The organism is Paenibacillus sophorae (assembly GCF_018966525.1).
GTDB classification, from domain to species: domain Bacteria; phylum Bacillota; class Bacilli; order Paenibacillales; family Paenibacillaceae; genus Paenibacillus_AQ; species Paenibacillus_AQ sophorae.
The window spans coordinates 5,694,644-5,752,314 of sequence record NZ_CP076607.1 but is presented as its reverse complement, the minus strand read 5'-3'; the positions used below and the strand labels follow the sequence as shown (position 1 = coordinate 5,752,314).

General features: G+C 49.0%; 36 protein-coding genes, 1 pseudogene and 1 riboswitch (2 of these 38 running past the window's edge). Of the genes and pseudogenes, 28 read left to right on the top strand and 9 right to left on the bottom strand.

Features of this window, described 5'->3' with window-relative positions:
• The 15 genes and pseudogenes from KP014_RS27830 to KP014_RS27760 form a co-directional block, all read left to right on the top strand.
• Positions 1–8,559 carry the 3' portion of a non-ribosomal peptide synthetase gene (locus KP014_RS27830; RefSeq protein WP_216700434.1) on the top strand. It extends 2,331 nt beyond the left edge of the window, so only the last 8,559 of its 10,890 coding nucleotides appear in the window; the start codon falls outside the window, past its left edge; its stop codon occupies positions 8,557–8,559.
• Between the two features lie 2 nt (positions 8,560–8,561).
• Positions 8,562–18,587, top strand: a complete 10,026-nt coding sequence (locus tag KP014_RS27825; RefSeq protein WP_036604900.1) for a non-ribosomal peptide synthetase — start codon at positions 8,562–8,564, stop codon at positions 18,585–18,587.
• A gap of 41 nt (positions 18,588–18,628) precedes the next feature.
• Positions 18,629–19,987: an MbtH family NRPS accessory protein gene (locus tag KP014_RS27820; RefSeq protein WP_036604898.1), complete on the top strand. Its 1,359-nt coding sequence runs from the start codon at positions 18,629–18,631 to the stop codon at positions 19,985–19,987.
• Positions 19,988–20,250: 263 nt separating this feature from the next.
• Positions 20,251–22,563, top strand: coding sequence for a M20/M25/M40 family metallo-hydrolase (locus KP014_RS27815; RefSeq protein ID WP_051500692.1), 2,313 nt, complete (start codon positions 20,251–20,253; stop codon positions 22,561–22,563).
• 51 nt (positions 22,564–22,614) lie between these two features.
• On the top strand, positions 22,615–23,574 hold the full coding sequence (gene sbnA / locus KP014_RS27810; protein ID WP_036604896.1) for a 2,3-diaminopropionate biosynthesis protein SbnA: 960 nt from the start codon (positions 22,615–22,617) through the stop codon (positions 23,572–23,574).
• Positions 23,575–23,611: 37 nt separating this feature from the next.
• On the top strand, positions 23,612–24,580 hold the full coding sequence (gene sbnB, locus KP014_RS27805) for a 2,3-diaminopropionate biosynthesis protein SbnB (RefSeq protein ID WP_036604894.1): 969 nt from the start codon (positions 23,612–23,614) through the stop codon (positions 24,578–24,580).
• 163 nt (positions 24,581–24,743) lie between these two features.
• A complete protein-coding gene (locus KP014_RS27800) occupies positions 24,744–24,905 on the top strand; it encodes a hypothetical protein (protein ID WP_175491913.1) in 162 nt (53 codons plus the stop codon).
• A gap of 617 nt (positions 24,906–25,522) precedes the next feature.
• Complete coding sequence (locus tag KP014_RS28970) at positions 25,523–25,687, top strand: helix-turn-helix transcriptional regulator (protein WP_343223033.1); 165 nt, start codon at positions 25,523–25,525, stop codon at positions 25,685–25,687.
• A gap of 613 nt (positions 25,688–26,300) precedes the next feature.
• Positions 26,301–27,521 (top strand): annotated as a pseudogene (locus KP014_RS27790) (IS110 family RNA-guided transposase).
• Positions 27,522–27,868: 347 nt separating this feature from the next.
• Positions 27,869–28,537 (top strand): Type 1 glutamine amidotransferase-like domain-containing protein, encoded by a 669-nt coding sequence (locus KP014_RS27785; RefSeq protein WP_036596323.1) that lies wholly within the window; start codon positions 27,869–27,871, stop codon positions 28,535–28,537.
• Between the two features lie 689 nt (positions 28,538–29,226).
• Positions 29,227–30,075, top strand: coding sequence for an ATP-binding cassette domain-containing protein (locus KP014_RS27780; protein ID WP_036596320.1), 849 nt, complete (start codon positions 29,227–29,229; stop codon positions 30,073–30,075).
• The gene (locus tag KP014_RS27775) at positions 30,051–30,902 is read left to right on the top strand and encodes an ATP-binding cassette domain-containing protein (RefSeq protein WP_051500172.1); all 852 of its coding nucleotides are present in this window, start codon (positions 30,051–30,053) and stop codon (positions 30,900–30,902) included. Before KP014_RS27780 ends, KP014_RS27775 begins: the two co-directional genes overlap by 25 nt.
• Positions 30,903–30,912: 10 nt before the next feature.
• The gene (locus tag KP014_RS27770; RefSeq protein WP_036596319.1) at positions 30,913–31,662 is read left to right on the top strand and encodes an energy-coupling factor transporter transmembrane component T family protein; all 750 of its coding nucleotides are present in this window, start codon (positions 30,913–30,915) and stop codon (positions 31,660–31,662) included.
• 24 nt (positions 31,663–31,686) lie between these two features.
• Positions 31,687–32,271, top strand: a complete 585-nt coding sequence (locus KP014_RS27765; protein ID WP_036596316.1) for a YybS family protein — start codon at positions 31,687–31,689, stop codon at positions 32,269–32,271.
• A gap of 16 nt (positions 32,272–32,287) precedes the next feature.
• Positions 32,288–33,733, top strand: coding sequence for a PQQ-dependent sugar dehydrogenase (locus KP014_RS27760; protein WP_036596315.1), 1,446 nt, complete (start codon positions 32,288–32,290; stop codon positions 33,731–33,733).
• Between the two features lie 285 nt (positions 33,734–34,018).
• On the opposite strand, the gene KP014_RS27755 is transcribed toward KP014_RS27760, so the two are convergent.
• Entirely contained in the window at positions 34,019–34,501 is a 483-nt protein-coding gene (locus tag KP014_RS27755; RefSeq protein WP_051500171.1) for an AraC family transcriptional regulator, read from the bottom strand.
• On the opposite strand from KP014_RS27755, the gene KP014_RS29285 reads away from it, so the two are divergent.
• Positions 34,493–34,870, top strand: coding sequence for a hypothetical protein (locus KP014_RS29285; protein WP_343223032.1), 378 nt, complete (start codon positions 34,493–34,495; stop codon positions 34,868–34,870). The genes KP014_RS27755 and KP014_RS29285 overlap by 9 nt on opposite strands.
• 58 nt (positions 34,871–34,928) lie before the next feature.
• Positions 34,929–35,108 carry a hypothetical protein gene (locus KP014_RS29280; protein ID WP_343223031.1) on the top strand — a complete coding sequence of 60 codons (180 nt, stop codon included), beginning with the start codon at positions 34,929–34,931 and terminating at the stop codon, positions 35,106–35,108.
• A 158-nt stretch (positions 35,109–35,266) separates the two neighbouring features.
• Here KP014_RS29280 and KP014_RS27745 read toward each other — a convergent pair whose 3' ends face one another.
• A complete protein-coding gene (locus KP014_RS27745; protein ID WP_036596313.1) occupies positions 35,267–36,454 on the bottom strand; it encodes a pyridoxal phosphate-dependent aminotransferase in 1,188 nt (395 codons plus the stop codon).
• Positions 36,455–36,483: 29 nt separating this feature from the next.
• A complete protein-coding gene (locus KP014_RS27740; protein ID WP_036596311.1) occupies positions 36,484–37,383 on the bottom strand; it encodes a radical SAM protein in 900 nt (299 codons plus the stop codon).
• Between the two features lie 209 nt (positions 37,384–37,592).
• Positions 37,593–37,685, top strand: a riboswitch (cyclic di-GMP riboswitch).
• A gap of 55 nt (positions 37,686–37,740) precedes the next feature.
• Here KP014_RS27740 and KP014_RS27735 point away from each other — a divergent pair.
• On the top strand, positions 37,741–39,624 hold the full coding sequence (locus KP014_RS27735) for a stalk domain-containing protein (RefSeq protein WP_090834493.1): 1,884 nt from the start codon (positions 37,741–37,743) through the stop codon (positions 39,622–39,624).
• Between the two features lie 121 nt (positions 39,625–39,745).
• On the opposite strand, the gene KP014_RS27730 is transcribed toward KP014_RS27735, so the two are convergent.
• The gene (locus KP014_RS27730) at positions 39,746–41,563 is read right to left on the bottom strand and encodes a LysM peptidoglycan-binding domain-containing protein (RefSeq protein ID WP_036596308.1); all 1,818 of its coding nucleotides are present in this window, start codon (positions 41,561–41,563) and stop codon (positions 39,746–39,748) included.
• 382 nt (positions 41,564–41,945) lie between these two features.
• Between KP014_RS27730 and KP014_RS27725 the strand changes: the two genes are divergently transcribed.
• From KP014_RS27725 to KP014_RS27710, 4 genes are all read left to right on the top strand, one after another.
• Positions 41,946–43,421 carry a protein adenylyltransferase SelO gene (locus KP014_RS27725; RefSeq protein ID WP_090834491.1) on the top strand — a complete coding sequence of 492 codons (1,476 nt, stop codon included), beginning with the start codon at positions 41,946–41,948 and terminating at the stop codon, positions 43,419–43,421.
• 163 nt (positions 43,422–43,584) lie between these two features.
• Positions 43,585–43,986 carry a GNAT family N-acetyltransferase gene (locus KP014_RS27720; protein WP_246590604.1) on the top strand — a complete coding sequence of 134 codons (402 nt, stop codon included), beginning with the start codon at positions 43,585–43,587 and terminating at the stop codon, positions 43,984–43,986.
• 30 nt (positions 43,987–44,016) lie between these two features.
• Positions 44,017–44,319 (top strand): Dabb family protein, encoded by a 303-nt coding sequence (locus KP014_RS27715; RefSeq protein ID WP_036600402.1) that lies wholly within the window; start codon positions 44,017–44,019, stop codon positions 44,317–44,319.
• 26 nt (positions 44,320–44,345) lie between these two features.
• The gene (locus KP014_RS27710) at positions 44,346–46,211 is read left to right on the top strand and encodes a hypothetical protein (protein ID WP_036600400.1); all 1,866 of its coding nucleotides are present in this window, start codon (positions 44,346–44,348) and stop codon (positions 46,209–46,211) included.
• Between the two features lie 51 nt (positions 46,212–46,262).
• On the opposite strand, the gene KP014_RS27705 is transcribed toward KP014_RS27710, so the two are convergent.
• On the bottom strand, positions 46,263–46,433 hold the full coding sequence (locus KP014_RS27705; RefSeq protein WP_175491912.1) for a hypothetical protein: 171 nt from the start codon (positions 46,431–46,433) through the stop codon (positions 46,263–46,265).
• A gap of 325 nt (positions 46,434–46,758) precedes the next feature.
• Between KP014_RS27705 and KP014_RS27700 the strand changes: the two genes are divergently transcribed.
• Entirely contained in the window at positions 46,759–47,829 is a 1,071-nt protein-coding gene (locus tag KP014_RS27700) for an acyltransferase (protein ID WP_175491911.1), read from the top strand.
• A gap of 429 nt (positions 47,830–48,258) precedes the next feature.
• Here the strand turns inward: KP014_RS27700 and KP014_RS27695 are convergent, their stop codons facing one another.
• The 3 genes from KP014_RS27695 to KP014_RS27685 are packed head-to-tail and all read right to left on the bottom strand — an operon-like array spanning position 48,259 to position 51,847.
• The gene (locus KP014_RS27695; protein ID WP_036600397.1) at positions 48,259–49,398 is read right to left on the bottom strand and encodes a toxic anion resistance protein; all 1,140 of its coding nucleotides are present in this window, start codon (positions 49,396–49,398) and stop codon (positions 48,259–48,261) included.
• A 21-nt stretch (positions 49,399–49,419) separates the two neighbouring features.
• Complete coding sequence (locus KP014_RS27690; protein WP_036600394.1) at positions 49,420–51,108, bottom strand: vWA domain-containing protein; 1,689 nt, start codon at positions 51,106–51,108, stop codon at positions 49,420–49,422.
• Between the two features lie 13 nt (positions 51,109–51,121).
• On the bottom strand, positions 51,122–51,847 hold the full coding sequence (locus KP014_RS27685) for a hypothetical protein (protein ID WP_246590603.1): 726 nt from the start codon (positions 51,845–51,847) through the stop codon (positions 51,122–51,124).
• Between the two features lie 222 nt (positions 51,848–52,069).
• Between KP014_RS27685 and KP014_RS27680 the strand changes: the two genes are divergently transcribed.
• Both KP014_RS27680 and KP014_RS27675 read left to right on the top strand, forming a co-directional pair.
• Positions 52,070–52,912, top strand: a complete 843-nt coding sequence (locus KP014_RS27680; protein ID WP_036600390.1) for a helix-turn-helix transcriptional regulator — start codon at positions 52,070–52,072, stop codon at positions 52,910–52,912.
• Positions 52,913–53,049: 137 nt separating this feature from the next.
• Positions 53,050–54,045, top strand: a complete 996-nt coding sequence (locus tag KP014_RS27675; RefSeq protein ID WP_246590602.1) for a quinone oxidoreductase family protein — start codon at positions 53,050–53,052, stop codon at positions 54,043–54,045.
• A gap of 99 nt (positions 54,046–54,144) precedes the next feature.
• Here KP014_RS27675 and KP014_RS27670 read toward each other — a convergent pair whose 3' ends face one another.
• Positions 54,145–55,278 carry a mandelate racemase/muconate lactonizing enzyme family protein gene (locus KP014_RS27670; RefSeq protein WP_175491910.1) on the bottom strand — a complete coding sequence of 378 codons (1,134 nt, stop codon included), beginning with the start codon at positions 55,276–55,278 and terminating at the stop codon, positions 54,145–54,147.
• 409 nt (positions 55,279–55,687) lie between these two features.
• Here KP014_RS27670 and KP014_RS27665 point away from each other — a divergent pair, with 409 nt between their 5' ends.
• The 3 genes from KP014_RS27665 to KP014_RS27655 form a co-directional block, all read left to right on the top strand.
• Positions 55,688–56,356, top strand: coding sequence for a GntR family transcriptional regulator (locus KP014_RS27665; RefSeq protein ID WP_051499538.1), 669 nt, complete (start codon positions 55,688–55,690; stop codon positions 56,354–56,356).
• An 18-nt stretch (positions 56,357–56,374) separates the two neighbouring features.
• Positions 56,375–57,256, top strand: a complete 882-nt coding sequence (locus tag KP014_RS27660) for an ABC transporter substrate-binding protein (RefSeq protein WP_246590795.1) — start codon at positions 56,375–56,377, stop codon at positions 57,254–57,256.
• Positions 57,257–57,349: 93 nt separating this feature from the next.
• Positions 57,350–57,671, top strand: partial view of an amino acid ABC transporter permease gene (locus KP014_RS27655; protein WP_036590472.1) — the 5' end (the start) only. 395 nt of this gene lie beyond the right edge of the window; 322 of the gene's 717 nt are visible here — the first part of the coding sequence; it begins with the start codon at positions 57,350–57,352; its stop codon lies off the right edge, out of view.

Here is a 57,671-nt window from a genome sequence, read left to right as displayed (position 1 = left end):
TGCGAGCCGTCGGACTCTTTACGCTCTGTTCCGATTGGTTATCCGATCGCGAATACGCAGATGTATATTCTAGACGAGATGCTCAATCCGGTGCCAATCGGCGTGACTGGCGATCTGTATATCGGCGGCTGCCAACTGGCGCGCGGTTATTGGAAACGCCCGGATCTGACGGCCGATCGTTTTATTCCAGATCTCTTTGCAGAAGAACTCGGACACCGCATCTACAAGACGGGCGACATTGCGCGCTATCTGGAAAACGGCGCGATTGAGTATTTGGGACGGTCTGACTTCCAAGTGAAAATTCGCGGCTTCAGGATCGAGTTGGGTGAGATTGAAGCCCAGTTGCAAAACCATGACAGTATCAAGGAAGCGGTAGTCGCAGATCGCGGCGAGGCTGGCAACAAATATCTGTGCGCCTATATAGTGGCAGACTGGGAACTGACCGTTACGGAACTCCGAGACTACTTGTCCAAACAACTCCCGGGATATATGATTCCTTCTTTTTTCGTGTATCTGGATCAACTGCCACTGTCTCCAAACGGCAAGCTAGACAGAAAGGCGTTGCCGGAACCGGATAAGAGTGTATACACCGGCGTGGAGTACGCAGCGCCGACCCATGAGATTGAAGCAAAATTGGTGAAGATCTTCCAAGAGGTGCTCGAAGTGGAGGATATCGGCATCCATCATGATTTCTTTGAGCTTGGCGGGCATTCACTGAAAGCAACGATCCTCATTTCCAAAATTCACAAGGAACTCCATGTGGAAGTGCCTTTAAGCGAAGTCTTTGCGAACCCGAAAATCAAAGAGCTCGCCCACTTTGTGCAAAACACCGAACAAAACACCCATGCGGCCATCCAACCGATCGCGGAACAAGCCTACTATCCGACATCATCCGCTCAAAAACGGCTATACATACTCGGACAGTTGGAAGGGGCCGGGGCGAGCTACAACATGCCGGGAGCCATGCTGGTGGAAGGCGATCTAGACAAGGACAGGCTGGAAGAAGCGTTTCGACAACTTATCCAGCGGCATGAGACCCTGCGCACCTCATTCGAAATGGCGGACGAAGAGATTGTGCAACGAGTTCGTCCGAACGTCCTCTTTACCATCGATGTGAAGGAAGCGGTAGAAGAGCAGGCGGAGGCATTTATCACCGAGTTCGTGCAGCCGTTTGACTTGAGCCAAGCGCCTCTCTTGCGGGTTGAGCTGATCAAATTGGCGACGGACAGACATCTGTTGCTGTTTGACATGCACCACATCATCTCGGATGGGGTTTCCATCGGCATCCTGATCCAAGAATTCGTTACGTTGTACCAAGGAAACTACCTTTCGCCGTTGCGGATTCAATACAAAGACTTTTCCGCTTGGCAAAATGAACGGTTTGCCAGCCCTGCGCTCCAAGCGGATGAACGATACTGGCTGGACACGTTTGCCGGGGAAATTCCGGTGCTTAACATGCCGACCGATTTTCCACGTCCTTCCGTCCAAAACTTCGAGGGAAGCAGCCTCACGTTTGAGCTTGGCCGCGAGTTGACCGGCAAATTGCACGCTTTGGCAAAAGCAACGGGCTCCACGCTCTATATGGTGCTGTTGGCAGCGTACAACACCGTGCTGTCCAAATACACCGGCCAGGAAGACATCGTCATCGGTTCGCCGATCGCTGGCCGACCGCATGCCGATTTGCAAAGTATGATCGGGATGTTTGTCAACACGTTGGCAATGAGGAACTTCCCTGTCAGTGAGTTGACCTTCCGCGAATTTTTGAAACGTGTAAAAGAAAATGCTCTCAAAGCGTATGAACACCAAAACTACCCGTTTGAACAATTGGTCGAACAGTTGAATATCCCGCGGGACATGAGCCGCAATCCCTTGTTTGACACGTTGTTTGTGCTGCAAAATACCGACCGCGGACAACTCGAAGTCGAGGGGCTGAGCTTCACGCCATACCCGTTCGACAGTGGGATGGCCAAGTTCGACCTGACCATCACCGTAGAAGAGGTGGAGGGCCGCCTCGCCTGCACCTTGGGATACTGCACCAAGCTGTTCAAAAAGGAAACGGTCGAGCGGCTGGCCGGACATTTTACCAACATTTTGCAACAGGTGGCCGATAATGCGGAAACCAAGTTGGCGCAGCTCGATATGCTCTCGGCAGACGAGCGCCGCCAGATTCTGGAGGATTTCAACAACACGGCCGTCAGCACGCAGAACTGTAAGACTGTCATAGAACAATTTGAGGAGCAGGTTGAAAAAACGCCGGACCGTCCGGCGCTCCTCTTTGAAAACGACGTGCTGACCTATCGCGAGTTCAACCGTCAAGCCAATCAAGTAGCGCATTACCTGCGACAAAAAGGGGTCGGCGAAAACACCGTTGTCGGACTGATGACACAACGATCCCTTGAAATGATGGTCGGACTCTACGGCATTTTAAAGGCGGGGGCCGCCTATGTGCCGATCGACGCGGAATATCCGCAGGAACGCATTCGATATCTTTTGGACGATTCGCAAATCACCCTCGTCCTTACGCAACGACAATTGAACGTAGAAGTCACGCATGAGGGAAGCGAGTTCACCGCGATTGAGGACCTGCTTGAACAGAACGAATGGAGCGGAGATAACCTCGGCTTGACGTACGATCCCGCACGGATTATGTACCTGCTGTACACGTCAGGCTCAACCGGAAAGCCTAAAGGGGTCAAAGTGCGGGCGAACGCGTTTGCCAACCTCATCGATTGGTTTACCAGCGACCAGTACGAGATCACGGATCAGGATAACATCTTGTTAATCGCTCCGATCAGCTTTGACTTGGCACAAAAAAATCTCTACGCCAGCTTGGTAAAGGGCGGGACATTATGCCTGTTTACTCCCGGTCTTTACGATTACAACCGGATGTTTCGTATCATCAAGCAGCAAAACATCACGTTCGTAAACTGCACACCGAGTGCGTTCCAGCCACTTGTGGATTTCGATACGAAGTTTGAATCTTTAAAAACATTGCGCTGCGTGTATCTCGGCGGGGAACCGTTAAAACCTGCGTTCTTGACGCCGTGGATCCGATCGGGCGCCTGCAACGCGCGGATCATCAACTCTTATGGGCCGGCCGAATGCACCGACGTCGCTACGTCCTACCAGATCGACGGTCGCGAATTCGAGCACCTCGCGACCGTGCCGGTCGGCAAACCGATCCGCAACGCCAAAGTGTATGTGTTGGACAAGAATAGACAGCCCGTACCGCTCGGAACGCTGGGAGAGTTCTACATCGGAGGTGTCGGTGTATCGGCCGGCTACTTTAACCGTCCGGAACTGACGGCGGATAGATTCGTTTCGGTGAAAGTGGATGGGCAGGAGCCGCAGTTGTTGTACCGTACCGGCGATGTTGGAAAGTGGCTGCCCGATGGCAACCTTGAATTTTTGGGCCGTGTCGACCACCAAGTCAAAATTCGCGGTTTCCGGATCGAACTGAGCGAAATTGAAACCCAAATGTTGCAGCACGACAACATCAAAGAAGCGATCGTATCGGCCAAAGGGAACGAAGACGACCTTTACCTTTGCGCGTATGTCGTCGCAGACCGCGAGCTCCCGGGAGCAGAGTTGAAAGCTTACTTATCTGAGTATCTTCCGGACTATATGGTCCCGCCCTACTATGTACAGATGGACAAGCTTCCGCTGACGCCGAACGGCAAGGTCGATCGAAACGCCTTACCGGAGCCGGATAAAGCAGTGCAAGCAAGCGTGAAATACGTCGCACCAACCAATGAGATCGAAGCCAAACTGTTGGACATTTTCCAGCAAGTGCTGAACGTGCAGGGCATCGGCACCCACCATGATTTCTTCGAACTGGGCGGACATTCACTGAAGGCGACCATTCTCCTATTTAAAATTCACAAGGAACTGGAAATGCAATTGCCTTTGAGCGAGGTCTTTAAAAACACGACCGTCAAGGAGTTGGCAAAGCGGATCCAGCAAGCGGAACTCAGCATCTACGAAGCAATTCAGCAGATAGAGGAAAAAGAGTTTTACCCTGCTTCCTCCTCCCAAAAGCGGTTGTACATGCTGGATCAGATTCAAGAGGTAAACACCAGCTACAACATGCCGGGAGCAATGCTGGTCGAAGGCTCTCTGGACCCGAAGCGTTTGGAAGCAGCCTTCCAACAACTCATCCGGCGACATGAGACGCTGCGCACCTCATTCGAAATGGCGGACGAAGAGATTGTGCAACGAGTTCAATCGAATGTCCCCTTTGCCGTCGAAGTGAAGGAAGCGGAAGAAAAGCGGGCGCAGGCGTTGATCGCCGAGTTCGTGCAGCCGTTTGACTTGAGCCAAGCGCCTCTCTTGCGGGTTGAGCTGATCAAATTGGCGGCGGACAGACATCTGTTGCTGTTTGACATGCACCACATCATCTCGGATGGGGTTTCCATCGGCATCCTGATCCAAGAATTCGTTACGTTGTACCAAGGAAACTACCTTTCGCCGTTGCGGATTCAATACAAAGACTTTTCCGCTTGGCAAAATGAACGGTTTGCCAGCCCTGCGCTCCAAGCGGATGAACGATACTGGCTGGACACGTTTGCCGGGGAAATTCCGGTGCTTAACATGCCGACCGATTTTCCACGTCCTTCCGTCCAAAACTTCGAGGGAAGCAGCCTCACGTTTGAGCTTGGCCGCGAGTTGACCGGCAAATTGCACGCTTTGGCAAAAGCAACGGGCTCCACGCTCTATATGGTGCTGTTGGCAGCGTACAACACCGTGCTGTCCAAATACACCGGCCAGGAAGACATCGTCATCGGTTCGCCGATCGCTGGCCGACCGCATGCCGATTTGCAAAGTATGATCGGGATGTTTGTCAACACGTTGGCAATGAGGAACTTCCCTGTCAGTGAGTTGACCTTCCGCGAATTTTTGAAACGTGTAAAAGAAAATGCTCTCAAAGCGTATGAACACCAAAACTACCCGTTTGAACAATTGGTCGAACAGTTGAATATCCCGCGGGACATGAGCCGCAATCCCTTGTTTGACACGTTGTTTGTGCTGCAAAATACCGACCGCGGACAACTCGAAGTCGAGGGGCTGAGCTTCACGCCATACCCGTTCGACAGTGGGATGGCCAAGTTCGACCTGACCATCACCGTAGAAGAGGTGGAGGGCCGCCTCGCCTGCACCTTGGGATACTGCACCAAGCTGTTCAAAAAGGAAACGGTCGAGCGGCTGGCCGGACATTTTACCAACATTTTGCAACAGGTGGCCGATAATGCGGAAACCAAGTTGGCGCAGCTCGATATGCTCTCGGCAGACGAGCGCCGCCAGATTCTGGAGGATTTCAACAACACGGCCGTCAGCACGCAGAACTGTAAGACTGTCATAGAACAATTTGAGGAGCAGGTTGAAAAAACGCCGGACCGTCCGGCGCTCCTCTTTGAAAACGACGTGCTGACCTATCGCGAGTTCAACCGTCAAGCCAATCAAGTAGCGCATTACCTGCGACAAAAAGGGGTCGGCGAAAACACCGTTGTCGGACTGATGACACAACGATCCCTTGAAATGATGGTCGGACTCTACGGCATTTTAAAGGCGGGGGCCGCCTATGTGCCGATCGACGCGGAATATCCGCAGGAACGCATTCGATATCTTTTGGACGATTCGCAAATCACCCTCGTCCTTACGCAACGACAATTGAACGTAGAAGTCACGCATGAGGGAAGCGAGTTCACCGCGATTGAGGACCTGCTTGAACAGAACGAATGGAGCGGAGATAACCTCGGCTTGACGTACGATCCCGCACGGATTATGTACCTGCTGTACACGTCAGGCTCAACCGGAAAGCCTAAAGGGGTCAAAGTGCGGGCGAACGCGTTTGCCAACCTCATCGATTGGTTTACCAGCGACCAGTACGAGATCACGGATCAGGATAACATCTTGTTAATCGCTCCGATCAGCTTTGACTTGGCACAAAAAAATCTCTACGCCAGCTTGGTAAAGGGCGGGACATTATGCCTGTTTACTCCCGGTCTTTACGATTACAACCGGATGTTTCGTATCATCAAGCAGCAAAACATCACGTTCGTAAACTGCACACCGAGTGCGTTCCAGCCACTTGTGGATTTCGATACGAAGTTTGAATCTTTAAAAACATTGCGCTGCGTGTATCTCGGCGGGGAACCGTTAAAACCTGCGTTCTTGACGCCGTGGATCCGATCGGGCGCCTGCAACGCGCGGATCATCAACTCTTATGGGCCGGCCGAATGCACCGACGTCGCTACGTCCTACCAGATCGACGGTCGCGAATTCGAGCACCTCGCGACCGTGCCGGTCGGCAAACCGATCCGCAACGCCAAAGTGTATGTGTTGGACAAGAATAGACAGCCCGTACCGCTCGGAACGCTGGGAGAGTTCTACATCGGAGGTGTCGGTGTATCGGCCGGCTACTTTAACCGTCCGGAACTGACGGCGGATAGATTCGTTTCGGTGAAAGTGGATGGGCAGGAGCCGCAGTTGTTGTACCGTACCGGCGATGTTGGAAAGTGGCTGCCCGATGGCAACCTTGAATTTTTGGGCCGTGTCGACCACCAAGTCAAAATTCGCGGTTTCCGGATCGAACTGAGCGAAATTGAAACCCAAATGTTGCAGCACGACAACATCAAAGAAGCGATCGTATCGGCCAAAGGGAACGAAGACGACCTTTACCTTTGCGCGTATGTCGTCGCAGACCGCGAGCTCCCGGGAGCAGAGTTGAAAGCCTACTTATCTGAGTATCTTCCGGACTATATGGTCCCGCCCTACTATGTACAGATGGACAAGCTTCCGCTGACGCCGAACGGCAAGGTCGATCGAAACGCCTTACCGGAGCCGGATAAAGCAGCGCAAGCAAGCGTGAAATACGTCGCACCAACCAATGAGATTGAAGCCAAACTGTTGGACATTTTCCAGCAAGTGCTGAACGTGCAGGGCATCGGCACCCACCATGATTTCTTCGAACTGGGCGGACATTCACTGTTGGTGATGCGTTTAGTTTTACGCATTCAGGAGACGTTTAACGTGGGAATTTCTGTTCGGGATGTCTTTTCTCACTCATTGACGGAATCCCTTTCGCGTTTGATCGGCTCGAAGGTGCAAACTTCCGATTTATCGCCTGGTCTGTTACCGATTCAAAAGACGGATCCGGACACAGTCATATTTCCGCTTTCCTATGCACAGCAAAGACTTTGGTTCCTGGATCAACTTAACCCCGGTTCCAGCAACTACAACATGGTCGGAGCCTACAAATTAACCGGCGAGATTAATTCGGCTCGACTGGAAGCTGTCTTTAACGAGATCGCACGCCGTCATGCGATCTTGCGGACGACGTTTGGCGTTCGGGAAGGGGTTCCGTATCAGCATGTCAATGCGGAACCGCGCATCGGGTTCCACTGCATTGAGATACCTGCCGAGCAAGAAGTGAGCACATTGATTCAGGAAGAGGCGAGGGTCGGATTTGATCTGACGCATGGACCGTTGCTGCGTGTGCTTCTCATGCGGAAGGAAGGCCATCAATCAGAACACGTGTTGGTTGTCAACATGCATCACATTATCTCGGACGGATGGTCGTTGAACGTGCTAGTGCGTGAGATCGGGGAGCTGTGGAAACTTAGCGGGGAGCCTGAAGGGGATTTTTCGCAGTTTCAGCAACCGGTGCTGCAGTACGGAGATTATTCGATCTGGCAGCGCGATCTGTTCGAAACAGGGTACTTGAACGAGCAGATGGTTTATTGGAAGCAGCATTTGGGCGGCCACAAAGGCGTCCTGGAATTGCCGACGGACAAAACACGCTCCACGTCCGGCGTCGGACGGGGCGCAGAAGTTCCGATTCGCATTGCGGAAAGCGAATTGACGATGCTGAAACAATTGGCTCAGGCGAACAGCTGTACCCTCTATATGGTGTTGTTGGCGGCCTACGCGGTCGTCATACAGCGGTATTCGGGAGAGGACGACATCGTCATTGGCACGGCGGTGGCTAATCGGAGCCGTTCCGAGTTGGAGGGGCTGATCGGTTTCTTTGTGAACACGCTGGCGCTCCGCATTGATCTTTCCGAGGAACTTCAGTTGTCCGAGTATTTGGAACGCGTGAAAAAGGTTGTCTTGAACGGATTTTCCAATGGAGATGTGCCGTTTGACGTGGTGCTGGATGAAGTCAACCCGCCACGACTGCCGGGAATCCATCCGTTGTTCCAAACGATGTTCATCTTGCAGACCGCATCTCCGACTACGATCTCGCTGCAAGGTCTTGAAATTACTCCCGTTCATATGCCGCTGGATGAATCCAAGTTCGACTTGTTCTTAAATCTCGAAGAGGTGCGAGGGGAACTCGTGGGACATCTCGAGTTCAATGAAGACCTCTTCCATGGGGAACAAATCCGTAAGCTAGGGGAATACCTCACCTCCTTGTTGGATGCCTGGGTGAAAAATGCGGACGGGAAACTATCCGAATTGAAAGCATCGATTCAAGCAGGGCGCCAGGCAAAGCCCGTGCTTTCACCGCAAGACCTGCGAGGCCTCTTGAATAAATTAACCGATGGAAGGAGCGGATAGCGATGGGGATTCAGTCCTATCAAAAAGAAGCAGCCTACCAGGGAATCAGAAGTCTTTTAGCTGAAAGACTCTCCCTGTCTGAATCCGAGGTGCCGGAAGAACTGATTGAGCAGACCTACGAGGCACTGATGTTCGAACAAGAGTTGGCTTCCACCGAGGAGATGATTTTGGAGCAGTTCGAAACGCAAGCCCTCGCGAATCCGGAGCGAGTAGCTGTGCTTTGGGGGCAGGAAGCGGCCTCATATGAACAAATCCGCGCCGGCATGCATCGTGTAGCTAACTCCTTGCTTCAACAGGTTATGGAACAAAACGTTCGGGTCGGCGTGTATGTGACGAATCCCCTGCAGCGTCTTTGGGCGATCTTAGGGGTCATGAGAGCGGGGGCGGTTGTCATAACTGCCGATCCTCATGAACGACTTTCGCAAGTAAGAACCCGATTTGATCAGATGGGTGTCTCTTGCGTAGTGTGTGAAAGCGCATGGGGGGACTCGCTTGCAACGAATGCGTGCGCGACTGTGCTTGTTGATCGATTGGAGGAAGACTCGACCGTGTTCGAGCTTCCGCCCTTCCCTGCGAGAGAAACCGACGCTTACGCTACCATCACATTCGGCCGGGAAGTGGTGCGCACGCAGACGGAGTTGACGGACAGAACGGCATCCTGGAAGGCTGCTTTTGACCTGCGGGAGGGAGAGACGTACGCCCTGTGGCAGGCTGAGCAGGGCGACACTTGGTTGGATCACGCGTTCTGGACGTTGACGAAGGGGGCGAAGTTGGTGCTTCCCTCCCATGCGGAGACACAGGAAGCGTTGCTCGGCTGTCTCTCAGAGGTTCAGGCAGATGTGGCCTACTTTGATTCATCGATTTTGGCAGCGATCTTACATGGCGAACAGCCGATTCCGGAGGGGCTTCGCGCGATTTTGTGCGGCAGTGAACCGCTACGGCAAGCGTCGCTAGATTCTCTTTTGGCTAATTGTGACACCGATCTGTATTTCTGCTTTACGCCGGGTGGCTTGCCGCTGAATTTAACGCCTATCCAAGCGCGACCAGGCCTCGGACATGGACGGCTGTCGCTTGGGACTCCGCGCCTGGGGCGCGCTGCGCTCCTCGATCCCCAGGGACACGAAGTGGAAGAGGGCGTCGTCGGTGAGATGAGCCTGTGGGACGGCCGTCAGCTGGTCACAACCGGTTTGAAAGCGATTCTGTCTTCCGAGGGAGACTGGCGTTGGGTGGAGAGCCAATCTAAATCGCTGGCCATCGTCGGACAACAAATCTGCGACACGAATCGAATCGCAGCCTCCTTGATGAAATATTCCGAGGTGGCCGATGCAGTAGTGTTAGTGAAGATGACGCTTGCCGGATGTTCCCAACCGGTCGCTTACGTGGTTCTCAAAGACGAGGGTGTCAACGCAGGCGACCTGTACGAAAAAATACAGGCAGATATGCCGAAAGCGGAACTTGGGTTTAAGGTTACTGCAGTTACATCTATTCCGTTGGGAAACGGGTATGTAGATGAAACGACCTTGCTGAAAATGCCGGTTGTTTCTTCGACGGAGATTCGTGCGATCGAAGAGAAAATCCGTCTGTTTCCGGGTATTTCGGCAGCCACTACGATCGTGGTGCCCCATCAAATCGAAGTTGAGCGCTTGGCCTTAGCGGATATCCTTCCTAAGGCAGTTGTTTCGGAAGTGTTGGTTCCGACCGAGCAAGCAGAGAAATCGTCCGATGCCGTAGATAAAATCTCGACTGGAACGGATCGTGCTGGAAGAGAAAGACCGCCCGCCTATCAAAACGGAGGAGAGCTAGTTATCCCAGATGAATTGCCGCGCGATTTGTCGACTGCGCTGCAGGAGACCGCCCGTCGTTATCCGCACAAAGGGCTCACGTTTATCGACTCCGATGGAGAGAAGATTTTCCTCAGCTATCCCGATCTGGTGCGTCGTGCGAAACACATCCTCGGGGGGTTGCAGGCACTCGAATTCAAGCCGGGTTCGCGCGTCATTCTCCAAGTTGACAATCTGGCCGGCCATTTCGCTGCCTTTTGGGCCTGCGTGATGGGCGGCATCATACCAGCGACTGTGGCGATCCCCCCTTCGTACCAGAAGGAAAATGGTGTCGTCGCGAAGATCTATCATACCTGGAAGCTGTTAGAGAAACCACTGATTCTAACAACGGATCGCTTCAAAAGTTCGTTGGAACAGATGACCGAGCTCTATTCGATGGACGGACTCGAAGTGCTGACGATCGAGGCATTGGAACAGGATCAAGCGGAAGGTGCCGTCCATAATGTGCAGCCCGGCGACTTAGCTTTCTTCCAGCTGACATCAGGCAGTACAGGCGCACCGAAGTGCATTCAGGAGGTGCATGAAAAGATCATTCGCCATATCAACGCCGGGAAGCAGTGCAATGGGTATGAAGCGGATGATGTCAGCTTGAACTGGCTCCAACTTGACCATGTCGTACCGATCCTGACCTGTCACTTGAAAGACGTGTATCTTGGCTGTTCGCAGATTCATGTGCGCACCGACTATGTGCTGTCCGATCCGCTGCACTGGCTTGATTTGATCGAGACTTATCGGGTCACCCACAGTTGGTCGCCGAACTTCGGATTTAAGATCGTCAGCGAAGCATTGAAAGAGAGCAGCGACAAGCACTGGGATCTGAGCTCGCTGAAGTATCTGATGAACGCAGGAGAACAAGTTACCCTGCCGGTCATAAAAGAATTTCTGAATGCAACCCGGGTCTTTGGAGTTGCCGAACAGATCATGCAGCCGGCGTTTGGGATGGCGGAAGTTTGCACCTGCATGACGTTCTGCAACGATTTTTCAAGGGACGTGCATGCAGTACATGTGTTGAAGTCCTCACTGCACGGACACATCGAGCTTACGGATGAATCTCAAAGTGACGATGCGCTCACCTTTGTCAGTTCCGGACGAACGGTGCGAGGGGTAGAGATCCGAATTGTCGATGGACAAAATGAACTCTTGCCTGAAAGTGTGATCGGCCGCTTCCAGATTCGCGGCGGCGTTGTGACGCCCGGCTACCTCAACAACGCCGAGGCCAACAACGAGTCTTTCGTAGAGGACGGTTGGTTCAATACGGGCGACTTGGGATTCATCCTAAACGGCGAACTGTTCATCACAGGTCGCGAAAAAGAGCTGATCATCATCTACGGCGCGAATTTCTACTGCCATGAAATCGAGGAGATCGCTGGCCAAGTCGAAGGGGTGCTGCCGACATTCATTGCAGCGAGCGGCGTCCAGGACTTGAGCAATGGCACGGAGACACTTGCCATTTTCTTTGTGGCCGATACGGAAGATTTTACGCTGCAGATACAAATTGCCCAAGCGATTCGTGCCAACGTTTCTTCGAAGCTTGGCATCGCACCTGGCATCGTCGTTCCGCTGGAGGAAACCACCTTTTTGAAGACGACCAGCGGGAAGATCCAACGGGACGTGATGAAAAAGGAACTCTTAAACGGCCGGTACAATGAGATTCTGAAACGGATCGATCTGGCGCTTGGCAACGAGAACACCTTGCCGAATTGGTTCTTTCGCAAACAGTGGGTACCGCGTCAGTTATCTATTAAGATGCACAACACGGTCGATGCGGCGCTGATTTTAGGCACCCAGGATGGCGTGGGAGGCTATCTTGCTTCACTGGTTCGCGCAGGCGGTGGAAAAGCGGTGCTCGTCGAGGCTGGGTTCGAGTTCAAAAAGCTGGACGAACAGCATTACATGGTAGATCCGAACAAGACGGAGGACTTTGCGGCCGTTCTCTCCGAGCTTAGCGTCGCGCCGACGCATTTTGTTCACGCTTGGCCTTCCGATGTCGAGGCGAGCTTGGAAGTCGGGCTTTATAGCTTGATTCGCCTTCTGAACGCGATAGACAAAAACGGAGTACGTGCGTTGAATCTGCTTCTGATTACTCGCCAAGCCTGGGGGGTCTTGGAAGCGGACATTTCGACCCCGGAGGCGGCTGCGATGTCCGGAATTTTGAAGACAATGGAACAGGAGCGGCCCGGTTCGCGTTGCTTGCATGTCGATTTTGATGCAGTGGCGCCGTCGGCGGCGGCGAAAGCGGCTTATCAAGAACTGACCGATGGCGTGCTGGCTGGGGAAGTCGCTTTCCGTGGCGGCAAACGGATGATTTCGAAACTTATCCCGGTCGAACTGACGCAAGGACAGTCGCCTTTGCCGATCAAGCGAGGGGGGCATTATCTCGTGACCGGGGGCACCGGCGGGATCGGCAGCCTCACCGCCAAAATGTTGGTGGAACAGTTTGATGCGAAAGTACTGTTGGTAGCCCGCTCAACGGCGAACGCCTATGCGGATGCGTGGAAAGGCCTCTCACACTTGCCGGACCGAATTCTCTTTTTCCAAGCGGACGTGGCGAACGCACATTCTTTGGAAGACGCTGTCAACAAAGCGGAATCGCATTGGCAAGCGCCGATTGTGGGGGCATTTCATTTTGCCGGCGTGATGGAGGAACGATTGCTAGAAGAAGAGACGCCGGAAACGATCGCGCAGGCGATCGACGGAAAAGTGCTAGGGGCGAAGTCCCTTCTGGAGATCTTCTCCGCTCGCCCGGGTTCTTTATTGGTGATGTCCTCTTCGGTCAACGGGACGTTCGGCGGCTTCCGAGCCGGAGCTTACTCCGCAGCCAACGCTTACTTGGACGAGTTGCCATCGGCAGTGGGACAAGCGGATTTGAGCGTTTATTCGATCGCCTGGACACAGTGGGAAGAGATCGGAATGAACAAAGGATCTCTGCTCGCCGACCTTTTGAAAGCAAAAGGTTTCCTGTCTATCATGCCTAAGCAAGGCTTGGCCTCGCTGCTCGCCGCTTTGAGCCAGACTCCAAGCATGATGATGGTGGGGTTGAACCCGACGAAGCGCTTTGTGGCCAGCCGCATGAGCCTTCCGGCAGAACCGGGCGATCTGCTGCGCTGTTATTATTCGGGCGAAGTGCAACCGAATGCCGTGCTGGGGACATTGTCCCGCGGCGATTTGACAGATGGATTCGGCTCCGTGTTTCACTTCGATCTCAATTGGCTGGATAATCTTCCGGTCGACGCAACTGGAGCATTGGACAAATCGGCGCTGAGAAGGCTGGCAGCCGATAAGGAAGCGGTCTCTACCAAGTTTCAAGAGCCGCAATCTCCGACAGAGAAGAAGCTTGCCGAGATCTGGGGAAAAATCCTGAATGTCGGTAAGATTGGGGTATCTGACAACTTCTTCGAACTAGGCGGACACTCCTTGCTGGCGACACAGCTGATTTCAAGGATTCGTTCGCAATTTGGGGTCGAAGTCCAGATCGACAGCCTATTCATCAACCCGACGTTGGAGGAACTGGCCAAGCAAATTGAAGCGAAATTGGATGCATTCACCACACCTGATTCAACCGCTGCGTTAAAACGGTATGAGGAAAAAGAGAAAATCCCGCTCTCGTTTGCCCAAGAGCGCCTCTGGTTCCTCAATCAACTGAGCCCAGGCAATCCGTTCTACAACATTCAACAGATGATTCGCATCAAGGGACCGCTAGACTGGCGCGATGTAGAGCAGGCGTTTAAAAAGCTGGCGGAACGGCAGGCGGTGCTGCGCACCACCTTCCAAGTCGTCGGCGAATCTCCGGTGCAAGTCGTAAATGACATGAGTCAAGCAGGAATTTTCGATTTGCAATATCTCGATTATTACGGGTATGCACGCGAGGAAACGGATGCGAAAGTTCAAGCGTTTGCGTACGAAGAGTCGCAACGCGGATTCGATCTGGAGCGGGGACCTGTCTTCAGAAGTCGGCTGGTTCGGATCGCGGAGAACGAACACATCCTGCTGTTTACGGTGCATCACATCGTCGCTGATGCTTGGTCGATCTCGATCTTGATTCGTGAGTTTCTGGCGCACTTTCAATCGGCTACGCTGCCGGAACTCCCGATTGAATATGCCGATTTCTCGATTTGGCAGCGAGAATGGCTGTCGGGTGAGGAGTATGACAAACAGCTGAAGTACTGGAAGAACTACCTGAAGGGACACAGCGGATCGCTGGAGATCAAGACCGATTTTCCTCGTCCGGCTATGCCTTCCTATAAGGGGGAGAAGCTGCAGCTGAAAATCCCGCAAACACAGGTGCAGGCGCTCGAGAAGCTGAGCCAGTCATTAGGCGTCACGCCTCACATGATCTTATTGTCGGTATTCAGTGTGCTGCTCAATAAATATTCCGGGACCGAAGACCTCGTCGTCGGCATGCCGATCGCCAATCGGAATCGCACGGAAATCGAAGAGCTGATCGGGTTTTTCGTCAACACATTGGCGATTCGCACGGACCTTTCGGGTAACCCGACATTTGAACGGTTGGTGGCGAACGTGAAGGACACTTTGCTGGGAGCCTATGCGCATCAGGACATGCCGTTCGAAAAGCTGGTCAATGAACTACAACTGGAGCGCAAACTGGATCGTCAACCGCTTTGCCAAGTGATGTTTGTCATGCAGAACGTGCCAATGCAAGCAATGAAGCTCGAAGGTCTTGACTTTGAGCTGATGGAGTCTCCTCATGAGATTTCGAAATACGACCTGACGCTCAGCTTTAGTGAAACGGGCAGAGAGTTGATAGGCGCGCTCGAGTACAGCACCGACCTGTTTAGCCGTGAGTCGATGGAACGAATGATCGATATTTGGAACCAGTTCTTGAAAAGCGTGCTGGAAAACCCGAACCAAAAGCTTTCGGAGCTGATGGCTCAGGTGGAAGTCGGGGAGGAGCTGATCCGTAAATTCAATCGTTCCATTTCCCTGCCTGGCGTATCGGATGAAGAATTTATCCGCGCTCTCCTGAAGTCGCGTCCATCGATCTTGAGCGCTGCTGCACTGACGCCTGTGCAGCGGGACCTGTATCTCGATTATCTGCGCAGCTCCGAGGGGGGGCAATACGGGCTGGCCTATTCGGTGGAGCTGGGGACTGCAGTCGATGCGGATCGTTGGAAAGCAGCCGTCCTGCAGACCATCGAGGAAACTCCGGTATTGAAAAGCCGCTATTTCTCGCTGAACGGCACTTTCTATCAGTGCGTAGACACCGCGATGGAGGTGGACTGGCAATTCGTTGAAGGAGATGACTTCAACAGTACAGTATCGAGATACGCGCAACCGCCGTTTGACCTGTTTGAAAATGCTGTACGCCATGTGCTGTTCAAAAATCGGGAGAGAGGCATCTACACGGCGGTTCTGGCTTGCCACCATATCGTGCTGGACGCGCACTCTGGGCATCTCTTCTTCCAGCGCGTGGCAGCAGCCTACCAAAGGGGAACAGGCGGCTCACAAGGAAAGTCTCTGGATGTGGCGTTCCACAATCTGGTTCCCCTGAGAAATTTGAGTTTCGACCGCTCGGATGCGATTGCATTTTGGACAGAAGCGACGAAACAGGTGGAGCCTCTGGTTCATACGGCCAACGTTCCATCGAATCTGGTCAGAAAACCGCGCTTGGAAACGATTCGTTTCAATGTCGCCCATACGGAAAAGATCAAGCAGCATTGCCGCGAACAGGGTTTTGGGGTGGCCGCATATTTCCAAACTCTCCTCGGCGTGCTGTTGGCGCGATTCTACCAACCTGAAAATGATTTCGTTCTATTTGATGTTCGCGGAGGTCGAGAAAAGCAGGAAGCGGATATCATCGGGTGTCTGTATCAAGTTCAGCCGATCGTGTTTGCCCAATCGATCTTCGATCAGGCCGAGACAAGCTTTGCAGAGATACTGTCTCAACTCCTGCAGGACCGCAGAAAAGCGAGAGCGCACAAGAATATCTCTGTGTTCGCTCAAAAGCAGATTTTTGGAAGACAAGGCGTGCGTTTCTACACAAACTTCTATAACTTCCCTGAGTTTTTCTTAGGTGAGAATCACTCACGGTTGGCGGTTCATGAATCCTATGAGGCTGATGAAGTGCATTTCATATTTGAAGAGTCAGCAGATGGAATCGAAATTCGACTAGCTTTTGATGAAAGTACTTGGGAGTCCACACAGATGCTTGAGCGACTGGAACGCTTGTCCGAGCAAGTGCTTGGCGGCTGTAACGCGTTCGGTCACTTGGAGATTGCGCTTGCGGATGAAGTGAAAACAATCACCGAGGTTTGGAATACAGCCGCAGTGCACGATGATAGCCAATCTAGCCTGGTCGCTTTGTTCACCGAGCAGGCGGAACGAACGCCGAATGCGATCGCCATTCGCTGCGACGGAGCAGAGATTCAGTACGGCGAACTAAACCGTCGGACGAATCGCCTGGCGCGCTATTTGGTCAAAAAAGGGATCAATGCGAATCGCCTGGTCGGTTTGTTCCTGAATCCATCGATCGATACGATCGTAGGCTTGATCGGGATTCTCAAAGCTGGCGGCGCTTATCTACCGATTGATCCCAAGTATCCGAGTGAACGCATGAAGTTCATGATCCAAGACTCCGGCGTGAATTTGTTGCTAACTGAGAGTGCATTGTGTGACCAGGCGGATCTGCCGGATGATGTCGATACGATCTCACTAGATGCCACCTGGTCCGAAATCGAAGCTGAATCGGATGCTGACCTTCAGGTGGAGGTGAGGGGCGATCAACTGGCATACGTTATCTACACGTCCGGTTCCACTGGAACACCAAAAGGCGCTTTGCTTAATCATTCCAACGTCGTGCGGCTTTTCAGCCAAACTGCACAATGGTACGGTTTCAATGCAGATGACGTTTGGACGCTGTTTCACTCGATCGCATTCGACTTTTCCGTCTGGGAGATTTGGGGGGCACTGCTGCATGGAGGAACGCTCGTGGTGGTGAATCCGTTTGTCGCGCGATCCCCTTACGACTTTCGTGAGTTGCTGCGCAAAGAGAAAGTTACTGTGCTGAATCAAACGCCGTCCGCGTTCGTGCAGTTGATTCAAGCGGATATGACGCAGTCCGCAACGAATGATCTTGCCATACGCTATGTCATCTTCGGCGGTGAAGCACTGAATTTCACGAGTCTCCAACCATGGTTTGATCGCCATGGCTTCGAGAAGCCGCAATTGGTTAACATGTACGGGATCACCGAGACAACGGTGCACGTCACGTACAAGCCGATCACGGAGGTCGATTTTACCCAAGGATCGGTGAGCAATATTGGGGTGCCAATCCCCGATTTGCAAGTGTACCTGCTCGATCGCTTCGGCAAATTCAGTCCAGTGGGCGCAGTCGGTGAGCTCTATGTCGGCGGCCCAGGCTTGGCGCAAGGGTACTTGAACCGGCCGGAGTTAACGGCGGATCGGTTTATCGAGAATCGGATCGAACCGGACAAGTCTGGAAGACTGTATAAGACCGGAGACATCGGACGCTGGACGCTGACGGGAGAAATCGAGTACCTGGGTCGCTCGGACCAGCAAGTCAAGATTCGTGGTTTCCGCATGGAGCTTGGGGAGATCGAAAGCCGGTTGCGCAAACTCGAGGGAATCGACGATGTCGCAGTTGTGGCAAGGAACAACCAAGGCGACGAAGCCGAACTGGTCGCCTACCTCGTTTCCAAAGCAGAACTATCAGTGAGTGAAATCAAGGCGCAGCTTCAACAAAACCTGCCTGATTACATGATGCCATCCGCTTTTGTCATGATGAAGGCACTCCCGCTTACCACGAACGGCAAACTGGATCGCAAGGCTCTACCAGCACCGGGAGAGTTCGATCGTCGCTCATCTTCGCGTTTCATCCAGCCGGAAAGTGAAATCCAAGAACTGATGGTACAAGCGTGGCGCGAGGTACTGGGCATTCAGAAGGTAGGGATCGAAGACAATTTCTACGAGCTGGGCGGGCATTCGCTGAAGCTGGTCGACCTGCAAACGAAGCTCAATGCACGACTGGCAGGAAAAACTCGCCCGATCAGGACGATGGAGTTGTTCCAATATCCAACGATCCGTGGATTATCCGGGTTCCTTGTATTAAGCGAATCAACAGAATCCGTGACAAAAGGTGAAGACTTGGCGAGCAGCCGGGCAGATAAAAGAAAGCAACTTGCAGCAAGACGACGAGGTTCAATCAAGTAGGGAATGTAGAATTTGGATATTCGGTATAAGGAGAGGTGTATATGCATCAAAATCCAACTTTGATTTATAAAGTGGTCGTAAATCGAGAAGGACAGTATTCGATTTGGCCACTGAGCAGAACGAATCCCAATGGCTGGACAGATGTTGGGTTTCATGGAGAACGAGATGTTTGTTTGAATTACATTGGAATGGTGCTTTGTTCCGACGACCAAACGCTTTCCAATGAATGCTATAGCGAACGTGTCAGCCAACTGGTTTATTTTTTGAGGCAATGTCTGCAGGATCAGACGGGTTGTATTGGCGTGTTGCTGGACGATTCAATTGAGAAGTTGCTTGCATTTTCGGCACTGCAATATCTAGGGGCAAGCTATGAGGTGTGGGATGTGAAAAACCTGATAGAGCCGTTGCAGAGAGACCGTACTGCTCTCCTTCTAACGACAAGCCGTTATGTGGATGAAGCGGATCGGTTGCTTTGGGAGACAGAATCGCTTGGCGGATATCTCCTACTAGATGAGTATGACGCCTCAAGTAGCGAAAAGCAGTCCCTTGAAAAACACATCTGGGAGTCAGTGGCGGAAGAGACGAGTGAGGAGCTAAATGATTATGGTTGGAACAGCAGTTTCGGCGGGAAAGCTTTCAGCCTTGAAGAGATGCAGGAGTACATCGATAACTTCCGAACAAAGCTGAAGCCGTACCTCACCAAGGAGTCGAAGGTGTTTGAGATTGGTTGCGGACACGGTTTGGTGCTGTTTCATCTGGCACCGGAGGTGAAAGCATACTTCGCCACCGATCTGTCCGAAACTATCATCGAGCGAAACAGATGGATGACGAGACGGGAAGGATTGTCTCATGTGGAGTTAAGGCAGGCGGCCGCGGCCGAGATTGAAGGGATCGCTGAGGCTGACTTTGACGTTGTCATGATGAGCAGCGTGGTTCACTATTTTCCCAACACGCTATATTTGGAAAAAGTGATACAAAGCGCGATCAGCCTGCTGAAGGAGAAAGGAATTCTCTATCTGGACGATTTGCTGGATCTTCGAAAGAAGCAGGAACTGGTAGAGGAGACTCGGGCCTATCAGCAGACACATCCGAATGATCTCGTGAAAACAAGTTGGGATGAAGATTTGTTCGTGGACGAGAACTTCTTTGAAGATTTACATCGAAAATATCCAGAGATTTGCGGATGGGAAAGCAGTTGCAAGCTGGGGGAGATCGAAAACGAGCTGAACCGATTCCGCTATGATGTGGTGCTGAAAGTGGATAAGAAGTACAAGCGGAAGGAGAATCCGGTATTATTACTCCACAAAGGAAGATATACGTGGGAAGACGTGCAACGCTGTAACAAAAGTAAGGGGCTGGTAAACAGCGCCATTCACGTGGAACCAGTAATGAAAGCTTGAGGAACATTTAAGGAGGCTACATATGCGAGAAACATAGGCGACCGATTATAAAGTGGTAGTGAACCTGGAAGGCCAGAATTCCATCTGACCTTAGAACAAAGAGATTCCCTCACGGTTGGAATGATGTTGATGAAGTGCATACATGCATATACCATCTGCATGAGGTGTGGACAGTAATGCGTCTGCGCAGCCTGAAACAAAAAAATTGACGCCAACCTTCGTTTCAAACAGTGAATGTAAACCTGAAAGGAAGACAATCTGTTGTGAGCAAAATCGCCTATCGTACACAGCCGACAGCCGGATCTCGAATGCGCGGGATCAGCACTTTGATCGTAATGCTATTGATGGTCGTTTTAACGCTCTGGCAAGCACAGCCGCCAAGCCTCAAACCAATCGATGCATCGTCCAGCGATTTTTCGGCAGAACGCGCACTCCAAACGATCGAAAATATCGCTCAAAAACCGCATCCGACCGGGTCGGTAGAAAACGCCCGCGTTCGGCAATATTTGATTGACCAACTGAAAAACATGGGCCTGACTCCGGAAACGGATTCGGGCATCGCTTATGCGGGTCATAATTTTCCCAGTGTCGCGAAAGTCACAAATGTGGTAGCGCGGCTGAAGGGAACGGACAATAGCAAAGCGGTTCTCCTGATGGCCCACTATGACTCGGTGCCAACTGGTCCTGGAGCCAGCGATGATGGCACTGGCGTTGCGACCGAACTGGAAACGCTGCGTACGCTTAAAAATGGCCCGCCGCTTAAAAATGACGTTATCTTCCTCTTCACCGATGGGGAAGAGCCCGGCAGCCTCGGGGCGCAAGTATTCTGGAACCACCACCCTTGGTCTCAAGAGGTCGGCGTTGTCCTCAACCTCGAAGCGCGCGGCGTCAGCGGTGCTTCTCTAATGTTCCAAACTAGTGATCAAAACGGCTGGCTAATCGACCAGTTCGCCCAAGCCGGCACACATCCGGTCAGCAACTCGATTATGGGCGACTTGTATCGCCGTCTGCCGAACGGCTCCGACCTCACTGTTTCGAACGAGAAGCAAGTCTCCGGGATGAATTTCGCGTTCGGTGACAACTGGCCAGCTTACCACACGGTTATGGACAACGTCGCCAATGTCGATCGTGCATCTCTCCAGCACCAAGGCGACAACACTCTGAAACTGGTTAAACAATTCGGCAATACTGACCTGACGAACACGAAAGCGCCGGACGCCGCGTACTTCAACCTGCTCGGCCTGCTGGTACACTATCCGCAATCCTGGGTCGTGCCGATCACCGCTGCCGTCACGCTACTGTTTGTCACCGTACTCGTGATCGGGTTGCGCAAACATCATTTGTCTTTGAAAAAGATCGCACTCGGTCTGCTTGTCGAGCTGCTCGCCATGATCGTCGCTCCGGCTGTCGTTTTCGGTATCTGGAAGGGAATCGAGGCGCTATGGGCCGGTGACATGTACGCCCCGATGGGCGGTCTCTATGACAATAATCTCTATGAGATCGGATTCGTTACCCTGACTTTGGCGATCACTGCCTTGCTGCTGAATCGCTTCAAAAAACAGCTCGGCCTGCTCAACTTGCTGGGCAGCGGCCTGCTGCTCTGGACCCTGCTGATGCTGGCAGTCTCCGTTGTGCTTCCGGGAGCGGGTTACCTGTTTACGTGGCCGCTCTTGATCAACGTGATCGTTTTAGGTATCGCCATGTATAAAAATGATCCCGAAGCCATGCTTGAACACCCGGCTTCTATGCTTGTCACGATGTTGCCGGTCGTCTTTTTCCTGACGTCGGTTATCAGCCTGCTCTTTATTTTCATGCCAGTCACGATCAATGCCTTCGCGATGGTACTGGTCGTGTTAGGACTTCAGTTGCTTTTGCCGCAGCTGTCTGTCTGTATGGAAAGCGGCAAATGGTGGCTGCCCGGCACTGCCACGCTGACTACCGTCGTCTTACTGATCATCTCCGCCTTCACGGCGCAACCTAGCAGCGAACAACCGGTAGGCAACAATATCTCGTATTACTTGAATGCAGACACCGATAAATCGGTCTGGGTAAGTTGGAGCGACCACACAGACGAATATCTTGAACAATTTCTTCCAAATCCGCAAGAGCGAACAGTCGATCAAGTCTTGCCAATCGGTCTCCCCCATATGAAGGTGCTGACCGAAGCGGCGCCGAACGTATCGCTGCTCGCACCGGACGTTCAATTAAAGGAGGATCAAACGGATGTGGACGGGATGCGCACGATCCGCCTGACCGTAACTTCAAAGTATCAGGCCGGCAAGCACTTATTCCAAATTCCTGATCCGAACGTCGAGAAAATTGCGTTTAACGGAACTTCGTTTAAACGCACCAACTACACGCTGCCTTGGAATATCGAATACTTTGTAACCTCGGACAGCCCATTGACACTCGAAGTGACCAGCAAGTCGAAAGGCAAGATCAAAGTGATCGTGTCCGATGTGATGGACGGTTTACCGAACATTATAGGGAAAACATTCATGTCGAGATCGGAGATGTTCATGCCAGAGATGTTTTTCGATCAGTCGACGATCGTGAGCAGAACATTCGAATTTTAACAGTACCGCAACACTTTGAAATCAATAGCAACGTGAAAGAAGGGAAATTGAATGCTGAAAAAACTTCATTCCTTAAAGCATCTGATCGGAAATACCCAATTGGTGTCGTTAGAACATGATCAAGTCAATCTCTTTACCAAGTTGGAATATCAAAATTTATCGGGAAGCGTAAAGGTAAGACCAGCGTTTTACATTCTGGAGTCAGCGATCAAACGAGGTGAGATTCATGAGCAATCCACCGTAATCGAATCATCCTCTGGGAATTTTGCGATCGCACTCAGTACCCTGTGCAAGCGGCTAGGTATCACGTTCATTCCGGTCATTGACCCGAATATAAACTCGATCTATGAAAACGTTCTGCTGTCCTTAACGGATCATGTGGAAAAAGTGATCGAACGTGATGAGACGAACGGGTTTCTCTTAACGAGGCTGCAGCGCGTACAAGACTTGCTGGAGACGACACCGGATGCGTTCTGGACCAACCAATACGGCAACCCGGATGCGGTGGCTGGGCATTATTACGGTCTCGGAGATGAGATTGCTAGAAGCTTCGATGAACTGGATTATGTGTTCCTCGGAGTCAGTTCTTGCGGCACGATTGCCGGCGTTTCCAAGCGGCTCAAAGAAAAATTCCCGAACATCAAAATTGTGGCGGTCGACACGGAAGGGTCTGTAATTTTCGGAGATAAGCCGCGCAAACGGTTTATTCCAGGGATTGGTTCCAGCATGGTGCCGCCCAATCTGGAAGAGGCACAAATCGATGAAATTATGCACATCTCGGAATTGGATGCCATCGACGGATGTCACCAGATATTAGAGAAACAATCGCTGTTCGTAGGCGGCTCTTCCGGCAGCGTATACGCTGCGATTCAGAATTATTTTCAAAATAAAACGTTTGCCAAGAAGCCGAACGTCCTGTTCATCTGCGCAGATAACGGAACACCGTATGTGAACACTGTGTACAACCGCGAATGGGTCAACATGCTGCGTGAACAGCATGTCATAGCCTAACTGTCAAACATCCAACAAACAAAACGGAGGGAATAAAATGAGATATTTGAACACGGACAACATCAAGCAAATTGGGATTGAATGGGAGCAGACGATTGAGACGATCAGACAAGCTGTCACCACTTTGCATCAACAAGATGTCGCACAACCGATCAAGCCGTACCTGCGTTATCGCGACCCCGGCAACAGGATCATCGCGATGCCGGCTTTCGTAGGAGGAGATGTCAACATGGCAGGGATCAAATGGATCGCTAGCTTTCCGAAAAACATCCAGCAGGGGATCCAGCGCGCTCACTCGGTGACTGTCTTGAACGATGCGGACACAGGCAAGCCGCTAGCTGTTCTGAACACTGCCTTGGTGAGCGGAATTCGCACCGCATCCGTCACCGGATTGATCATTCAAAAATACGAAGAGTTGTATCCGCTGCAAGACGTGACTGTCGGCATTATTGGGTTTGGACCGATCGGGCAGTTGCACCTGCAAATGGTGACAGCCATCTTGGGAGACCGAATTTCCCAAGTCCTGCTGTACGACATCGCCGGGATCAAGATAGACCTGATCCCGGAGGCTATTAAGGATCGCACGGAAGTCGTGCAAAGCTGGGAAGAAGCGTATGGACAAGCGGATGTATTTATCACCTGCACCGTGTCTCCGAGCGGGTATATCGATCAAAAGCCGAAAGACCGCTCGCTACTGCTCAATGTTTCCTTGCGCGATTTCAAACCTGATATTTTGGATTATACCCAATCGATCATCGTGGATGACTGGGAAGAAGTTTGTCGCGAGAACACCGATATTGAATTGATGCATCTGCAACGTGGTCTGCAAAAAAGCGGCACGAAGTCGATCACCGAGATTGTATGCGAAGATCAAATGAAAGTATTCCCGAGCAACAAGCCGATCCTCTTCAACCCGATGGGTATGGCGATCTTTGATGTGGCGATTTCAACGTACTATTATCGAAAAGCGCTGGAAAGCAATGTCGGAACCGAGTTGACTGAATAGCACCATCTGTAAGGAAACAAACGAATGTAACAACAAGGTCAAACTATAATGTCATAGAGTATAAAAAGGGATTTTCTTAAGAATCGACTATTATGTAACTTATCTATAAGGTTCAAAAACCCAAAACCCTTGATTTTACTGTTATTTTCAGGTACCAACTTTAATGTCACTGAACAGAAAAGAGGTACAGCCGATCGATCTGGATGCTTATTCCGGCTTTGTTAAAAAGCATGCCGACATTATCGAGCATTATCTGACCGTGGATAAAATAGGTGACCCGGAGACAACCCTGCAAAACACCTATTACTTGGAGCATGCCGTCTGAGCAGGCCGATCCCTGATCACATTCAAAGTCCTCTCTGGGCCCTGCAGGAACTTGTAGAACTAGAGTTTGACATGATTGCGATAGGAGTAAGCGCGCTGTGATCCATTAGCCGGAAAAAGCGAATAGAGGATTTGAAAACATTTTTTCCCGGTACGGGGATAGATTATCTTTATGCTCTTGGATTAGGGAACGCCAGCCACAAGGTAGTCCACTTAACCCGCTTTTGGCGAAATACAATCAGTAAACAAGGCAGATTTATTAGTTACCAACATTAATGTAATTCAAAATATTGATGAATTACCCGAAATTTCTTGTAAGTACGAGATTTCTCAGTTACCAACTTTAATGTCACTAAACACTTTTGTCTGGTGTATAGAAACAAAATAGTTGTGAAGTAGACATTAAAGTTATGAAGTAGACATTAAAGTTATGAAGTAGACATTAAAGTTATGAAGTGATTTATTTTTGTCTGGTAACATTAATGTCTGGTGCTAAAATAGTTGTGATTCGCCGATAAGACCAATATTTAGATTATTACTGAATTACTATGCAAACAGTCCCGATGAGAAATTTTTCTACATCGGGACTGTTTTTTTATAATTAGTGAGGTGAAAATAATGACTTTAGGAGAAAAATTAAAAAGCATTCGGAAAATGAATAAACTAAATCAGGATAATTTCTCATCGTTAATTGGTATTTCACAGGGAACACTAAGCGAATTGGAAAAAGATAAATATAACCCCTCATTTAGAAACTATATTATCTATAAAAGCCAAATTTGATGTGAATCTTGAATGGCTGCTTCTCGATAATAAATCTAATATAGATGTTGGAGCATTTCGTGTACTGTTAGATGCCAATGAGTCTGAGTTAATATCACATTTTCGTGAATTAACCAGTGGTGACCAATATGAAATTAATGAGATAATAAAGTTGAAAATAAAGCGTTATAAAGATAAATGAATTGAAGCTATGAATCGACTTTTTATAAATTGGATATTATGTAGCAGCAGATTAACAGATGGATGATAACTGAGAAGATCCTTATAAAACTAAGGGCTGGGTAGTGTGTGGATGGATGGGCAAGTATTCAGAGAAAATAAAGTGCTAGACTCGGAAAATAAAGTCGTAGACTGAGAAATAACGTATTAGACGCTCATGTCGCTAACGCGTCACCATCAGATGATGAAAATAGGTAGATTGCGATATAATTTACTTACGGCTGGTGAAGGGAGGTCGGCAGTCAATGGTGCTTCGAGCCCGAGTATTAGACTGACCCCAACGACCAGGTGCACCACAGATTGTTGCTCCGTATGGGAAGCACGCAGGATAGAATAACCATATGTGGTAGTTGCACCAGTCCTTCGATTTAACTGCCGTAAGGAGAGTTGACGAATGGACGTTGTTTACAGTCATGTGTGCGGACTTGACGTTCATAAGAAGAACATCGTTGCCTGCACAATCACACCGAAAGGCAAAGAAATCCGAACATTCGAAACCATGACAGATGATTTGATTCTTCTAGCGGATTGGATCAAAGCCAATGGGTGCTCCCATGTTGCCATGGAAAGTACTGGCGCCTACTGGAAGCCTATTTACAACCTTCTTGAGCTTGAAGATATCGAAACCTATGTGGTTAATGCTCAGCACATCAAGAATGTCCCTGGACGTAAGACCGATGTGAAAGATGCCGAATGGATTGCAGGATTGCTGCGTCACGGCCTCTTGAAGGGAAGTTTCATTCCAAAGAGAGATCAACGCGAACTTAGAGAATTGATTCGGTATCGCCGAAGCCTAATCGAAGAACGTGCCCGAGAAGTCAGCCGTATTCAAAAAGTGCTTGAAGGTGCTAACATTAAACTTTCCTCTGTTGCCAGTAACGTGCTTGGAAAGTCGGGCTGAGCCATGATCGAAGCGATGATTGCTGGCGAGACGGATCCAGAGACGTTGTCGGAACTTGCGAAACGAAAGCTAAAAAGCAAGAAAAAAGATTTAAAGCGTGCTCTAAATGGATTGGTTGGTCCTCATCAAAAACTGATGCTGGCCGCTCAGCTTCGGCATATCGATTACCTAGACGATGAGATTGACGGATTAGACGATGAAATCAAGAAGCGTATGCTTCCTTTTGAGGAAGAACTAGAGCTCCTTGACACGATCCCTGGAGTGGCAAGACGGACAGCGGAGACCCTACTAGCAGAAATCGGTGTGAATATGGATCAGTACCCTTCTGCAGCCCACTTATGCTCATGGGCGGGGATGTGTCCGGGGCAAAATGAAAGCGCAGGAAAACGTTTATCTGGAAAAACGCGCAAAGGAAACAAGAAGCTTCGAAGCACACTCGTTGAAGCAGCCAAGGCTGCAGCTAGAACGAAAGAAACGTACTTATCTAGCCAATATCATAGAATCGCGGCCCGTCGGGGAGCCAATCGAGCAACTGTTGCGGTTGCTCACAGCATTTTATCAATGGCCTACTACATTCTTAAAAGGAAGCAACCTTACATCGAACTTGGCCCCACTTATTATGAAGAACGAAAGCGTGACGTGATCATCAGACACTCCATAAAAAAGCTTGAAGCATTAGGTGTATCAATTAAGATTGAACCAACGGCGTCCTGATTGCCTATTAGCCTATATGCATCTCTGCCCCCGGCGTATTTTATGCCTGCTGGAGGGTTACTTTTGTATTGCCTTTTTTGGGGCTACTCATAGAATGATATTTTCAGGATAGAATGATATTTTCAGGATAGACTGGAAGGCGTTTCATTAAGCTAACGGGCAGTTTAACGTGGAAACATATTTCACATACTTAAATTCCAGGTTATGGTAATGTAGAGTTAAATTTATGAAAAGTGTACAAGAGATGCAAGCGAAATGGCTGAAGAACCGTTCATCTTTCTAGCGTGTATAATATGTTTTCGTTAAGAATGGATGAATGTAAATAATACATATGGAGGTAATTAAGTTTGAGTACTCACTACTATCTCAGTTGGTTTAATAATTTTTTTCCAGAGAAGCTGGTCCATTGTTTGCATGAGGATATACAAGACAGAAAATCGCTTGTTATGATTAGCGCTGAACCGTCTCGTTATACAGGTGAGCAAATTAACATTGATGATGTTTCTGAATGTACATGGTTAAATCAGGCTAACATTATTTTTGATGAATATCATTTCATTGATTACCGCATGCAGAAGGAAGATGCCCAGCGATTAATTCACAACGCTTCTGTCATTTTTTTATGCGGTGGAGATCCTGTTTTGCAAAACGATTTTTTGGCGGATTATGAATTATCAAATGTTATTAAGAACAGCAATGCCGTTATAATGGGTGCCAGCGCCGGTGCGATAAACATGGCTGCAAAATGGTTATGCTTGAAAAACACTGGCAATGAAGTTGAAACAAGTACTATTTATGATGGTATTGGCTTTGATCATTTTGCCTATGAATCTCATTCTAAACGCGACTACGCTACGTTTGTTCAAGGCTACCTGTTCCCCTTGTCTGAAGAGATTGATGTTTATGCGGCAGAACAGGAGAGTGCAATGCGTGTAAAGGACGGCAAAATAGAAATAATGGGTCCTGTATATTTAATTTCCCACTCAAAGATTCAGAAATTGGTTGAGACGCTCTAATTAGGCTTACAGCGAATCATCTCAGGTTTTTAATATCCCCAGGACTTATTGTTGGGCAGAAATGATAAATTTTTTAGACCGCCTTCAATGGCGGTCTTTCTATGTCCGGCAGATGCTAGCTGCTCATTTTATTGAATTCTAACGGGACACGATACTTGAATAACTCATTGATGAGCAGGCGCTGCGGTAGCCTGCTCATTTTATTAAGCTATTGTCCCAACCAGCCTAATCATGGTTTAACAAGTAGGGAGGATAAACGGAATAGCTCTCGGGATCCAAGTCCCACGGGCAGAAACGTTCGATCCCCGGCTACCGCAAGCTTACAACCTCATAAAAAAAGGTCGACCAGAAAGATCTGGTGACCTTATAATACGAACGGGCAGGATAGCGAGCATTTGTGAGAAATCTATATTATACCGAGGGGGTCAAATATCCCTCTAAATGAAACATTATTATCGTCTATTTAGAGAAACTGAGTCTTAACTCGTAGGCAGAAAAGTTATAGTTTGAGGTACACAGTTTAACATAAAGTACAACCATTTGTTCATATGATGAAAAATGAATAAACAATCTGGGAATTTAAATGAATGGATAGCTTGGCGAGTTGTAAAAAGATAATTAGGGTTACTGGCCCGCCGCTTTCTCTATAAAAGTGGGGGAAGGTAACGAGACGGGAATGGGGTAACGGGATGACCGATTCCGCCAAATCGCCATCCGTCGTCTTTGACGACGTTTCGTTCCGCTATTTGGATCACGGCAACTGGATAGTAAAGGATATCAAATTCAGCATTACTCCGGGTGAATGGGTATCCATCGTGGGAGGAAACGGTTCGGGAAAATCGACCTTGGTCAAGTTAATGAATGGCTTATTGAAACCAAGTCTGGGAAAGGTGCTTGTTTTCGGTGAAAATATCGATCAGGGGAATATTCAAAAGATCCGTCAGCTGGTTGGGGTTGTTTTCCAAAATCCTGAAGAACAGATGGTCGGCAATACTGTCGAAGAGGATATCGCGTTTGGTTTGCAAAACTTAAGATTCCCGCGGGATGAGATGATTTCAAGAGTAGATCGTATACTGAGATTGCTGCAATTGGTAGAGTTGCGGAACCGCTCCGTTCGGACCTTGTCCGGCGGGCAAAAGCAATTGGTTACGATCGCAGGCATACTCGTCATGCATCCGCAAGTTATCATTTTTGATGAAGCTGCATCCATGTTGGATCCGCAAAATGCCGGCAAATTGCATGACGTTATGTCCGACCTTCATCGTATGGGATTCACCATCATCCAGGTAACGCATGATCCGGAAGACATCTTGAGGGCGGATCGCGTCCTGGTACTAAATCATGGACGTCTTACTTTTGATGGAGACGTCCTCACTTTAATGAAGCAATCCTATATTCTCGAAGAGGCCCAGACGCTTCCGCCGTTTCTGGTTCGTTTCAATAAAGCGCTTCGCAGTAAAGGTATGGACCTACCCGTATACTGCGGATCGGAAAAGGAATTGGCCAAATCCATATGGGAATCAATTTCCGCAAAGTAAGCTATACGCATGCCAAAAGATCACCTTTGGCGCATAAAGTGGTGAACGATATAACGTTTTCTATACCGGATGGACAATTTGTCGCGGTCATGGGACCTTCCGGGTCCGGCAAATCCACTTTGGGGCAACTGGCTGCTGGTTTATTACATCCGGATACGGGAACCGTAAGTGTGGACAATATCCCGAGGAACAACAGAAAAAGCCGTTCTGATTTCTTGAACAAAGTCACTTACGTATCTCAATACCCGGAGCATCAGTTGATTGAAGAAACGGTATTTCGGGATATTCGCTATGGGCTTCGCAGGATGAAGTATAATGATCAAGAAATAACGGTAAAAGTGAAAGAAGCGATGGAAAATGTAGGGTTGGGCTTTGAACAATATAAGGATCGCTCCCCATTCCAGCTTAGCGGCGGAGAAAAGAAACGGGTTGTATTGGCAGGGGCCATGATCCTAGAGCCAAAGATCCTAATATTAGATGAGCCGACGGTCGGACTGGATCCATTGACCCGTATGAAGTTTCTAGCTTTGCTGACCTTACTTCAACGAACACGCCTTATGACCATAGTCTTCATTACACATAATCTGCAGGATGCTTTGGAACATGCAGATCGTCTGGTCATTTTAAATCACGGACAATTGATCTATGATTTGAAAATAACCGAAATACGGTGTGTCCTTGAGGATCCCGATATTCCTTTATCTTCAACACCGTTACTACGCTTACAAAAGGAGCTTGAATCCTTTTTCCGTGGAAAAATCGATCCGGAGCTTGTTCAAGAATACAAGCTTCTCACCTTCATATCCGACCGACTCATGCGTACATAGGTGGTGGAGAATGAACAGCTTAGGCCCTTTATCCGCCCTCCAGTATATACCCGGCAATTCCTTACTGCACAGGCTTGACCCCCGCTCTAAATACGGGTTTGTTGTAAGTTATTCAATAAATCTTGCTTCTTCCCATTCATTAACAACGAGCTTGGTCTATACGTTTATCGCCTTATTGTTGTTTTTACTTTCCAAGCTTCACCTTCTTACAGTATGGAAAAATATTCGAGGGCTTGTAATCGTCCTGTTGATATTGAATTACTTTCAATTCCGTTTACATGGAATAGAAGCAGCCGCGCTGCTGACGTTGAAAATGCTTTCTTTTTTCCTGTTGGTGACGCTGATGTTATCCACTACGCCGCCTGAAAAACAAATGGAGGGGCTGCACAATTTATTGTCCCCTTTGCGACGCCTGGGAGTTAAGACAGAATCGTTTGTGTTTATGTTCACCATAGCTGTTGTCTATCTTCCGCTTCTCTTGGAAGATTTTATGCGAATCATGCAAGCACAGAGGGCCCGCGGACCACAACCCGGTAGATGGAATTTACCGGGCAGGGGCAAAGATATGTTCTTACTTTTGAACCCCTTACTTTTCATAATCTTCAGACGTGCCGAACGATTGTCGGAGGCCATGGAGTCCCGCTGCTATTGCCCCGGATGCGACCGAACCGCTTTTTATCAATTGAAGTTAGGCAAGCACGATATAATCGTGTTGCTCCTAGCCCTGCTGTTTGCATTTGTTCCTCTATACTTCGAATGACCAAAATAAGGAGGCCTTTGAACAATGCGTGAACCGTTTCTCAATTATTGGGCAAAATCGCTGCCGCAAATGGAATCCGGATCACTATTAGCCAGGGTTGGTGCAAATCAAACCAAATCAATCGTGACCATTGCCTTTTTAAGTGCCGTAACCGCATTATTCCAATCCGCGGGAGGTTTTTTACCAGGATCGGGATACTTGATCAGCCCTCTTTCTACCGCCCCGATTGTATTAGCGACTCTCATTTCATTTCGCTCGGGCCTTACTGCCTACACACTGAGCAACTTGTTATTGCTCCTCATCCAACCGAGCGAGTTAATCGTCTTTCCGTTTACAACGGGATTGCTTGGGATGGCACTCGGAATCTTCATTGCGCGCTCCAAAAATCGCATTCAGGTAGTCTTATTTTCCGCAATCGCGTTATGGGCTGGAATTACACTGGTGTTATATGCCTTTCGCTTTCCTTTGCTAGGACCGTCGGTCGCCATGAACTTTCGTATCGACACAACCGTATATGTATTTCTTTTTAGTCTGCTTTATAGCGGGATGTGGACGGAAATCAGCCTCCGGTTATTAGCGAGATTAGGAAAATCCCAAGCGAAGGCATAAGAAGGGGGGGAGTTTTTTGATAAAAGTTAAGGTTAGTTTACGGCCCATTGTTAGTAACATAAATTTACCCACAGTTTTGAAAACAACTATACTTCCAGGTGACTCCGTTGAAAGATTATTTATTGCAACCCAGGTAGGAGAGATCTTTTACATAGGAAACGGAGTTGTAAGGACTTTTTTAGATATTCGCCCGCGAATCATAAAACTAGGTGCTGCTGGTGGTGGATATGATGAACGGGGATTGCTGGGACTGGCGTTTCATCCCCAATTTAATTATAACGGTCTGTTTTATGTTCATTATTCAGTAGCTGGAACACAAGGTCCGGGTGCTCTTCCTGATACAGAAGCTGCAAGACAAGGACTTCCTGAATTTTTTAATCCTGACCCGTGTGACCCTAGAACCTTAAACCTAAAGTGGATAAACAGAGAAATTCGATATGACCATATAGATACAGTTGAAGAATGGATTTTACAGTCGAATGGCCAACCTCAAAAACGGCGGACATTACTTTATTTAAGAAGACCGTTTTTTAATCATAATGGTGTCAATAGCTTAAACTTTTCATCTGAAACAGGAAAACTTGTTTTGACAACCGGAGATGGTGGATCGGGCTATGATCCATTTAATTTAAGTCAGGATGATATGGAAATTTCCGGAAAAATTATTGAAATTGATGTAAATAAGAATCCATTTATCAATAATCCGCCCGTAGTCACACGCTTTCACGAGCTTCCCGTACCTATTCAGGAGACGCTTACGGTTATTGCCAAAGGGGTTCGCAATATACCAGGCATTTCATTTCAAAGGATCTATAATCAGTACATTAAATATGTGGGAAATGTCGGACAGGACTTAGCGGAGTCGATTTTTTCATTCGTTCATTATAAACCAATACCGGTTACTCAGCTTGTTCAAGCTTCTGTAATGAATTCTGAACTTGACCAAGAAGGATTTATTAATTTTGGCTGGCGGGGGTGGGAAGGTGCTTTTCCCACTTCGCTTATAAGGGGCTGCTCTACAAATCCGACTCTGGACGAGCAAACCATTGCTTATTACGATGAAGCAGTAAAAACTTCAGTGCGGCGTCTTCCGCCTCTGACCAGTTATTTTCATCAAGATCCTAGGCCCGATAAGTTTGGAGGAACTGCACTTACAGGAGTACAACCGTATATGGGGAATGGAATCCCCGATTTAACGGGAAGCGTTGTGTTTACTGATTTTGCCCGGAATGAAGCTTCTGGGCCACCGGTAAGTGGGGTTTTAGCGTATACCAGGGTAAGAACAGATGGTAAACTAAATGATTTTAGTATTATTGAAACCGATTATAATTTTGGGACCCAATCTGCTTATTATGCTAGTTTGGGAACGAATCTTGATCAAACCAGACTATATTTAGGGGTTTATGGCTCTATGAATGTGACTGATTTTAACCAAGGTACTGTTTTTGAAATTGTTCCATAAATCATAACAAAGAATTTATATAGTAGTGAAATTCCTTATTCAACTACCATGTAAGAATTTAATTTTCTTACATATTTTGTGGTGAAGCTCTACTTCATGTGTGGCTAACGGGTGCGTTGATCCAAGAAGGATTAACGCTTTTTTTGTTGAACTTTATTGAACTCCCTCGGGTACGATAGTTCAATAAAACAGCGGCAGGCTAGGATTTTATTTTCTCGTCCATGACTGCCGCTGGTTCGATTTTTGGGATTAGTCTCAAGACATCTCTGGACAAACTCTTTTATATCAGGTCTTGTCTCGATTCGTCTTCGAATTTCTATTTATTGGAACACATATTTCGCAAAAATCATTGTTAATCATTTCACCAGTGTATCTTTCTAAAACCGGTTTGTTGTCCATTTGATATCCGCTGTTTTGTAAGGCTGGAATAATATCCGCCCATGCTTTTTGAATATCCTCCGCTGTATGTTTGACTTTGCAAATCATATATTTTCCCTCGGAAAGTTCACTTACGCAAATGGAATCATCCATTGGATAATCCTTTGAAATGACGATACATGCATCATATTTACAGTGTTCAGGAAGTGTTGTTTCAGGGTTATCTTGTGGAATGCCGAGTATTATTGCCGATTCAGTAAGCAGATTTTTCTCTTTCGCCCATTTTTTTAACTTTTCCATGGCTTGAGTATTAGCAGGACCATAGGGACCAACTTGCCTCACATATGCAATGCGATAATTTGGAAGAGTTTCGACTTTAATATGCTGCATAGTTTCTTCTTCCTTTCTCTATTCATATTCAATACATTTCGAATGCTATCATGGTATAAAAATAGATTCATTCCTTTTTTAAAAATTACTTCCAGGGGCGATGGTTTGATGGAGCTTTATTTTAGAGATAATTTTTTTAATGCGGGTGTTACGGAAATTCTTAACGGACAGGGAGAAAGTGCCGGTCAAATTGATTTGAAGAGTGCTTTTGGCTCGGCGATCGATGTGTATGGGAAGGATGGACAACTGCTGTATAAGGGAAGCTTTCCGTTTTTTTCTGGAAAATGGGAGGTGACAGACAAGCGAAGGGGGACAGTTAGGCGTTTTGCGAAGCAGATTCTCCTTTTTCACCAAGAAATTCACCTATGAAACCGATGGGAGAGGAAGCTACGACATTACATCTCAGGCATTTTCGAGGGAATATGAGATGTCCGATGAATCGAAAATTGTGGCCGATTTTAAACAAGTGAACGGTTGGTTTTCCTCAGGCGCTTATATTCTGAACAATCAGAGCGATCATTTAGATACTTACGAGCTTGTGGCGGTGATTATGGGCATGCATGAAATTCAGAAAAGGCACCGCGATGCGGCCAATAGTTCAACCTAATCGCACTTGGGAGATGAGAGGTGAGCGGCCAACTTTTTCGAATAGGGACAGTAGATTTGAGAAAATAGAAGACCAGGGAAATTTTTAATTTCTCCTGATCTTGATCCTGAATAACGTGATTGAAGGCCCATTATTGGGCAAGGGGAACAACCAGTACGCTAACGGTGATTAGTTACTCTTCTCTCGCTTATTTTTCCCAGGTATTTCTCTATTCTATCGAATCCTTCATTAATATTATCCACGGAGGTAGCATAGGACAGTCTCACGTAACCTTCGCCCATAGCCCCAAAACAATCTCCAGGAGACACAACAACATGCTGATCCTTAAGAAGTTCTAATGCAAATTCATCTGAGGTTAGTCCCGTTTCTTTAATATTCATGAATACGTAAAATGCGCCTTTCGGCATTAGGCAGGACAAGGTATCGATGCTGTTGATTCGATCGACCATAATCCTTCTGCGCTGTTTATATTGATCATTCATATATTCAAGAGCGTCTTGGGGTCCAGTTAGCGCTTCAATCGCTGCATATTGTGCTGGAGTGTTCACGCATGATAACATAAATTCCTGTGTTTTTTGCATTTGAGAGATTACGTGCTTCGGACCTAAACAGAATCCGACCCTCCAACCTGTCATCGCGTATGATTTAGAGACGGAATCTACTATAATGGTTCTTTCTTTCATCCCGGGAATGCGGGCGATATTGAAAAAAGCTTCTTCATCATAAGTAAGATATTTGTATACCTCATCAAAAATCACATATAAATCATGCTGGGTGGCTATCCGCGCGATCATTTCTATCGTTTCCCGATCGGCCACGGCTCCCGTTGGATTGGATGGCGTATTCAATATGATGGCTTTGGATTTTGGGGTTATCGCTTCTCTTAAACCTTTTTCCGTAAAGTTGAACCCTTCTTCTTCGTACACCGGAACCGTAACAGGAATTGCGTTATTCATTTCGATCATTCCGTAATAATTGGTATAACATGGATCACTTACGATAACCTCATCTCCGGGGTTCGTAAGGACCAGAAGGGACAGGTAAAGCCCCTGCATACCCCCAACTGTAATCATGATTTCATCAAGCGGATTGTAACTAACTTTGTCAAAATCTTTAAAATGCGCGCTTACAGCTTCACGCAGAGGAAGAATACCGGAATTTGGCGTGTAATGAGTGTGGCCGTGATCCATGGCTTTTTTTGCAGCTTCAATAATATGCCCCGGAGTATCAAATTCAGGTTCGCCTATTACAAAACTAATCACATTATCCAAACCTTGTGCCATATCATACATTTTTCTGATTTTAGCCGGTTCGATGCTTGCGATCTTTGACGATAATTCTTTCATTATTAATCTCCTTCTGCTGCCGTGTAATCTTATCTGCGTATTGAAACCGCACCTTCCACACCTTTTTGTAGGTGACCGTCTAAATATTCGACCCCAATGGAGTCTAAGCCTTCTTTTAGTTCCGCAACCATTTCATCTTTCTTGTCTGGCAGCATACCGTGTACGGGTATTACATTGGATGTATGGAGACCGAAGAAATACGTATGATCTAAGTCCAGTCCACTTAACATTTCGATTTCCTCTTCAATATTTTGACGCAAGGTATTTTCTATAAAAAGCCCTTTTTTTACTTCTTCATCCAGCGGGCTGCCGGGATCCACGTGTAAAGTGGCAATAAAGATGAGCTTTGGTTTAACTTCATTTAGCAGTTTGCTGTTTGCTGTTGCGTTTTCACGTGTTTTCTCGCTGCCGGCTCCTCCGATGATAATATTTACACTAAAGTCTATGCCAGCATTGGTCAAACGCTTTAACTGCGCTTTCGCTTCATCCACGGTAAACCCTTTATTAAAATGTTCCACGACCTCTGGCATACCGGATTCCAGACCAATGTTGAGGTCATTAATCTTTAAAGCTCTTAATTCTTTAAGCTCATCATCTGTTTTATTTATGATGTTATTAACGGAGGCATACATCGCTATAGTCTCAACTTCAGGCAGAATTTCATTGATTTTAACAGCAATGGATTTCAGCCGGTCCGCACTTAGAGAAAAGGGGTCGGCATTAACTAAGAAAATACGGTTTACTCTAGGATACACTCGTCTCGCTTCCCGTAAATCCTGTTCGATTTGCTCCAGCGTTTCGACATGAAAAGGAACATCGCTATACATGGTGCAGAAGCTGCATTCATTATGGCTGCATCCTACAGTAACTTGTAATAATAATGAGTTTGCTTCAAATGGCGGACGATAAACGGGCCCGGTATATTTCATTTTAATCTCTCCTTTTTGTACGTTATGCTTATTTCTATAAGTTTACAATCATGCAGCTTTCTAAGGTAGTACGCACTTTAAAGTACGTATCGAAAACCAATTAGTAATATTTAGATAATAAACAAAACATTTCATTGGTAAATTTTAAATTGGGACTTATACTCTAAAAAGAAGCAGCAAAAGAACTATAAGAAATCACGAAACAAGTGATTGACCAAAGGCAAACTCGTTCGAAAGACGGGGACGCAAAGCCACGGGTCTACCGTTATAGGAAACTATAACCAGACAGCCGGGTTGCTCAGGCAGCTTGTTTTTTTGTGTGTTCTCACAGCAGAAGAAAGGAAGGGTTCAACGAAAATGAGAAGAATCTTTTGGAGTGTGCTTGTGGTCTGGATGCTCGTTGCATTAACCGAAATGGAGACAAGGGGGATGGTTGCGAGCGCGGCAGCAGGGCTGAACTACACATGGAAAGACGAGGTGACGAAGTTCAAAGTCGGACCGGTTGATTTTCAAGATCTCAAGGATGCTGATATCGCTGGCCGCTACTTAACCTGGACTATAATTCAAGATTACTATGATTCGATTTACGTTTTAAATTTGGATAACGGAAAGACGGAAAGATTGACTACCGATAAGACCCACAAATATAACCCGGTTATAGCGGATACCATTCAAGGCCCAATGGTTCTTTGGATTCAGAGTAATGAACTCCATGGAAGTGATATATGGGGATACAATTTGAAAAGTAAGGAAAAAAAGAAGCTGGTTGACGGCGGGTCATCATCGCTAACGGAGCCCGTTGGAAATGGCAATTATCTGGCATGGGTTGATCATTACAAAGTCCAAGTTCTTAATTTGACAACCGGAGAGTCGGAGGAGATCGAGGAAGGGAGTAATCCTCAGCTGGGTAAGGGCCGGCTTATCTATCTGTACCGATCCGATGAAATTAGGGCCTATAATCTGGAAACAAAAAGTAAAAATAATTTTTACGGAGCCAGCTTTCCGTATGATTATTCGTTCAATGGCAAATACATTTTGCTCAAGACCAAACTCAGGGAAAATCAGGGTTATGTTGAGCTGAACGCAACCACTCCGTCTGAAAAGGGAATCGTCCTGCAAAATGATGCTCCTTTCAAATTGTCAAAAGTATTTACAGGATTGTCCTATGGCCTTTGGGTTGAAAAAGGTGAGGGAAATAAAGCAGAGGTAACAGGTGTGGACCTTTTGCATAAGGAGTCCTTTTCGATACCGCTGGAAGCGACATACAATCATGTACTCGGACTCTCCGGCGATACGCTGATTTATTTAAATAAAGGCGGTTTTATCGTCAAAAGAACCATCATTCCTCCGAGTACCCGTGCAGACCGGAATGCAGAACCGATTCATGTCGTTATGGACGGGTTAGAGGTTCCCCTGCGTACGGCCCCAATTTCGCTTAACAATAGCACCTATGTCGAGTTTCGTTCCCTGTTCGAGCGGATGGGGTTCGGCATAAAGTGGGATAACAAAACGCGCCAGATCACGGGCACCAAGGGAAGCCTGGTAATTAAACTGACTATTGGCAAGAAAGAGATGGTTGTTAATGGAAAAGCTATCAAAACCGATTATGCGCCGGTTACTCGGGGCGGTACAACCTATGTTCCTCTTAGACTTATTGGTGAAGCGGCTGATCGTAAAATAAGCTGGAATGGAGCAAAGCAGACGGTGTACATCAGCCTGAAAGATACCAAGGATACCCTCTATAACGAGGACGGCAGCATGCGGTATCATGGCGGACTGGTAGGCGGTATCCGTGAGGGATATGGAACGCAATACAACGAAAACGGACGTGTTTTCTATGAAGGGGAGTGGAAGAACGATAAAATGCATGGCGAAGGGAAAATGTACTATCTTTTCGCTGACGAACTGTTTTTCGAAGGAACGATGAGAGATGGAATGCAGACCGAGGGCATCGAATATTATCCCGGCGGCGGACTTCGGTACAAGGGTTCTTACAATGGAGCGCTGCACTGGGAGGGGCAAGAGGTTGTTCTGAATCGAAGTACAGGCGAATATCTCGTCGTAGAAATAAGTAAGGGACGGCGGGAAGGAAAGGCAATCTGGTATTACGCCAGCGGTGAGGTTAAAATTGAGGGGGATTTTGCGGACGACCGGTTTATTAACGGCACACTCTATGATCCCGAGGGGAATGTGCTGTACCAAGGCGAATTTGACGATTCGGGTGAACCTTTAAAGAATTAAACAATAATAACAGTCCTGACGAAGTTATTTTCATCGGGACTGCTGCGAAACTTAATATTAATCCCTCTGAGCCAACCCTTCAATCGGGTTGGCTCTTGTGGTCTGTGAACCATTCCTCCTGTCAAAGAAAACGCAATCCGTTCACCATCGCTTGAAGATGATCTTGATCCGCCCAGAGGATGAAGTACGGATAGGTGGTGCCGTTAATCACAACAGGCTGCGGATATACGGCGATGAGTGCGGATTGCCGCCGAAATTCCGGCGCTTGGTCCGGGGAAGGGAAGATAAAGCAGGCTTCCTGATTCTGCACTCGTCCCGGAACGATCCGCGGCGAAGAGCCGTATGGCATTAACCGGTGATAAGCTTCTGCGCGGCACAGTTCTGGAAACGGTAGCTCGCTGGCCAGGGCGGAGATTTGGAAGAAACCGTCCGCGCCCTCGTACCGGGTCTCGCTCACCGCCCGCCAGGCGGCGGGATAAGGGAAGCTGACCCGGTACGCTGCACTGCGGAACTGGGCGTAGTCTTCCGCCGGAATGGCTCCATGGGACCATTGTACGGAGGTGATGGCGCCTGCCCCGGAAATCACGCGGATCGGTGCGGGATGGCGGATATCGATGATCCAAATCTCGCTTGCAAGCCCCGCTCCTCTGCAGCCGGACAAGTAAGCGATGGATTCGCTGTCAGGGGACCAGGTGACGGGAGTCCCAAAGCAATCGGAGACGGCCAGAATTTGCTGGCCCCCGCCTTGCGGGCGCTCGGTTCGGATGGTGGAGAAGTAGCCTTTGCGTTCGGCGAAATCGGTTGCGCTGTAGGCGATGTCGGCGCTGCCCGGAGCCCAGGCCGGGAAATAATTTTTTGCTAATGGCCCTCCTGTGAGCTCGAATATGTTCCCTGTGTTGATGTCAACGACATAGATGATGGAGATGCTTGCGCCGGGAGAGGTGAAAAGGGCATAGGAGCCGTTCGGGGAGAGCTGTACATCATTCTTAGGGCTGAGCGTATCGTGCGTAATTTGGCGCTGGCCGGCAGCGTCGACTCGAATCTCATAAAGCTGATCGTTCCCTGTGCTGTCCGGAGCCGCGAATAAAAGTTTATCGCCGGAGGGAAACCACTGCACATGCTTGGCGCCGGAAACGGGCAGCGTTCTAGGGAAGAAGGTGGCGAGCTCATAGAGAATGATCCGGCCCTGCTTCGTATAGCCGATCTGCCTGCTATCCGGGGACCAAGTAAGAGTGGTAAAGGGCTCTAGTTGATCGATCTGCATCAAGGTTCCCTGCAGCACGTCCAAGATGAAAAGGACGCCCTGCTTTCCGATAAACGCGATCCGGCGATTGTCCGGCGACCAATACGGCACGGAATGGGCATCGGCCTGCTGTTTTCCAACCGCTGTGGATTGACCGCTCAATGGATCGAATAGCCAAATATCGTATGCGCCGCCAAAGTTTGAAACATAGGCAAGCCGGCCGATTCCGCCCGGAGGAGCATATGGGATAATGAGGCGCATGCTTACGTTGATCAAGTCGGAAGGCAGTCTGTTCGCTTGGCGGATCAGCTCCGGTCTTCGGACGCCGCCTGTTATTACATTGTATCTGCCGGCCAGCTCGTATAATGTATCTCCGGGCTGCACCACATAGTAAGGGACACCTGGCGGAATGGTCAGTATTTGATCAATATAGATCGTGTATGGCGGACTCAGCCGGTTGGCTTCTATTATAGCAGCCATAGGGACGCCGTACATTTGTGCAAGGGAGTAGACGGAGTCCCCGGATCTAACCTGAACGGTTGTCACACCGGACGGAACCGAGAGCTGCTGACCGGGGTAGATCGTATAGGGAGACGAGAGGTTGTTCGCCGCGATGAGCGCAGGGACAGGCACTTCCCACCTCTTGGCGATGGCCGACACGGAGTCGCCGGGTCTCACGGTATAGAACGTCTGCACGAGGATGACCTCCTCCTTAAACCTTTTGTAACAAGTGTATTCGGCGGATGGCTTTTGCAGAAGAACGGTAAGGGAATAATAAATCGGCTGAAGCAAACAATAAAGAGGCAGTCCGTGTTTATATAGTAAGTAGATATATAAGATGAACTTCAAAAATGACATCAGTGTAACGAGTTGCGAAGGGGAAGTTTGGAACTGTAGGAGCGATAGCGACCGCCTTTGTCTCCGGATTTCATCCGCGAAGAGCGGTTAAAATGAAGAAATCTGGAGACAACAGCGGCCGGAAGTCCAAACATTCCTCGTAGTTACGACTGATATCTGATGGAAAAATCTTAAGTTCATTTTATATAACTAAAATATCCTAATGAAAAATGGAGATACGATGACAGAGAAAAACACAATCATTGAAACAGGATGGAACTTCGACAACAGTTATGCCCGTCTGCCGGAATCATTTTTTACCAGACAAGACCCAAGCCCTGTGCGCTCGCCGAAGCTGGTCATTCTTAATGATCCGTTGGCAGCCTCTCTGGGGTTAAACGTTCAAGCGCTGCAAAGGAGTGATGGCGCAGCGGTGCTTGCCGGCAACGAGATTCCCGAAGGTGCTGAGCCTCTTGCTCAAGCTTACGCAGGGCATCAGTTCGGGCATTTTACTATGTTAGGGGACGGCAGGGCTCTGCTGCTTGGCGAACAGATCACTCCCCGGGGTGAGCGGGTTGATATTCAGCTTAAAGGTCCGGGCAGAACGCCATACTCCCGCCGGGGCGATGGCCGGGCGGCACTTGGGCCGATGCTGCGCGAATACATCATCAGCGAAGCGATGCATGCGCTTGGCATTCCGACCACCCGCAGCTTGGCCGTGGTGACAACCGGTGAGTCCATCGTGCGCGAAACCTTGCTTCCCGGTGCAATCCTGACCCGCGTGGCTGCCAGTCATTTGCGCGTCGGTACTTTTCAATACGCTTCAAAATGGGGCTCTGCCGAGGACCTCAAAGCCCTAGCTGATTACACGCTGCAAAGACATTTTCCGCAAGCTGACGGGGATGAGAACCGCTATCTAGGCCTGCTTCGGGAAGTGATCAAGCGTCAGGCCGCGCTGATTGCCAAGTGGCAGCTCGTTGGCTTTATTCACGGGGTGATGAACACCGACAATATGGCCCTTAGCGGAGAAACCATTGATTATGGTCCTTGCGCCTTCATGGATATCTATGACCCAGGGACGGTATTCAGTTCGATTGATCTTCATGGCCGATATGCTTATGGCAATCAGCCGCATATTGCCGCGTGGAATCTCGCGAGATTTGCTGAAACTCTTTTGCCGCTGCTGCATGAGGGGGAAGAGGAGGCAGTCAAACTGGCCGAGGATGCGATTTCAGATTTTTCCGAGTTGTACCACCGTAATTGGCTCGCGGGAATGAGGGCAAAGCTGGGGATTTTTAACGAAGAACCAGAGGATGAATCCCTGATTGAAGACCTCCTTAATTTGATGCAGAAGAATCGTGCGGATTACACCAATACCTTCCGTGCATTAACATTTGATAAGCTGGAGGATACAGTCCTATACGGCACCACGGAATTTACTCAGTGGTATGAGCGGTGGCAGGCGAGACTGGGCAGACAGCAGGAACCAAAAGCCTCCTCGCACCAGCTGATGCGAAGCAGTAATCCGGCGCTGATCCCGCGCAACCACCGAGTAGAAGAGGCGTTGGAGGCTGCGGTAAAACAAGGAGACTACAGCGTGATGGAGCGGCTGCTCGATGTTCTTGCGAGACCCTTCGCGCATTCCCCCGAACAGGCTGATTACTACACACCGCCGGCGCCATCCGCCTGTCCTTACCGAACCTTTTGCGGCACCTGATACCGAAAGATTAGACCAACGAATAAGAAAACTTTATAATATAGTTACGAAAGAGGGCGGACAAGTTGGCCCTTTTTTCTATGGCTTCCTTTAAATTTATGGGTCTGCCAGAGGTTCAGGAAACTTAACTTATAATGGGGATGATGCCGTTTTGGATATTAGGATGATTCAGAAAGAGCAAGCCTGGCAGCTGCGTCATGAGGTCATGTGGCCGGAAAAGGATCTCGATTATGTAAAGCTTGAAGATGATGATGAGGGGACTCACTTTGGACTTTTTGATGGGGAGCAGCTGATTGCGGTCGTGTCTCTTTTTGTTAATGGAGAAGAAGCGCAGTTCCGGAAATTTGCGACGTTAGCCTCTCACCAAAATAAGGGGTATGGGAGCAGACTTCTAACCTATATGCTTGGGGAAGCGGAGTGCGCTGGCGTGAATCGGATTTATTGCAATGCCAGGAGCGGCAAAGTACCGTTTTATGAGAGATTTGGATTTACTGTAACAGAACAGACCTTTACAAAAAGTGGTAAAGATTATATTGTTATGGAACGGTTCTTCGGGACTTCCTAAAAAATTGCATACATAAAGGAGAGGTTAACGATGTACGAACATCTTGTCTTATTTAAATTAAGTACAAACATTACACCCGCCAAACAACAGGAGCTGCTTGATACTTTGCTCTCGTTGCGGGATCGTATTCCCGGTATAGCCGATATCAGTGCGGGCATCAACGTAACTGAGGAAACGGAGAACATTCACGGTTACACGCTCGGACTGCGGGTCACATTCGAAAATCTTGAGTCGCTGCGTTCCTATGGACCTCATCCCGTTCATCAGGAATTTGTGAAATCGCTGGATGGTCTGCTGGAAAATGTTATCGTGGTCGATTACCCGAAGGTGTAAATGATGGGATTTGTGGAGGTGGCGGCTTGGCATACATACGATTGATTGTTTTGGTTTTGGCGTTCGAAGTGTTTATAACGGCCCTAGTTGGGCTTGGCATTTATGTCGGGTTTTCTGTATTTCCATTCTCTCAGATGACGATAACAGCGCCATCCGCGGCTGCGCAGACGATCGGGTTTCACGCGACCATCCCATTGTATATGCCGATGCTCTCGGATTTGAAAGTCCCCTACACGCAGCTTCAAGCCGGGAAGCCGGTATGGGGGATAGCGGCAATTCTGGTGTCGGCGGCGGCGATGGTGGCGCAAAGCTTTGTTCGGGGCATGTACCTTGGCGGTATAAAAGGGTGGGTCCAGAGCCAAGCCAAGGTCCCGCTGATCAAGTGCGGACGCCGGTATTTCAAGGATATGCTGGCCTGGTCGGTATTTCAGAACGTCTTGAGCGCGTTGGCATTTTTCCTGGCTGCTGTGTTTTTCCCATTCGGGATCATCTTAATCGTTGCTTTGCTGTTCCTTTCGCTTACGCCTTATCTGATCGTCCTTAAGGACCTCTCTCCCAGTGAGGCCTTTGCCGAGGCGCCGGGCCTGTTCCGGCGCTATTTCTGGACGCTGCTGCCGCTTGCGCTGTTAGCCATGCTGTGCACGCTGATCGTCAGCCTGCTGCGGTCTCTGCCGCAGCCTATGGGATATGCGGTACCATTGCTCGCTTACGCAGTGATCGGGACCTTGTTGATCGCCGAGCTTATGAGACGGCTGGAAGGGAAGCTGCAGGAGGACGGTGGAAAGACTCCGCATCTGCCCTTCGGGGAGGCCTTAACTGGCCGAATATCAACTTATATTACCGTTCTGCTCGTGCCGGTGCTGGTCATGGCGGGTGTTCTCTCTGCTTCCGGCCGGCACCTCAGCGCGTTTGATTTTGGCGGTAAAGAGCGGCTCGCCGGCGTGTCTTATATTCCGAATTTCTCCGAAGTCTTCTCTGTGTCGGAGAAGAGCTATACGGCTTACGAATGGTTGACAGGGGATTTCCGGATTGCTATGCGGCTTCCAGACCTGTCCGGCGGGCGGACCCCGAGGGAATTACGGGGCATAGCCGACATTACTTGGCTGGTAAATGAGGAAACCCATTATGCAGTAAACGGGATCAGGACTTCCAGCTCCGTGCAGCCCTTCACGCGCAAGAGCCGGCTGATGTACCGGCTCGTCCGGGAGACAGCGCAGGACGGCAGCTTTTACTACTCAAGCATGAATGGCTCCGCATCGATCCTGCCTGGAGGGGAGCGGCCTCGTGACCCGTTATCCGTCCAAATCACAGTAAGCGGGAACGGCAGCAACATATTTGTACTGCAATACCCGACGCGCTTCGGATTAACACAGGTATTCCGTGTTTCGGATGACGGGCAGTATCTGATCCCAAGTACAAGTCAGGTTAATCCGATGGATTTTCACGTTTATTGGTTCACTGCGGAACAACGGAAAAAGGATGTTTTTGAGCTGTTGGCCGCTAAAAACAAAAACAGTTTCTTGGCGACCCTTAACCGGGCATACCTGCCGCTCGCAGCGGCAATGCAGGAAGGAGACGGGCGCATGGTCGTTAAAATTTTAGAGACGATGCGGACGGCCGGAGTACAGGTGAAAGCGCCCGATTGGGATGAGCGCGCGTGGACAGATTACTTGCGAAGCCAGTACGAGGGTGCCAGCTTGCAGAAGACGCTGGAGTTTGTGACGAAGGCTGTTGTGCTGGGGAGCTATGCAAGCAGGGAACTGCCGGAGAAAAGCGGCGAGAAAGCTACTACCTACCGATTTGAAGTGCCGTTTCCGACCGGGACGGTGCCGATTGCTTATGAGGAGTCCAAGGAAAATGGCAGGCTGGTATCCGTCACTTTATTTAAATAATGGAAAAGGCTGCTTTCCCGTTATTCAACGAGAGAGCAGCCTTGCTGCTATTTAACTTTCATTTTTGGGGATACCATTTAAACTTGGGACATAATCGGCAGCTTTATGGTTCCTAAGTGTCTGAGGTTCTTCAGTGAAATGATCGTTATTCTGTTGATTGTGTTTCTTATCCGCACGATTATCTTCGCGGTCGTATTTGGGATCGGCGCTATTTTTGGGCATGACATTCACCTCCATTTTCTTGCACATAGTATGAGGAGGGGGCTTGCATTTTATTCCAGAGGCCCGGAACTATCGGCGCTCCTTAACATAACGTTCCTTCTCCCGCATCACTATATAGAGTTATTCCATGACATCTAAAAGGAGAATGTTGTAAAAAGGTTCCGTTGATATAATAAATGAAAGCAGCCTGGCGCCGGAGCGGACAGGCAATAAATAATGTGAAATCGAGGTGAGCGGGATGGCGGCTGGAGCACCTGTCAAACTTGCCCAAACGGCTCAACACGAAGGCAGGCCCCAAATCAGACCCCGGGAGCGATTGGTTTATTTGGATCTGATTAAAGTGGTTGCCATTTATTTGGTTTGTTTTTATCATTTCAACGATCTTCCTACCGATGTCCTGACCAACCCTTCATTTTTCACCTATTTAAATTATGGAGTAAAAGGCATTGCCAGTGCCGGGGTTCCGCTGTTCTTTATGGTAAACGGGGCGCTGATGCTGAACAAGAGCTATAATCTCCGCAAGCACATACATAAAATCATCATGATCTGCATTCTGACGGTAGTTTGGGGCATTCTGACCCTGGCCATCCTGATTCCGATCAATGGCGACAGCTATACGGCAGTTCAGTTTGCCAAAGCCTTGCTCGAATGGAAGATGTTTAGAATAAACCATTTATGGTTTCTGCAGACGCTGGTCTGTCTGTATATCCTGTTTCCCTTGATTAAAGAAATCTATGACAAGGATGACAAAGGGCCGCTTTACTTTTTCTTCGGTACGGCTTTTCTGCTTACTTTCGGGAATGTTCTCCTCAGTAATATTGCCAATACGGCAGAGTGGGTAATGAAGGTCAATTATTTGGAGAAGAATTATAACTTTTTCAATAATTTCAATGTATTTAACGGCTTCTTTGCCTTTTCGATCGTGTATTTCATATTAGGCGGTTGGCTGCAGGCCAAGCTGCAGGATAACCGTTTCCGCAGGCCCAGCAGTCCGGTGTTGACGGGGATCATTCTGACTGCTCTGATTGTGCTGCTCGGATACGGGATAATCATGAGTCAGTCGAATGGGGAAGTATTCGATACGGTTTTTGACGGGTACGATACCGTGATGACCCTTATCGTTACCGCGGGCCTTTTTATCCTGTCCTCCCGCTACAAACAAGGTAAATCTCCCCGGCTGTCTAAGGGAATGGAGGTCATCGGCTCGAATACGCTGGGGATTTATTTCATTCATGTCATTGTCGGCTGGTTTACACTTCCTTACTATAAACTGCTGCCCTTTAGTACGAATTTGCTTGCCAACCTGATCTATGGAGCCGCCGTGCTGATTCTTTCCCTTGGGGTTGTGCTGCTGCTGAAAAAGATTCCTGTCGTGAAGCTGTTATTCCGGCTATAATGAGAATGGATTCTCAATCTTAGGCGTCATGTGAAAGGAGAAAGGATCTTGAACGAACTAACGGCAGAGGCAAATCCCATGCGAAGCGAGAGTGCCCGGCGGAAAGAGGGTTTTGGATTTACGATTCAAGTTCGTTTAGTTTCGGATCTTGCAAGGTCCCGATTACGGAAGGGACACCTTTATCCATGTCAATTGGGAATTTAAGAACGCCTATATTAAAGACCCTGACGGATATACCCTGGTGCTGGGTGCGATGCGTGAAAGTTTGCAGTAAAAATGTAACCGCTCTATTTGCTCTATAATGGACGGTTTGGCAAGCGGTCAAAGACCAGAAAATACAAACAGCAAGCTTCCGGTGACTTGGAGGCTTGCTGTTTTTTGCGAATACGGATAGGGTTGGGGGGCGATTGGATTCCTCTTCGACTTCTGCTACAGGCCCAACTTTTGCCCTTTCTCCAAACGCTGGATCTGCTGTTCTCCGGTATCCGCCAGCTCTCTGAACTGATTAATGGTGTCACGCATTTTGGGAAGAGCCTCCTGCTTGTATGTGCTGATAGAATCGAGAGCCGACAGCACGTCAGTGAAAGCCTGTTTTAAAGTGTCTACCGAAATACTCGTTTCCAGAGACTGCTTATGGATCGCCGCGCCCTGATCTTTCAGCATTTTGGAGGTACCGCTTATGAGATCGTTGGTGGTTTGGTTAAGAAGCTCAATCTTTTTCAAGACAATTCTTTGATTGTAAAGCGCGCTGGCCACGGTAACCGAGATTTTCAGGGCGGAAACCGTCACATTTCGGGCTCTGTCCACCCCGCGGATCAGCTCTTTATTATTTCGGATGACGACTTCGATCGCCATGATTCCCTGTTGATTAACAACCTGCATCTGCTGTAAATCCATCACGCGCTGACGCAGCGGAAACAGTACTTCTTCGGTAATGAAGCGGATTTTATCCTCCGACTCATTACGTGATTTTGCCGCTTCAATCTGAGACTCAATTTCTTCATCCATCAGCATGCCAAGCTGGATTTCCTTTTGCAGCTTTTTGGTAAGCTCCCGCAGCGCCTGCTGTTCAAACTCCAAAGTCGTATTATCATTTTTTAACACAGACTTGCCCTTATCCAAAGAGGTTATAATATCCGAAATGACAGCATCCGCCTTCTGGTACTTGGCAAAGTAGCTGCGCAATGGGTTAAAGAACTTACCCAAAAAACCGCTCTTGGCAAAATCCACAACACTCGGGTCCAAATCCTTCAACTGGAGCTGCAGCTCGGTTAATCCCTTGGCGACTTGGCCGCCTTCATCGCCCGTTCTGGACAGGTTCCCCACAGACACCTGCAAAAGAGAATTTTTCTCCGACGATGACTTCATAGAGCTCATGCCGAAATTGTCAATGGACTGCAGTATTTCTTTCCGCTTCTCCAATGAATCGATATCCAGCTCCAGGATCGTGGAGACATTGTTTACCGCCAGCTCCTTTAGCTGGGCTACTTCCTCGGGCACAGGCTTAACCTGCTCCTCAATAGCCGACTTGATCTTCTCCGGATTGACGACTTCCATTGTAAATGACATGGTAACCCCTCCTAATAAAAATTACATTTGAACGTTGAGCAAATTACCGATCTTATACACCACATCGTCCGTATCCGCGTTGATGCTGGCCGCCTCATTGATGCTTGAAATGCTTTGAAGCGCTTTGATATTCGCATTGTAACCAATCGTATATACCGGAATTTTGAAGGTCTCAATTAACCCCCTGATATCATCGAGCGAATGCCCTTCATTCGTTTCCCCGTCACTTAAGACAAAGATCACAGGTTTAACATCAGGGTTAACTGTCAGCTCATCTCGAAGCATTTTCATGGCCACGGCAATACCGTCAAAAGTAGCTGTGCCGCCGCCGGCCTGCAGGCTGTTAACCGCTCCGACAAACATAGACTGCTGATTCGCGTCGTACTTCCCAATCGGAAGGTTGACCGAAACTTCACTGGAATAAGAAACCAAACCAATGCTGTTGTCTCTGCCGAGGTACTTTTGCCCTTGTAATAACGACTCTTTTAGCCGATTGAGAGGCTCACCGTCCATACTTCCGGATACATCGGCTACAAATACCGCTGCAATCGGTTTATTTCCGTTCTTCTTTTCCTTCCACAGCTTCTGTGCGGAGGATAGGAGAGTACCGTCAACTGCGCCTAGCTCTGAATGATAATCCGGAAGACCGTTGAATCCTTTGTCCGCAGCTGATTTCTGATACTTATCCTGCTCGGCGAACTCTGCAAACTTCTTAATAATGTCCAGCTTTTCTTGCGGCAAATTGCCCAAAGCGTACAGCGGACTGTCATGCCTTACGCCAAAAGGAGTGAACACATAACCGCTCTTCAGATCCGGCGCATTGACATAGGTTTGGTACTCCAGGACAAAAGCGTCAAGCATTCCCGACTTAGCCGCATCACGCATTTGCAAAGTTGTAGACGCGGTGAAAGGGACATTGGCCTGGAATTTCTCAAACCCTTGAACCGCCTTATCCCCTAGTAAATCCGAGCTGTCAAAAGTCTGAAGGGCGGTCACCAAAAAGTTGAGTCCTGTCGAACTGGCGAAAGGATCGGTGTACCCCATAGCCAGCTCGTTATTCGCTATAGCGTCTGTAACCGTCTTGATATTTAAGGAGCCGTACTTATTCACCAGCTCATCATACTTTTTCTTGGTTGTTACAATACCGGCAACATTGCCGGCAAGACGCTTCGATATAAGCTGGGTTTGGATGCCCTGCGCTTTGACCATTTCTCCCCACAGCTCATTGGAAGGAGTGAAGGCGTCCGGCACATATTTGCCCGATTTTATGTAATCTGCGGCTGTTCCTGAAGCAATATTGCGGATCTTGACCGAAACGGGCTTCCCATTCACCACAATATTGGACTTATTGAAATCTGTCGCTACCTCGTTCAACCACCCGTCAACATCGGTCCCTGATTTCTCTGTGGAAGAGAAAATTTCTACGAAACTGTCCGTTGTGTTGGCTACGGATATAGGGAACTTGGAGATATCGGGCAATGAGTCGCCGACAGCCGCAGGATCAAGGTCGATCTGACCCTTTATTGGTTCCGCGGCAGTTACAGAAATGCTTTTGTAAAGTTTATCCAGCTGCTTGGCCGCTCCTTCCGCAGTTACCTGTGTCTGGCTTTTGCCTAAATTGGAGGTTAAGCTGATCCCAAAATACACAAGAACAAAAACGGCCACAGCGATAACCCCTAACACCACAAACGCTTTACCTTTTCTAGCCATGCTCATCTCCCTTTCATTGCTTATAGAACTTTGTCTGCTTGATCAATGCATCCATTTCCTGCATGCAGGGCATATCCTCGATATTTTGATAATCTGTACTGTTCAATTGAGTGATCTCCAGCAGCAGCTTGTCTAGCTTCAGCAGAATTTCTTCATTTGCGCCAAGGTATCCCGTTACGGAGGTTAAGTACTCATTGTGTAGAGCTGTTTTTTCTTGAACCAGTTTATTGGAAAACTGTGCGAGCTTCTGCTCACTGGTGAAAGCGGAGAGCTCTGAAGCATCGAATACACTAAGCTTATTCAGGATTCCCTTGATATTCAGGTAAAAAAGTCGCCCGACCTCATCAATGACAGAATGGAACTTCCTGTAACTTAGCTCCGCCGGATCAAATCTTTGACCAAGGACATCCAACAAGGTGGTTTTCTTCTTTTCTATTCGATCCAACTGATCCAGGGCGAGAGCAATATCCTTCTTTAACCCCTTTGCATTTCTGTAATGGTTAAGCGCTGCTATATAATCCTCATGCGATTTCATGTTTTTTACAGGCGCCAGAACAGGAGGTTTAAACAGTAAAGCATAACTCCCGTACAGCAGCACAAGGAGACTAATAACCAGTAAGGTCACACCTGAAGCGGTCTCAAGAACACTTTCACCTCCGATTTCCACCCCTAATAAACCCGGTGACAAAATTAGAATATTCAGGATTACAACCCCGGCAATAAGCCCCAGCAGCTTCATAAGTCTCGAGCTATTCAAAAGACGCACCTCCTCTATATATGATAACTTACTTCCAATATTTAGGGCTATGATTTCAATTGTAGGTATAACATTGAATACGCCCGTTATTTCAGATGGATGCATAATTTTCCTGTTTCCCAAGAGCGTGTGATAAAGGGGGGGATTTTTTCGGCGGGAATGATGGTTGTGTTATCCTAAGATTAGGGGGGATGTACCGTGTCAATGGAATTACGGAAGCTTAAAGCGTTAGGCCAGTTTCTGAGATCGCGCCGGGAGCGGATACAGCCCGCCATGGTTGGCATCAGCGGGAAGTATGGTCGGAGAAGAACTCCAGGGCTTCGCCGGGAAGAAGTTGCCGAGTTAGCTGAAGTGAGCACGACCTGGTATACGTGGTTGGAGCAGGGGCGGGAAGTTCGTGTATCTAAAGATGTTATCGAAAGAATAGGAAGAGCTTTGCTGCTATCTCCGGAAGAGCACCTGCACCTCCAACGACTGGCGAATTATGATCGGATGACCGACCCCAGCGCGTCACCAATTAATGGAATAGACACGGGGCTGCGGCAGATTGTCGAACAAATTCGTTATCCTGCCATTATCGCCACATTCCGGACAGATGTACTGGTTTGGAACCGTATGGCCTCCAAATTTTTAACGGATTTCGATTCGCTTCCCAAGGAAGAATGCAATATGACGCGTCTCGTATTCACCGACTCTTCTTTGCGCCAGAACATAACCAACTGGGACGAGTTTGCCAGATACGGCTTAGCGATCTTCCGTTCTTATTACGACCAGCATCCGGATGATCCTGTGCTCGAGGAATTCGTACAAGGACTATATAACGACAGCCCAGCATTCTCAGAGTTATGGCAGCTGCATGATGTGCAGGATAAGAAAGCCGTCCGATTTGAATTAAATCATCCCGGGGCAGGGCCATTAAGCTTTACACTGAATTCATTCAGTCATATAAACGGCAATTCCGATATCCACCTCTGTGTCTACACCCCCGACGAGGGTACATTCACCGAACAGCGTATGTTGGAATTTGCCGGACAATCCATCCTTTAACTGGCCGTTGATTCGCTCTTGCAGCAAAGTCTTTTTTCGTTATCCTATCAAATTCTATACCCGTATAAATAAACACTGTCTGCCTTCCTCCGGGCGAATTAAGATAGCTACAACCGGTAGATTTGAAGGAGGTAAAGATGATGAAAGCGATGGTCATTGACGGATTTGGCGGCGTAGAAAAATTACGGCTTATGGAATTGCCCGATCTCAAGCCGGCTCCCGGAAATCTCACGATTGACGTGGCTTATGCGGGCGTTGGATACGCGGACATATTGTTGCGGAGGGGCGAATTCGGTTCTTCATTCTCAATGCCGCTTATACCTGGATTGGAAGTGTCCGGATATGTCCGGGCGATTGGGGAAGGAGTGGAGGGCTTCTATGTCGGTCAGCCCGTTGCATCGATGACGCTGCTGAATCTTGGGGGCTACGCGACAATGGCGAATGTAAGAGCTTCGCTGACCGTACCCCTTGATTCACTCGGTTCGGAGCTTGACCTGGCTACAGCAGCGGCGTCCATCGTTAATTTGACGACCGCCTACATGGCTATAAAAGACGTACATCGGATGCAGGCGGGGAGTAAGGTACTCATTCACGCTGCTGCCGGAGGGCTTGGGAGCTTTCTCGGTCAAGTGGCCAAGCGGCTGGGAGCAAAGCATGTGATGGGTACGGTCGGCAGTACAGGGAAATTGAAACTCGCCGAGTCTCTTGGTTATGACGAGCTCTTTATCCGGGAGGAGTTTGTTGAACGTGTTCTTGACGCAACAGGGGGAGCAGGCGTCGATGCCGTCTTCGATCCTGTGGGAGGAGAAGCGCGCTCCCGTAGTCTTCAAGTGCTTAGCCCGCTCGGACAACTGGTCGTTGTGGGGAATGCGAGCGGCGAACCGGACATGCTTCAATCGATGAACGGTTTATGGATAGGTAATCAAGCGATTGCCGGTTTTTCGCTCGGCGGGTACGCCGAGACCGCTCCGAACAAGGTGGGAGCAGCGGCGAAGGAAGCGCTCGGCATGCTGGCGCGCGGAGAGCTTCGCTCCGAGGTGTCAGGTGTCTATCCATTGGAACAGGCAGCGGAGACACATCTCCTTTTAGAAAAGAAGAACACCATCGGAAAGATCGTTTTGCAGATTCAATAATCAAGCTGCCAGGGATCGGAAAATACAAACAGCAAGCATCCAATCAAACGGAGGCTTGCTGTTTTGCTTCAATAATATATTCGAAGTCCTAGATGCGGTCTATATTACGCCTGCGGACAGGCTGGCTATCTTGGTCAAGCGGGATTCATCGACGGTGACTCCCAGTCCGAAGCCTTCGGGAACGGATACGGCCCCGTTCGATACCGAAAGCGCGCCGGCGGGATCATCTTCGGGACGGACTCGCTGGAATCCCCACACTTCAAAGTGGCTGGCGCGTGAAGCCGCCGCGATTTGCAGCAGAGCGGCAGTAGCCAGCCGCCCCTCGTCCATCTGCCCGAGCATATACGGGATGCCGAAAGATTCGGCGACCGCCATCATCCGCAGCATATTGGCGACAGACCCCGCCTTTACAAGCTTCAAGTGGACAATATCGGCCGCGCCCTCGGCGGCAATCCGGGCGACATCCGCGCAGGTGCGGCAGCTCTCATCGGCTACAACGGCGGCCCGTGTCTGCTGCTTTACCTGTTTCAGACCGGCGAAGTCGTCAGCGGGTACGGGCTGCTCGACCCATTCCACGCCGAGTGCTTCGAGTTCCCTCAAGCGAAGGGACGCTTGCTTGGGCGTCCAACCTTGATTGGCATCGACACACAGAAGAACTTCTGCGCCAAGCCCGAGTGAGTCGATGACGGCTCTGGCCCGCCGCACCCGCTCAAGGTCTCCGGCCCGGTCAGGGCCGACTCTCACCTTAATCGTCCGAAAACCGCCCTGCAAATACCGGGCCGCTTCCTCCTCGGCTTCGTCCGGTGTGCCGAAGGCAATCGTGGCATCGCTCGGGATGGAATCCCGCAGCCGTCCCCCTAGCAGCTCGGCGACGGACACTTTCAACTGCTTGCCCATGAGATCGAGCAGCGCAATGTCCACCGCGGCGCGGGCCGCGCTGTTTCCGTTAATCAGCCTGTCGAGCTGGGCATTGATCCTATTTCTGTTCATAACAGGCTTTCCGATGAGTGCGGGGCCCAGTGTATGGGTAAGAACAGCCGCAACGCGTTCGGGCGTATCGCCGGTAACGTATTCGCAGTTTCCGCGAACTTCGCTCCAGCCGGTAACGCCGGAATCAGCCGTAATGCGCAGATAGATTTCTTTTAAATGAGTGACGGTCCCGGAAGAAGAATGAGTGAATGGGGGAGAGAGCGGGAGGTCACATCTGAACACATCAATTTGTGAAATAAGCATACCTACACCTCGTTTTTTCATTCGGCAGAATGGGCTCATGGTGGAATTGGCACGATCTTGTAAGGAGAAGGGAGACGATTAAGAAGGAAGTTATGTCATGGAATATGACGCGACAAACTCTTATAACACGAAAAAAGATAAAAAAATTGATATTTGATCAAATATCACAGTAATTATAGTCACATAAAATCTCATTTTGCAACTGAAATATCGACAAAATATCTATTTTTTCGACTTTATGTTAGTTATTTCGACTTCATGACAGGAATATTTACAATTTGAGATATTTTTATTGACAGTTTGTCGAATTGGCCCTTACAATGTGACCTATATCACAGGTAATCATTGATCGTTGATATTTGATCAAATATCCGATCTTGAAATTTTTGCGAGAGGAGATGCTGAATGATTGAGTAGAATCCCAACTTTTGTTACCGCGTCGGAGCATGTGTACTCCGTTCTTAAGCAGTGGGTGTTATCCGGCGAATTGGCTCCTGGTGAGAAAATCGACCAAGACGCTGTCGCCGCCCGTCTCGGGGTAAGCAAAATGCCCGTCCGCAGCGCGCTGGACAAGCTGGCAGCCCAGGACCTGGTTCTGCTGCATTCACACAGGGGCGTAACGGTCACCCCACTGTCGGCGGAGCATCTCGAAGATATTTATCTGGTCCGTTGTAATCTGGAAGGATTGGCCGTACAGCTTGCGACAGAGCTGCTAACGCCGGAGGATGCTGCCGTTCTTAACGGCATGATTCAGAAGCAGGAGGAGCTGGCCAATCACCACAGCCTCGACACCGAAGCCATTCTGGCCGCCAACCGCGAGTTTCATATGTTCATTTACAGTCTTGCACAGCGTCCTGTGCTGTTGTCGATCATTGAACGATTATGGGAGCAGAGCGAGCGGTATCGCCGCATTCTTTTAATTCAGCCCGGAATGGTTGACGGTTCCCTTAACGAGCATCGCCGGCTGGTTGAGCTTATGACCCTCAAGCAGGCGGAGGAAGCCAGCCGTTATCTAGTTGAACACAATCGGAAGACCCAGCAAGTTGTACTGAGTGTAATGCAAAACAACCAGAACTGATGAGGAGAGATTAACGTGATGATGAAGAACACCAAGATGCTTGTCTGTGCGATGTTGGTATTGGTGGTTGCTGTGTTGAGCGCATGCTCCGGAACAAACGGCGCAAACGGTGGGCAGGCATCTTCCCCGGCTGGGAGCAGCAAGCCTCAAGAGACGGCATCCGCCGCAGCCCCATCTTTTTTAGTTGAAAAAGGGTTCTTGACCTATGGTACGGCCGCTACGTTTCCTCCTTTCGAATACATGGTAAACAATGAATTCACCGGCTTCGATATTGAACTGGGGCAAGCGATTGCGAAGGAAATGGGCGTTGAAGTGAAGATCCAGTCGATGAACTTCGACGGCCTGATTCCGGCTCTGCAGGGCAAGCGGATCGATATCATCAACTCCGCCATGTATATCAAGCCCGAGCGGGAGGAGCAAGTAGACTTCATCCCTTATATGGGACTTGCCGATTCGATCGTCGTGAAGAGCGGCAATCCGAAGGGGATCAAAAGCTTGGATGATCTGTCCGATCTGACGGTTGCCGTCACACGCGGGGCTGTCGAGGAAATCAACGTCCGTGAACATAACGAAAAACTGAAGCAAGCCGGAAAGAAAGAAATTAAAATTTTGGCGCTTCCGACTGCCAATGACGCCGTCCTTGCAACCGAGCAGGGCCGTGCCGACGCATTCCTTCACTCTTCTCCCGGAGCTGCTTACCTGCAAGAGGAGAAACCGGGCGTATTCGAAATCGCCGGCTCCTTCGGTGCGGATACGAAGATCGGAATCGCCGTTCGCAAGGGCGATACGGAAACGAAGACAGCCATCGAAGCGGCGTTGAAGAAAGTCGTTGACAACGGAACCTATAAGCAGTTGATGGAAAAGTACCATCTGCCGGCTGAAATGAGCTACTTCAAGTAATGTGAGGCACCCTAGATAACATAGCCGTCAGATTCGCGTGAACGGATTTTTCTTCGCCGAATCTGACGGAAGCTGTAAAAAGGAGGTTTAAGAATGGAATTTTTGGAAGGTGTTTGGGCGTATCTCGGTTCCCGTGCTTTTCTGGATGGAGCCATAAATACGATGAAGCTTACGCTGGTGTCGCAGATTGTCGCCGTCCTTCTTGGATTCATCATTGCGCTTGCCAAAATGTCAAAGTGGAAGCTTCTGCAGGGCTTGGCGGCTTCGTATATTTGGATTTTTCGCGGGATTCCCGTGTTGGTGCAGCTGATCTTTGTGTACACCGCGCTGCCTCAGTTTGGAATCAGGCTGACCGGGTTCCAGTCAGCATTCGTCGCACTCGCGCTTAACGAGGCGGCCTACATGGCGGAAATCG

Coding starts and splice junctions, on each gene's coding strand:
- KP014_RS27825 (WP_036604900.1), top strand. CDS start 8,562: ATGGGGATTCAGTCCTATCAAAAAGAAGCAGCCTACCAGGGAATCAGA.
- KP014_RS27820 (WP_036604898.1), top strand. CDS start 18,629: ATGCATCAAAATCCAACTTTGATTTATAAAGTGGTCGTAAATCGAGAA.
- sbnA (WP_036604896.1), top strand. CDS start 22,615: ATGCTGAAAAAACTTCATTCCTTAAAGCATCTGATCGGAAATACCCAA.
- sbnB (WP_036604894.1), top strand. CDS start 23,612: ATGAGATATTTGAACACGGACAACATCAAGCAAATTGGGATTGAATGG.
- KP014_RS27800 (WP_175491913.1), top strand. CDS start 24,744: ATGTCACTGAACAGAAAAGAGGTACAGCCGATCGATCTGGATGCTTAT.
- KP014_RS28970 (WP_343223033.1), top strand. CDS start 25,523: ATGACTTTAGGAGAAAAATTAAAAAGCATTCGGAAAATGAATAAACTA.
- KP014_RS27780 (WP_036596320.1), top strand. CDS start 29,227: ATGACCGATTCCGCCAAATCGCCATCCGTCGTCTTTGACGACGTTTCG.
- KP014_RS27775 (WP_051500172.1), top strand. CDS start 30,051: ATGGGAATCAATTTCCGCAAAGTAAGCTATACGCATGCCAAAAGATCA.
- KP014_RS27770 (WP_036596319.1), top strand. CDS start 30,913: ATGAACAGCTTAGGCCCTTTATCCGCCCTCCAGTATATACCCGGCAAT.
- KP014_RS27765 (WP_036596316.1), top strand. CDS start 31,687: ATGCGTGAACCGTTTCTCAATTATTGGGCAAAATCGCTGCCGCAAATG.
- KP014_RS29285 (WP_343223032.1), top strand. CDS start 34,493: ATGCTGCATAGTTTCTTCTTCCTTTCTCTATTCATATTCAATACATTT.
- KP014_RS27755 (WP_051500171.1), bottom strand. CDS start 34,501: ATGCAGCATATTAAAGTCGAAACTCTTCCAAATTATCGCATTGCATAT.
- KP014_RS29280 (WP_343223031.1), top strand. CDS start 34,929: ATGTCCGATGAATCGAAAATTGTGGCCGATTTTAAACAAGTGAACGGT.
- KP014_RS27745 (WP_036596313.1), bottom strand. CDS start 36,454: ATGAAAGAATTATCGTCAAAGATCGCAAGCATCGAACCGGCTAAAATC.
- KP014_RS27740 (WP_036596311.1), bottom strand. CDS start 37,383: ATGAAATATACCGGGCCCGTTTATCGTCCGCCATTTGAAGCAAACTCA.
- KP014_RS27735 (WP_090834493.1), top strand. CDS start 37,741: ATGAGAAGAATCTTTTGGAGTGTGCTTGTGGTCTGGATGCTCGTTGCA.
- KP014_RS27725 (WP_090834491.1), top strand. CDS start 41,946: ATGACAGAGAAAAACACAATCATTGAAACAGGATGGAACTTCGACAAC.
- KP014_RS27720 (WP_246590604.1), top strand. CDS start 43,585: ATGATTCAGAAAGAGCAAGCCTGGCAGCTGCGTCATGAGGTCATGTGG.
- KP014_RS27715 (WP_036600402.1), top strand. CDS start 44,017: ATGTACGAACATCTTGTCTTATTTAAATTAAGTACAAACATTACACCC.
- KP014_RS27705 (WP_175491912.1), bottom strand. CDS start 46,433: ATGCCCAAAAATAGCGCCGATCCCAAATACGACCGCGAAGATAATCGT.
- KP014_RS27695 (WP_036600397.1), bottom strand. CDS start 49,398: ATGTCATTTACAATGGAAGTCGTCAATCCGGAGAAGATCAAGTCGGCT.
- KP014_RS27690 (WP_036600394.1), bottom strand. CDS start 51,108: ATGGCTAGAAAAGGTAAAGCGTTTGTGGTGTTAGGGGTTATCGCTGTG.
- KP014_RS27685 (WP_246590603.1), bottom strand. CDS start 51,847: ATGAAGCTGCTGGGGCTTATTGCCGGGGTTGTAATCCTGAATATTCTA.
- KP014_RS27680 (WP_036600390.1), top strand. CDS start 52,070: ATGGAATTACGGAAGCTTAAAGCGTTAGGCCAGTTTCTGAGATCGCGC.
- KP014_RS27675 (WP_246590602.1), top strand. CDS start 53,050: ATGATGAAAGCGATGGTCATTGACGGATTTGGCGGCGTAGAAAAATTA.
- KP014_RS27670 (WP_175491910.1), bottom strand. CDS start 55,278: ATGCTTATTTCACAAATTGATGTGTTCAGATGTGACCTCCCGCTCTCT.
- KP014_RS27660 (WP_246590795.1), top strand. CDS start 56,375: ATGATGAAGAACACCAAGATGCTTGTCTGTGCGATGTTGGTATTGGTG.